The following is a 55,250-nucleotide window of genomic DNA, read 5'->3' as shown; positions in this document are numbered from 1 at the left end:
GAGGCTGACGAAGAGGATCGGCCGTCGGGCGGAGTCCATGGGTTCCCTTTCGGCGGTGGCGGGCGCGTGTCGAGCGCGCCCCCATGCGGGTCGGCGGGCCGTGCTCACCCTTGATCTCACGCCGGTTGTCGGGAAATCCGTAGAGTCCTCCGTCCCCGCGGCCCGTACCGCGGCCTCGGCGGCGCGCACCGCGGGTGCCGTCTCCCCGGCGCCGGCCGGCCCCTGCCCCCGGGTACTCCGGAAATCCTTACGTGCTTTTCGAGAACCTGGAACCAAAGGCGTCCTTCGCTCGTCGCGTGCACTCGGTTCCCGTATTTCCGTAGCGAATTGGGCGCGATGGTTGATCGTTTTTCAATCGGCACGCAGCCGCAGTCCGAGGTCCGCTGATCCGGAATGCGCAACTCCGATATACCGGCAGGTAGTGATTGAATTTGTACGGAGAGTGAAGCGATGCTCCGGGTGTGGCGCAAAGATGTGCCTATTGGCGCGATTTTGGCCGTACGGGACTACCGAAGTCGCAGGCATGCACCCGAACCGTTTTTCGATGGAGCCGCAGGTTTAAGTGCCGCCGTATGGCGGTCGTTGCTCCCCCGGTCGGTGGGTAACTAGCCTTCCCATTCATCCCACCTCCACGTGAAGTTTCATGAAGGGGATCTTCCTTTGCTGAATTCAGTCCCCACGCTCATTGATCCGGCCCGCTCCAAGACGGACGGCGAAGGCGACCCGACGGGCCGGGCCGGCGGCGCGGACGCGCACCAGCAGCCCGACCAGCAAGGCATGTGCGTGGCGGGGCTCGACGCGGCCCTGACCATCCGGCAGGCGAACCAGGAGTTCTTCCGGCAGTTCAACGGCTCGTCGGAGGAGCTGTGCGGCCGCAGCATCCGCGACGTGGTGCACCCGAGCGTCCAGCAGCCGCTGATGCGTCAGTTCTCCCACTTGCTGGAAGGCAAGCACCAGCGCTTCGTCACCCCCGTCATCGCCGTGCGCCCCGGTGAGGAGTCCGCCTTCACCGTTCCCCTCACCGCGATCGCGGTGAGCGGCGGACTTCCCGGCACGAACGCGGTCCTCGTCATGATGCCCACGACCGCGGACGCCGAGGAGCCGCGGGTGGTCACCAAACGCAAGAAAGTCCTCTCCGCGATGGACGCCCGCATCCTCGAGGGCATCGCCGCCGGCATATCCACCATCCCCCTGTCCTCACGCCTCTTCCTGAGCCCGCACGGCGTCGAATACCACGTGACCTGCCTGCTGCGGAAGCTGAAGGTGCGCAACCGCACCGCGCTCGTCTCCCGCGCCTACTCCATGGGCGTGCTCAAGATCGGCACCTGGCCGCCCGAGGTCGTGGACGAATTCGTGAAGTGAACGGGCCGCGAGGGCCGGGGCGCGGGAACCTCCCGCCCTGACAGGCGCGGGGAGTGATGGGTCCCGTCCTGCCGCAGTGCGGAGGCTCGCGGCAGGATGTGGCCCATGACCACCGACTTCCCCGACATCCCCTGCACCCACCACCACGCCCTGGAGTCCCTGGCCCGGCTGAGACCGGGCGACGACCGGCTGCGCGCCGCCTGCCACGACACCGCGGCCCGCCTCTTCGGCCTGTGAACGGCATGACAGCATGCAGCCATGTCCCTCGCACACCCCGGCGGCGATTACGCGATCACCACCCTCTACTCCGTACCCGACGACGCCTGGTACCTGGAACTGGACCTCGTCGCCGAGCACCTGACCCTGGTGACCGCGATCGTCCCCGACGAGGACCCGGCGCGGGAGCCGACGATGTGCTTCGACCGCCATGGGCGGCACCTGCACGTCCCGCACGACGTCATGCGCTGGTTCATGGACCACGTCGACGAGGAGATCCGCACGTCCCGCGCCTGGATGCGGCTGCGGCCCGAGCTCGTCGAGGTCATCCACCGGTTGCGCCAGGAGTACCTGGGCTGCATCGGTGACGACGACTTCCCCCGTGTTCTGGCGGAGGTGCGCGCCGCGGTCCCCGAGGCGGACCTGCCCGCCGTCCTCGAGGCCTCCTTCGGGCGGAGGCCCGACGGCAGCACCCTGCACCACGCAGGGCCGGACGGGGACTGACCCCGCGTCATCGCGTCAGGCGTGGCGGCGCCGCTGAGAGGGATCCCCGCAACGCGCCGCCCGCCGCCGTCAGCGCCCCTTGGGGAAGGCGGCGCGCAGCGCCGAGCCGCGGGTGAGGAAGGCGACGCCGATGACGGGCAGCATGCAGACGACCTGCATCACGGCGTACCACGGCGGGCAGACCCCCGGGATCAGGTCGACGCCGATGATCGCGACCGGCATGATGACGGCGAGACCGCTCAGCCGCTCGAAGGCCCGCCGCGACCCCCGGGCGGCGGAGACCGCCATCCGGTGGATCAGCACGGCGACCACCGGCAGCAGCACGGCCCGGACCCACATGAACGTGTTCACCGCATGACCGGTGCCCGCCACCACGATGACCGCCACGAGGGCGGCCGTGCCGAGCGCACCGTAGACCTTGATGCTGTTCTTCGCCGTGGTGAAGGCGCCCTGAGTGCGGGGGCCGTTGAGGAGTGCCGCATCGGCCGTGGTGTGCGTGCTGGTCTCGTTGGTCTTCATGCCACTGACGCTACGAAGCGCCCGGCCGGCCCGGTACGGGCCTGGGCACACGGGTGGGTGGGGCTGGCCCCACTCCTCGGCTGACCAGGGCGGGAGCGGGCCCCGCACGGTGCACAGTGGAGGCATCGAACGGGAAGCGAAGGAAGACCCATGACATTCATGAGACGACTGGGTACGTGGCCGGAACGCGCCGGCGTGGGGTTCGTACGGGCGTGTGCCGTGGCGGCCGTCAGCCTGCTGCTCCCGGCCGTATGGGCCGCGGCCGTGGCGCTGGGGATCCGGTGGGGGCCGGGAAACCCGTGGTCGTGGACGGCGCCGTTCGTGATCGTGTGCGTGGGCACGCTCGCCCTGCCCCGCCCGGTCTGCCGGACGATCCGCTTCCTCGTCGCGCGGTGGACCGCCACCGTCATCCCCGGCGGGTACCGGCAGGGCGGTCCGGTGACACGGCTGTCCACCGGGTACTGGTGGAACGGCTTCTCCTACGAGCGCAGCCGCCGGGACGCCGTCATGGACCAGAGGATGCGGCTCTGGTGGAGCGACCCCGCCAACTGGCGGGACCTGCGCTTCACGGGGATCGTGCCGTTCACCGCGGGCGTGGTCGCCGCCCTCCCGCCCGCGGGAGTGGCCGCCGCGGTCCTCGGGTCCGTCCGTCCGGAGACCGCCGCGCACCTCGTCGGCGCACTCGGCCTGGTCGTGGCGATCGCCTCCGCCCCGTACGCCTGGCGCCCCGTCGTACCGGTGGCCGTCCGCTTCCTGCGCCCCTCCTCCACGATGGCGCTGGCGGACCGGGTGGACGAACTGACCGCCCAGCGCGCGGACGCGACGGTCGCGCAGGCCGCCGAGATCCGCCGCATCGAACGGGACCTGCACGACGGCGCACAGGCCCGCCTGGTCGCGCTCGGGCTCTCCCTGGCGACCGCCGAGAAACTCATGGAGGCCGACCCCGCCCGGGCCAGGGCACTGATGCGGGACGCGCAGGCCGGCGCCACCGCCTCGCTCGCCGAACTCCGCGAGCTGATCCGGGGCATCAGCCCGCCCGTGCTCAACGAACGAGGACTCGTCGACGCCGTCCGCGCCCTCGCCCTCGACATGCCCCTCGACGTGGCCGTCAGCGCCGCCACCCCGCTGCGCCTGGACCCGCCGATCGAGTCCGCCGTCTACTTCGGCATCGCCGAACTGCTGACCAACGCGGTCAAACACGCCCGGGCGACCCGGGCGTACGTCTCCCTCACACGGGACGAGACCGGCATCGTCGCCGAGGTCGAGGACGACGGCCGGGGCGGCGCCGGCATCCGCACCGGCGGCGGGCTCGCGGGCCTGCACCGCCGCCTCGCGGCCTTCGACGGCACCCTGGAGATCACCAGCCCGCCGGGCGGCCCGACCCGGGCGAGGATGATGGTCCCATGCGAATCGTTGTAGCCGAAGACCTCTACCTCCTGCGCGACGGGATGGTCCGCCTGATCGAGGCGTGCGGGCACGAAGTGGTGGCGACCGCCGCCACCGGACCCGAGACGCTCGACGCCCTGCGGACGTGGCGGCCGGACGTGGCCGTCATCGACGTCCGCATGCCGCCGAACCAGTCGGACGAGGGCCTGCAGGCGGCCCTCGCCGCCCGCCGGGAGGTGCCCGGGCTGCCGGTCCTCATCCTCTCCCAGCACGTGGAGCAGCTGTACGCCCGGGAGCTCCTCGCCGACGGGTCCGGCGGCGTCGGCTACCTCCTCAAGGAGAGCGTGTTCGACGCCGACCAGTTCATCGGCGCCCTGGAGCGCGTCGCGGCCGGCGGGACCGCCATGGACCCGGCCGTCATCGCGAAACTGCTCTCCAGCAGCTCCCCGAGCCGCGGGCTCGGGCAACTCACCGAACGCGAGTACTCCGTGCTGGGCCTCATGGCCGAAGGACTGTCCAACCAGGCCATCGCCCGCCGCCTCTTCCTCAGCGACAGCGCCATCAGCAAGTACACCACCACCATGTTCGGCAAGCTCGGCCTCAGCGATGACGACGACAGCAACCGGCGCGTCCGCGCGGTCCTCACCTACCTGAACAAGACCTGACCCGACCCGATCGGGTGCCCGGCTTGTTCGCCGGGACCGAGCCGGCCTCCGAGGGCGCATCACGCATCGGCGAGCGCCCCTCGCCGCAGCTTTACGGTCACGTCCGCCTTGCGCCTGGGCCCGCTGTCCTCATCGTCCGGGCGCAGACGGATGATGACCCCGCGGTCGAGGAAGGGGCCGGACCCTCGGCGGCGGCGTGGCCGGTGTGGGGAGGAGGAACCGGTCGAGGGGAGCCTTGCCGCTCGCCACGACATCGTCGCCGCGCCCGGCACACGCCCGCCACCATGCAGTCTGTGCGGGACAACCCTCGGCTGCCACTCGGGGCGGGCGTCCGTCAGCAACGGAGTGTCACCCCCGGGCTGCCAGGAGTACCAACGCCCCGCACACCACGGCGTAGGCGGCGAGCCCGCACCATGCCCCGCGGTGGCCCACGCGCTCCGCCCGGGTGGGACTGCCGCCCCGGGAGGTCCAGCTCCAGGCGAGGACCGTACCCGCCACGGCGAGGAGGAGGAACGCGAGTGTGATGACGTGGAGCCGGTCGATGAGGGTCAGCCCGCCGGGGCTGTTGATCACATCGTTGGCCTGCTGCATGTTGAGGACGACGACGAACAGGCCGCCGCCCAGGACGCCGAGCCTGTTGTAGACGCCGTCCAGCCGCGCGGTGGTCTCCAGCTCCTCGCGGTGGGAGGAGATGAGGAACGTGGAGACGGCGATGAGTACGGCGAGGTAGAGCGGGATGGTCAGCTTCCAGAAGACGGTGGGAGCGGAGCGTTCGAGGTCGATCCGGATGCGCACCCGGTCGTAGGTGCTGCCGTTCTTGAGGCTGTGGTCGCCGTACGTGGTGGTGTAGTGCTTGACCGCGCTGACCAGGCGGAAGCCGGTCACGTGCCAGCCCTGGGGACGGATCTCCGGGTTGACCTGCGCGTCGGCGTTGTTCACGGTGAACCGGAAGTGGTTCGTGTCCTGCGGCGCGGTCAGGAGGATCTCGACGTGGTGGCGGTCGAAGGGGAAGTCCCGTACGTCCCACTCCTGCCGGAAGCTGGACTGCACCCGCACCTGGTCCAGTACGTGCCCGTCCTGCTCGATGATGTTCGGCTCGGAGGCGTTCGGGTCGTCGGCGTTGGCGTAGGAGATCTTGGGCAGTGGATCGGCGCTCTTGTCCGGGCAGATGGTCCACAGCCACAACCGTGCGGAGAACCTGCCCTTGGTGGGATCGATGTCGTAGAGGTCGCTGACGTAGGCGCTCAGCTCGCACTTGACGGGGCCCGCCCGGCCGGGCGGAACGGCGGTCGCCGCGGAGGCCGGGCCGGCGGCCAGCAGCCAGAGGGCGCATGCGGTGCCGAGAACGAGGAGGACGGCGGCCGTCACTGGGGATGACCGGGGGAGGGTGTCTGCGTGCCGCGGTTCCGTGGTCATAGGGCCCTTAAGCTTCCCGCCTCCGCACGGGCGGGAACGGTCGTGCGGACGCACGGGCCGCTGCCGGGAACGCGACCCGTGCGCCGCCTTCAGTGGGGAGACGGCACGCCCGGCGTCGCGGGCGCAGTACCATCAGCCCTCTGTAAATGATCACATCAACCGTTCCTGTTCCCGTTCCTGCTCCGGAGCAGGAACGGGAACAGGAGGGCAGAACCGTGTCGGGTGGAAAGACGTCCTGGCTGGCGGCGAGACGCGCGGAGCGGGCCTGGCAGGAAGCCGTCGCCCTGCTCGAGCAGGGGGCCGCCGACCGGGCGGCGGCGCGCTTCGCGGACGCGGTGCGGGACGACCCCACCGCGGCCGACGCCTGGCTCGGCCTGCACGCCACGGGTCAGCGTCAGGACGAGGCCCTGGCCGCCATGGAGCAGCACGCGGCGAAGTTCGGGGCCCTGCGGGCGAAGCACGGCAAAACCCTGCACTCCCAGTTCCGGATCGGCCGGTACGTCAACTTCACCCTGGAGACGAGCCGGGAACTGTGGATGGCCGTCCACAGTGCCCTCCTGGACGCCGGCGCCCTCGGCGAGGCGTGGCAGACGCTGGCCGACGCGGAGCTGGACTGCGACGGGATGCGCTTCCTCGCCACGCGGTACGCCTACCTCTCGGAGGAGTGGAACTGGGTGCTGTCGTCCTCGACCGAAGTCGAGGAACCCCTGCTGATGGCTGAGGCGCAGCTCTACGCCGCGCAGGCGCTCATCGCGCAGAAGGTCTGGCACGAGGCCCTCAACACCCTGGCCTGGCTGTCGGAGAAGGCCGATGTCAACAGCCACTTCGAGGCCGAGGTGGCCTACTGGAGCGGCGTGGCGCACGAGGGTCTGGGAGCCGGGGAGGAGGCCCTCAAGCACTTCCAGTACGCCTACCGGCACAACCCCGCGCTCTACGACGTGGCGGAGCGGGCACAGGCCGTCCGGGCCGGGGCCGGCTCCGCCGCCGTGGCGGCGGAGCAGCGCGCGGACCTGCTCGCCCAGGCGCGGGCCGAGCTCGACGGAATGATCGGCCTGGAGCCGGTCAAGCGCCAGGTCCACACCCTGATCGCCCAGCTGGAGATGGCCGAGCTCCGCGCGGAGCAGGGGATACCCACCCGCACCCGGCCGCAGCACTTCGTCTTCGCCGGCCCGCCCGGCACCGGCAAGACCACGGTGGCCCGCATCGTGGGCAAGGTCTTCGCGGGGCTCGGCCTGCTGGAGCGCGGTCACGTCGTGGAGACGCAGCGCGTCGACCTGGTCGGCGAGCACCTCGGCTCCACCGCGCTGAAGACGTCGGCGGTCATCGACTCCGCCCTGGACGGCGTGCTCTTCATCGACGAGGCGTACGCCCTGGTCAACGACGGCTACAACGGCGGCGACGCGTTCGGCAACGAGGCGCTGCAGGTGCTCCTGAAGCGCGCCGAGGACGACCGCGAGCGCCTGGTCGTGGTCCTGGCCGGCTACCGCCGTGAGATGGAGGGCCTTCTGGCCACCAACCCCGGCCTGGCCTCCCGCTTCACCACGCGCGTCGACTTCCCGTCGTACGCGCCGGAGGAACTGCGTCGGATCGCCGGCGCGCTGCTGGACGACAACGGCGACGTCCTGTCCCCGGCGGGCGCGAGCGCCCTGGAACAGAGCCTCAGCGGTGCGGCGGACAGGATCGACGCCCTCGGCAACGGCCGCTTCATCCGCAACCTGTGCCAGAAGGCCGCCGCCCACCGCGATCTCCGCCTCGCGGCCACGCCCCGCAACGGCGAGCCGTTGACGCGCGAGGACCTCGTCACCCTCCACGCGCCGGACGTCCTCGCGGCCTTCGACGAGCTGATGGAGAGCGCGAAGGCGAGTACGGACGCGGGCGGGCCGTCTGTGGCCGGAAGGTGAGCCGGAGGTTCCCGGAAGCCCGACCGCAGCGCCCGGGCGCTGCGGGCCGGCCGGCAGCGGTGGCGAGACCACTGCGGCCGGCCCCCTCACCTTCCGGGGCTCCGGTCCCGGCGGTCAGCCGGGAATCGCCCCCGCATCGGTGACCTCCGCGTTGCGGTCGCACCACACGAGCGAAGTGCCACCGGAGCGGGCCCGGTTGCCGAAGCGGAGGTACAGGTAGCCGTCGGGCTGGTGGCAGACGGCGTACCCGATGAACGAGCTGCCGTAGCACTTGATCGACGCGCCGTGCCCCTTGGTGCCCCTCTGGTACTGCCACGCGTCGCAGGAGAGGGCGGGTGCGGCGGCGCGTTCGGAGGCGGAAGCGTGTCCGGACGGCGATGCGGAAGCCGGCGCGGCGAGGCTCACCGCGCCCGCGCCCGCAAGGGCGAGGGATGCGCTGACAGCCGCGACACGATAGCGGAATCTCATGTGACCCCCTGTGGACGTTGAAGCCGATCGATGCCGAGGGGCGACGCTACTCACGGAGACGGGCGCCCGGTAGGGCCCGGGCGGAGTTGGCCGGGAACCGGCTCCCGGAGTCCGCCAACGGCGCTGCCGGCGGTGCGACGGGGGTATACGAGCCGTTCGCGTTGCGGAGGAGCATTATCCGCTTCTTGTGGGTAAGCGCTCTCGTGACGTACGGACATGACTCGTGATCTACGGACGTGACTCGTGGCGTACGGGCACGGCAGGTCACGACCCGCGCCCCCAAGAGGAGAGCTACGTGATCGCATTCTCGCGGCCCGCGCTGGGCGACCCCGAACTCCGGGCTGTCGCGGAGGCCTTCGACAGCGGGACCGTCGGCTACGGGCCGCGGTCGCGGGACTTCGAGGGGCGCTTCGCCCGGCACCTCGGCGTCCCACCGGAACACGTCGTCTTCCTCAACTCGGCCACCTCGGGCACGTTCCTCGCGCTCGAACTGCTCGGCCTCGGCGAAGGGGACGAGGTGGTGATCCCGTCCCTGAGCTTCGTGTCCGGCCCCAACGCCACCCGGGCGCGCGGTGCCCGCCCCGTCTTCTGCGAGGTCGACCCGCACTCCCTCAACCCCGCGGTCCGCGATGTCGAGCGAGTGCTCACCCCGCGCACGAAGGCGGTCCTGGTCCTGCACTACGGAGGCTGTCCGGGCGACATCGCCGGCCTGGCGGAGCTGTGCGCGCGGCGGGGCGTCGCCCTGGTCGAGGACGCGGCCTGCTCCGTGGCGTCCGGCGTGCGCGGACGGGCCGCCGGGACCTTCGGCGACATGGGCGTCTGGAGCTTCGACCAGATGAAGATCATGGTGACCGGTGACGGCGGCATGCTCCACGTGCGCGACCCCCGCCTCGCCCTCCGGGCCCGCCGCCTCGCCTACCACGGCCTGGCCCGGCCCGACGACGGCTTCACCCCGCCGCCGTGGCGGTCCTGGGAGTTCGAGCAGCGGGAGATCGGCCGCCGGCTCCTCGGCAACGACCTGACCGCCGCGATCGGCGCCGTGCAACTGCGCCGCCTGCCCGCTCTCGTCGCCCGCAGGGCGGAGCTCGTCCGCCGCTACGACGACGCGCTGGCCGGGGCCGCGGGCATCCGCCGACCGCCCCCGCTCCCCGGCGGGCACGTCTCCTCCCACTACCTGTACTGGGTGCAGGTGGACCGCCGCATCAGGGACGAGGTGGCCCGCCGCCTGCACGCCGCCGGGGTCGAGACGAGCTTCCGCTACGGGCCGCTGCACACGGTCCGGGCGTACGGGCCCGTGCGGTCCTTGCCCGTGTCCGAGCGCGCCGCGGCGGAGACGCTGTGCCTGCCCCTGCACCCCGGGCTCACCGACGACGACGCGCGGACCGTCGCGCACCTGCTGCGGGAGACCGTTCGTGCGCTGCTGCCGCACACGGCGTGACACTCAGAGGATGCCGCACTTGCCCGGCGTCCAGTGCGTCTGCGTCTTGACCGCGTACCGCGGCCAGCCCCGCTCGGTCACGAAGTGGCGCACCACCGCCCGGCAGGTCGCCGCCTCTCCCGCCACGTAGGCGACCCCCCGGCCCCGGGGGCAGCTCCAGCCGGCGGACGGCCGCCACCAGCACCGGTGAGGCGGCCGCCGAGGCGCGCCCGCGGTGCACCCAGCGCAGGGCCGCGCCGTCCGGCGCCGCGAACTCGCCCTCCGGGCCGGTGGTCTCCAGCACCCCGTGGGCCACGGCCGCGGGCGGGAGCGCCTCCAGCATGGTGAGGAGCGGTACCGCCCCCGTCTCCTCGCCGACGAAGACGTGGTGGCGGGCCCGGGGGTCGAGCACGATCCGGTTGCGCGGGACCCCGGTCCGCACGCGCTCGCCGGGTGCCACGGCGCCCGCCCACGCGCAGCCCGGGCCGCCCGGGCGGTGCAGCGCGATCCGCAGGGTGAGCGAGGCGTCGGCCGGCGTGTGCCGCCACACCGAGTACGTCCGCAGCACGGGCCCCTGCGCGCCGCCGGGAACCTCCACGGGGAGGTGGGCGCCCGGCTTGCAGGCGAGCCGGGCGAAGGCGGGGCCGCGCAGCGTGATGTCCGTCATGCCGGGCACGGCGGCCCGGACCGCGGTGACCTTCGCCTCCAGCAGTCGTTCGTCCCGGAACCGCCTGCCGGGATAGCCGTTACGCTCCGCCTGGTGCATCTGCTCCGCCTTCCGCTTCCGGTGTCCCTCCCATTGTGCGGAACGTCAAGTGCCGCTTTCTTTCACCCGGCTGACAGGAGCGGAGGCGCGGGTGACCGGGCCGGGCATCCTGGGCCGTGGTTCCCGTGATCGCTTCCCGCGCGCCCGGGGCGCGCGGACCGGCCGATGGAATGGAGAGGCAGCATGCTCGACAGGCGGACTGTGCTACGGGCCGGAGCGGTGGCGGCGGCCGCCGCGGCCGCCGCCGGGGCGACCGGTGCGGCGGCCGCGGGCCCGGCGGGTCCGGCCGCGCGGCGCGCGGGCGGCGGCGTCGACTGGAGCGAGCTCGAACGCCGGCTGTCGGGCGACCTCGTCCTGCCCGCGGACAGCGGCTACGAACGGGCCAGGAAGCTCTACAGCGGCCAGTTCGACGGGATCCGGCCGCAGGCGGTGGCCTACTGCCGGAGCGAGGAGGACGTCCGGACGACCCTCGCGTTCGCCCAGGACCACGCCCTGCCCCTCGTGCCCCGCAGCGGCGGGCACAGCTTCGGCGGGTACTCCACGGGCGAGGGCATCGTCCTCGACCTCTCGCGGCTCAATGCGGTGGGGCTGACGCCCCGGAACACCGTCGTCATGGGGGCCGGCACCCAGCAGGTGGACGCCCTGACGGCGCTGTCGCCGCGCGGCGTCACCGTGGCGGGCGGCAACTGCCCGGGCGTCTGTCCCGGCGGGTTCGTCCCGGGCGGCGGGCTGGGCTGGCAGACCCGCAAGTACGGCATGGCCTGCGACCGCCTGGTCTCGACCCGGATCGTCCTGGCCGACGGACGGGCCGTCACCGCGTCCGCCGCCGAGCACCCGGACCTGTTCTGGGCGACGCGCGGCGGCGGGGGCGGCAACTTCGGCGTGATCACCAGCCTGGAGCTGCGGCCCACGGACGTGCCCACCCTCGTCAGCTACAACCTCACCTGGCCGTGGGAGGCCGCGCAGCGGGTCGTCGAGGCGTGGCAGCACTGGATCATCGACGGCTCCCGGGACCTGGGCGCCGCCCTGGCCGTGCAGTGGCCGGACGCCGGGACCGGCGCCCCGGTGGTCGTCGTCACCGGAGCCTGGCTCGGCGCGCCGGACGCCCTCGACCCCGTACTGGACTCCCTGGTGGCGTCGGTGGGCCGGGCGCCCGCCACGCGATCGGCCCGGCGGCAGTCCGCGCACGACGCGATGATGGCGCAGTATGGCTGTGCCGAGCTGTCGCCGGAGCAGTGCCACACGGTGGGCTACTCGCCCGAGGCGGCCCTGCCCCGGCAGAACTTCTCCCTCGACCGGAACCGGCTCTTCTCTTCGGCGATCCCGGCGCGGGGCGTCGAGCAGATCCTGGAAGCCTTCGCCGCGAGCCCCCGGGCGGGGCAGTTCCGCTTCCTGAGCTTCTTCGCCCTGGGCGGCGCCGCCAACCGCCCCGACCGCTCCACCACCGCCTACGTGCACCGCGACACCCAGTTCTACCTGGGCTTCTCGCTCGCCCTGAACAAGCCGGACTACAGCCGCGAGGACGAGACCGCCGGCCGGGCCTGGGCCGCGCGCGGGCTGCACGCCCTCGGCCCGTACTCCAACGGCGAGAGCTACCAGAACTTCATCGACCCCGAGCTGGCCGACTGGCGCACGGCCTACTACGCCGAGAACTACGGCCGGCTGACCGCGGTCAAGCGCGCCTACGACCCGCACCGCTTCTTCTCCTTCGCCCAGGCCGTCGGCTGACCGGAGCGCGCCCCCGCAGCCGTGCGCCGCGGACTTCCGTGTGATTGAGTGAAGTCCGGTTCAATGGTGGACAGTTGAGGTGGAGGGGGCGCGCGTGCCGTTACTGCCGGGAGAGAAGGTGGAGCTGATCCGCTGGCCGGCGGAGTCCGACCGCCGGGAGCGCTGCCGTGACCGCGGGCTCATGCGGATCCTGGTGCTGGAAGCGGGCGCGGAGGCGCCCCCGAGCCCGGACCCGCGGGAGGACTGGGTGCGCGCCCCCATCAGCCCCGGGGACCTCCGGGCGCGTGCCGAGGCGCTGCGGATGCGGGCGGCCGAGGAATCCCGGCCCGTGGTCGAGCCCAACGGCGTCCTGTGCTTCCGCCGCCGGTCCGCCCTGCTCTCGCCCACCGGCGCGCATCTGGTGGCCCGGCTGGCGGACTCCTTCACCGAAGTCGTCGCCCGCGACGACCTGCTCGCCCCGCAGCCCGGCCGCCCCCCGCTCAGCCGCAACGCGCTCGACCTGCACATCATGCGCATCCGCCGCCGGCTGTCGGCCCTGGACCTGCGCGTGCGCACCGTCCGTGGCCGCGGCTACGTCCTGGAGGCCGCACACCGGGCGGAGCAGTGAGCCGCCCGCACGTCCCGCACTGCCCTGTACCGTCCGCACCGCCCCGTACGTACGCACCGTCCCGCACCGACCGCGCCGGCGCGCACCCGCGAGCGCCGGCGCACCCATGAGCGAGGAGGGCCGCCGTGCCGCAGCCGCAGCAGAACCCCGCCGGACGCCACAGCCCCGAGAGCCCGGGCAGTCCCGTGAGGTCCGTCAGTTCCGCCGGACCCGTGAGCCGCGTCGACGTGCACCTGGGGGAGCGCTCCTATGCCGTGCACGTCGGGCCCGGGGCGCGGAAGCTCCTGCCGGACGTCGTGGCGGCGCTCGGCGCCCGGCGTGCCGCGGTCGTCACCGCGCGGCCGCCGGAGACGGTGCCCGGCCCCGGCGTGCCGTCGACGGTCGTCCGGGTGCGCGACGGGGAACGCCACAAGACCCTGGCCACCGTGGAGGACCTGTGCCGGCGGTTCACCGCCTTCGGCATCACCCGCCACGACGTGGTCATCTCCTGCGGAGGCGGGACGACCACCGACACGGCAGGGCTTGCGGCCGCGCTCCACCACCGCGGGGTGCCCGTGATCCACCTGCCCACCACGCTCCTGGCCCAGGTCGACGCGAGCGTCGGCGGCAAGACCGCGGTCAACCTGCCCGAGGGCAAGAACCTCGTCGGCGCCTACTGGCAGCCCGCCGCCGTGCTGTGCGACACCACCTACCTGGAGACGCTGCCCCCCGAGGAGTGGACCAACGGCTACGGCGAGATAGCGCGCTGCCACTTCATCGGCGCGGGCGACCTGCGCGGGCTCGCCGTCCACGAGCAGGTCACCGCGAGCCTCCGGCTGAAGGCGTCGATCGTCTCGGCCGACGAACGCGACACCGGCCGCCGGCACGTCCTCAACTACGGCCACACCCTGGGCCACGCCCTGGAGACCGCCACCGGATTCGCCGTCCGCCACGGCATCGGAGTGGCCATCGGCACGGTCTTCGCGGGCCGGCTGGCCCTGGCCCTGGGCCGGATCACAGCCGACCGCGCCGAAGAGCACGCCCGGGTCGTCCGCGACTACGGCCTGCCCGGCGCCCTCCCGGAGGACGCCGACGCGACCCTGCTCACCACCCTGATGCGGCGCGACAAGAAGGCCGCGGGCGACGGCCTGGCCTTCGTCCTCGACGGGCCGAGGGGCGCCGAACTCGTCCCCGGCGTCCCCGAGGACGTGGTCCTGCGCACCCTCGGCGGAATGCCGAGGCAGGGTGTCACGGGCGCCGGGCCACGAGGAGCAGGTAGCCGAACTCCCTGATGCCGACCAGGTCGCCCGGGTCGAACTGGTCCACCATCTCCTCGCCGAACTCCTCCGCGAGCTGCTGCTTCGCCGCGTTGATGCGCTCGGAGAGCAGGACGAACGTCTTCTCCAGCGTCTGGTCGCTGATGTCCAGGAACTCCTCCAGCCACAGCCCGGCCCCGCGCAGCAGCGGCGGGTAGGACTCGGCGGTCACCATCGTCATCATGAAGTCGTGCAGGTAGCGCCGCACGGCGGTCCGCCCGGCGGCGGGGATGGGGGCGCGCTCGAAGAAGTCGGTGAGCACCACCCGGCCGCCCGGCCGCAGCACCCGGCCCACATGTGCGAGCACCTGGGCGCGGTCGGGCATGTGGATGATCGACTCCAGGGCGATGACCGCGTCGAAGCTGCCGTCCTCGAAGGGCAGTTCCATCGCGTCCGCCCGCCGGAACCGCGCCCGGTCGGCGACGCCGGAGGCCTCCGCCAGCGCGTTGGCCCGGGCGATCTGCTCCGCGCTGACGGAGATGCCGGTGACGTCCGCGCCCGTGCGGCGGGCGATGCGCACCCCGGGCGTGCCCACGCCGCAGCCCAGGTCGAGGACGCGCGACCCGGCGCCGATACGCAGCCGGTCGGCCATCATGTCGGTGAGCCGGTCGGTCGCCTCCTCCAGCGACACCCGGCTGTCGGGGGAGTCCCAGTACCCGAAGTGCAGGTTCTCGCCCAGGGAGGCGGAGCCCAGGGCGGTGAACCGGTCGTAGAGCGCGCCCACCTCGGCGGACACGGGGGACGGCATGGGCAGTTCGGACAGGTCGGAGTGCGGCATGGAAAACCCTCTCTGAGAGTCGGACGTGGTGGCAGGCCGGACGTCAGCACAGACGGAGGTCGCGGTACACGGCGTCGGCGATGCGCAGGATGCGCTCGCGGTGCCGTTCGTGCTCCACCTTCCCGTTGAGATGGACGGCCACGGTGAGCCCGGCGTCGGGGTCCGCGAACGCCACCGCGGTCCACAGCCCGTCGTGCCCGTAGGACCGCGGGGAGGTGTGGGTGCCGAAGCTGGTGAACTCCTCGCCCAGGTGGCGGCATTCGAGGCGGAACCCCATGCCCCAGTCGGCGTTCCCGTACCGGTCGCGCAGGCCGGTGCGGTGCCGGGCGGTCAGCGCGGCGACGGCCGGCGGCGACAGGACGCGCCCGCCGGGGGCGTCCCCGCCGCGCAGCAGCATGGTGAGGAAGCGGCCCAGGTCGCTCAGCGGCCCCCGGGTGTTCACGCCGGGGATGCACCGCGTGGTCGCGGCCTCGGTGGACCACCAGTGGGTGGGCTGGGGAGCCGAGCGGGGGTTGCTCACGTGGATCAGCGGCAGCCGGTCCCCGAAGGCCGTGAAGTCCTCCGGCGTCAGGTGCACGCGCGTGCCCGTCATCCCGCACGGCCCGAGGATCTCCTGCTCGACGTACGGGCGGTACTCCCTGCCGTCGACCACGGGAAGGATCCGGGCCAGCACGAACCAGGCCCACCACTGGCTGTAGTTGACGCCCGGGGCGCGCCGGGACGGTGACGGGACCGCGACGCCGAGCGCCCGCTGCAGGCGTTCGCCGTCGGGCCCGGCGACCACGCCGTGCAGCGGGTCGTCGCCGGTCGGCAGCGGGCCCGTGTGCGTCAGCAGGTCCATCGAGGTGATGGACTCCTTGCCCGCCCGGCCGAACGCGGGCAGGTAGTGGGCGACGGGCAGGTACGGGTCGTACGCCCCGGCTTCCCAGAGCCGGCCGAGCGCCACCGACAGCAGGGGCTTGGCGCAGCAGTACCACAGCGGCAGCGAACGGTGGGTCATCGCGACGCCCGGCCGGGCCTCGCCCAGCCCCGCGTCCGCCAGGGTCGCTCCGCCGAGGGAGACGTGCAGCTGTGCCCCCGGCGTCGAGGTGCCCACTTCGCGCTCTATTTCGCGCAGGGTCCCGGGCAGGGACTCCCGGGCGCGCTCGACGGCCTCGGCCGCCCCGGCCCCGGGAGGCTCCGGGGACGGCCGCGGCGGTTGGGACGGGGCCGGCAGACCGGCCGCGGCCCGGAGCGCGGCCACGTGCCCCGACCCGTCCCGCCGCAGCGCCGCGTCGATGAAGAACAGCAGGCTGAAGTTGCCCTCGGCGCGCACGTCGCCGCGCTCGAAGACGCCGGCGCGCTCCTGCGGCGAGCCCAGCAGCAGCGCGCGGGCCGCCGCGTGCGGCAGGGTGATCCGCAGCCCCGGCGGCTCGCCCGCGGCGGTCGTGACGCCGAGGCGCCCGGCGCCCAGGTCCACTTCCACGTCCACCGCCGGCGGTGCCCCGGGCGGTGGATCGGTGACCTCCAGCCGGAGTGCCACGGTGTCGCGCACACCGGCGGGCGGGCGTTCGAGGGAGCGGCCGGCGGCGAGCCAGGCCGTGGACAGGAACGGGCCGGCGGGCTTCGTGCCGGCGGGCTTGGTGTCGGGCACCGGGCTCACTCCTCTGCCCCGCCGGTCCCGGCGCCGGGACCGGCGGTCGCGTCGATGAGGGGGGCGATGCCGGTGAGGAGCCGGTCCAGGCTCGTGGTGTGCGGATAGTCGCGGAACCACAGCACGAACTCCTCCACGCCCGCCGCCAGCAGACCCCGCGCGCGGTCCGTGATCTGATCGGGCGTGCCGTACAGGCTCCGGCGCGCCAGCAGGTCGGGGTGGTGGCTCCAGAACTGCACTTCGTGCGGGGAACACAGCCACCGGTCGCGCTCCAGCACGGAGTCGAAGACCCGGCACTCGGCCGCCCAGGCGTGCCGCACCCCGCCGGGGTCCGCCCCCAGGGCCGTCCTGCGCCTGCCGAACGCTTCGACGGCGGCGGCCACTTGACGCGTCTCGCCCGTCCACTGGACGGCGGAGCACTCCCGTACGGAGGCGTCCGCGGGCAGGCGCGCCCCGGCCCCCTCCTCCCCGGCGTCCAGGCGCAGGACCAGCGGCAGCCGCTCCTGGTGCGGCGCCGGCACGCAGTGCGCCGCCGTCAGCCGCACGTGCTCCCCGGCGAGGGTCACCGGCCCGCCGCTCCACAGCGCGCGCAGCGCCTCGGCCGTCTCACCGACGGCGCGGTGGGCCCGGCCATCGTCGCCGGGGCCGGGCTCGCCGGCGGGCGACTCGTCGGGCGGGGCGATCCCGGTGGAGTGGTGCTCCGGCACGTACGCGGCGGCCGTGAGGCCCAGTGCGAGCCGCCCGCCGCAGATGTGGTCCGCGCTCGCCGCCCGCTTGGCGAGCAGGGCCGCGTTGCGGAAGGGCGCCGCCGGGGAGAGCAGGCCCAGCTCCAGCCCCGGCACCGCGGCCGCCAGCCCGGCCAGCGCCGTCCAGCCCTCCCACACGGGCTCGGGCGCGCGCCGGGGCGTGGTGTCCGTGCGGTCCAGCAGCCACAGCGCGCCCCGGCCGTGCCGCCGTACGGTGCGGGCGGTCTCCAGGAGCAGCCGCCAGCCTTCGGCCCCGCCGGTGCTGGCCAGTTCACCGGCCGCCCCCTGCGGGGCGACGACGCTCCAGCGCGGGGCGGCCGCCGTCATCCGCGGCCCCCGCCGCACACGAGCGCGAGCAGGTGCCACGGCTGGTCGAGCAGGAAGTCCGGGCTCTCCGCGCGCAGCCGTTCCGCCGAGCCCTCGCCCCAGGTGACGCCGGCGGTGGCCGTGCCGGCTGCGCGCCCGCTGCGGATGTCGATGACCGCGTCGCCGACCATGACCGCTCCCTCGGGCGGCGCGTCCAGCCGGTGCAGCGCCTCGTGGACGATGTCCGGGTGCGGCTTGGGCCGGGGCACCTCGTCACTGCCGACGACCTCGTCGAGCAGGGGCAGCAGCCCGGTCCGGTCCAGGACGGCGCGGGCCCGGGAGCCGGACTTGCCGGTGGCGATCGCGGTGCGCACGCCCCGGTCGCGCAGGACGGCCAGCAGTTCCGGTACGTGCGGGTAGACCCTGACCCGGTCCATCAGCTCGTGGCTCGCCCGGACGAACGGCCCCTCCATCTCGCCGGGCAGCCCCATCAGCCGCATGATGTCCGGGAAGTAGCGCCCCTGGTGGGTGACGTACTCCCCGAAGGGCGGTTCGCCCGTGCCCACCACCTCGCGGTAGGCGATCGCGAACGCCTCGCGCATGACGTCGAAGCTGTCGATGAGGACGCCGTCGAGGTCGAAGACCACGGTGGCGAAGCGGCCGGGAGCGGGGGCGGCGGACTGCGGCGGGACGGCCGGGGAGGCCGCGGCGGAGCGGGGCGGGGGAGTCAGGGGCATGGCAGGAGCTCCGTGGGTAGGGACGCCGGGGCCCAGACCCCGGCGTGGCTGACGACTTTCGTGAAGCGGTCCGTGAGCCGGTGGAAGACGGCTCCCGGGGACCCGGCGGGCGGGTGGGCCGCCGCGTCCAGCCCGCCCCAGGCGGCCATGGCCCGCAGCAGTAGCGGATCGGCCGGCACCCACCGGCCGTCCACCAGGAACTCCGCCCAGCAGTGCGGGGTGGAGTACGGCCTGGCCACGAGCAGCCCGAAGGCGAAGCGGACGCCGAGCCCGCGCCGTCCGCCCTCCGCCACCAGCCACGCGGCCGCACCTCCGCAGTCCGCCATGCGCGTGCGCCACATGAACTCCGGGTCCCAGCGGACGGCCTCCGGCAGCAGGAAGAAGCCGACCGGCTCCAGGGCGCGCAGCAGCTCCAGGACGGGCGGCGGGAAGGCCGGCCAGTCCCGGTGCGGCCGTACGGCGAGCCGGGCCAGACGGGCGTCCGCGGGCGGGCCCGCCACCACGCGCCGCCCGCCGGGCAGCAGCACGCCGTACGGGCAGGGGCCGGCGTGGCCGGGCACCGGGCACGACGCCTTCACGTCGACCAGCAGGCGCGGGGAGTCGGGGACCGAGGCCGTGCGCAGGGCTGCCGCCCAGGAGCGGATGGCCCGCCGCTGCACCGAAGCGAGCCCGAGGTGCAGGGCGGTGTTGCCGAGGTCGTAGCCGTCGAAGAGCCGGCCGGGGCCGTGGCCGGCGTGGGGCAGCCCGGCCGCGGTGAGCTCGTCCAGCAGCTCCGGTCCGATGCGGTGCAGGCGGCGCGCGCCCTGTTCGTCCACGGCGAAGCGGCGGTGCTCGTCGGGGACGAGCAGCAGCCGGTCCACGAGGGGGCGCAGCTCCCGCGCCGAGGGCGGCCGGGTCGGCACGTGAACGCTGATCTCCTCATCCTTTCGCCGGAGCGGGGCGCGGCGCGGTCGGCGCGGCCGTGGGTCAGTCGAGGTAGCCGAGGGCCTGCAGGCGGGCGGCCACCTGCTCCTCGTCGCCCGGGGTGTAGGCGGGGCGCGGCGCGTAGGGGGAGTGGTCGCGCAGCGCGGGGATCACCTCGCGGGCGAACAGTTCGAGGGACTCGGCACGGTGCCGCTCCTCCAGCCCCCCGAAGGCGAACTCGCCCAGCACGGTGTTGAAGTGGCCCTCCGCGGCCGCGGCCCGGATCCGCTCGGTCACCGTCCGAGGTGAGCCGACGAAGACCAGGTTGTGGTCGAGGAGGAAGCCGAAGTCGCCCGACCCGGCGAGGATGTCGGGCGTGCTCAGCTTGCTGGCCGGGGCGTGCTGCTCGCCGGAGCGCCGCACGGAGCCGTACTGGAGGGTCTTGGTGAAGGTCTCGGTGATGTGCGCGGCCGCGCGTGCCTCGGCCTCGGCGTCGGTGGGCGCCACGTGGACGAGGGTCCAGTAGCCGATGTCGGGGTCCGTGGCGTGGCCGTGCTCGCGCCACCAGTCGAGGTAGTGGCGGTAGACGAGGCCCATGGAGGCGCGCGGCACGATCATCGTCGAGCCGGTGTGGGCGCCCACCGAGCTGAGGTAGCGCAGGGTGTTGCGGTTGGTGGTGGGCACCCACAGCGGCGGGTGGGGGCGCTGCAGGGCGGGGAAGGAGAGCGTGACGTCCCGCACCCGGTGCACGGGGCCCTCGAAGTCGACGGTGCCGTCGTCGCCGAGCGCGGTGCGCAGCAGCTCGACGGCCTCCCGGGTGAGTTCGTGGCGGCCTGCGAAGTCGGCGCCGAAGGGCAGGAAGGGCTCGGGGCTGACGCCCGAGGCCAGCCCCACCTCCAGCCGGCCGCCCAGGAGGTGGTCGAGGGTCGCGACCTCCTCGACCAGGTGCATCGGGTGGCGCAGCGGCGGGACCCAGCCCATCGGCCCCACGCGGATGCGCTCGGTGTGCAGGGCCGCGCCGGTGCAGAACACCGCCGGTGAGGACATCCAGCTCTCGTGCGGCGTGCAGTGGTGCTCGACGGAGAAGGCGTAGTCGAGGCCGAGCCGGTCGGCGTCGCGGATCTCGCGCCACAGTTCGGCGTAGCGCTGACCGGGAGTGATGCCGGGCCGGCCCCAGACGTGGGTGAAGTAGGCGAACTTCATGAGACCTCCCGCAGGGTCCGGCCGGCGGCCGAGTAGATGTGGTCGATGCAGGACGCGAGGATGGTCACTTCGGCCATCGAGCCCTCGCCCAGGCCGGACGCCGGCCGCCCCCCGCCGGGTCCCCCCAGCCGGCGGGCGAGCTCGTCGACCTGCCGCTCGTACTCGACGCCCACGGGCTCGTCCGGCAGCGCGACGGTCTCCTCGCGGCCCAGGCGCAGGACGGTGAGGGAGGAGCGCGGCAGGCGGTGCGGGCTGAAGCCGAACGTGCCGCGCAGCGTGGCCACGCCCTCGGTGCCCTCCACCGTGATGGTGGTGACGTCCAGGGCCTGGTGGGAGGCCCAGCGGGTCTCCAGGGAGATGCCCACCCCCGTGTCGGTGACCAGGAAGCCGCGGGCGGTGTCCTCGACGGGCTCCACGGGCCGGGCCTCCGGGCCGTCCTGGGGGCGCGGCCGCCAGTCGGCCGTGGCGTCGCCGCGCTCCATCCAGTCGGCCGACATGGTGCCGGCCGCCCGGACCACACGCGGCCAGCCCAGCAGGTGGAGGCCCACGTCCAGCAGGTGCCAGCCCAGGTCGAGCAGGGCCCCGCCGCCGGACAGCCGGCGGTCGACGAACCAGCCGGTGCGCTGCGGGATGCCGGTGGCCCGGATCCAGCTCAGGCCCAGGTTGCGGATGGTGCCCAGGGTGGGCAGGAGCTCCGCCAGCCGGCAGACGTCGGTGCGGTGGCGGGCGGCGCTCCACGAGTACAGCGTCAGGTCGCCGATGCTGCCGCGGGCCAGGTGGTCGAGGGCGAGCGCCTGGGCCTCGAAGAGGGTGCGGAACACCGGCTTCTCGACGAAGACCGGCACGTCGCGCTCGACGAGCGCCTTGGCCACGGGAAGGTGCAGGTGGTTGGGCAGGGCGATGACGGCCGCGTCCACGCTGTCGGGGCTCAGCTCCTCCGGGCGCCGCAGGACGCGGGTGTGCCCGCTGCGGGGCACGGCCGAGCGGGCCGCCGCGGGGTCGTCGTCCACGACGACGTCGACCCGGAACGCCGGGTGCGCCTCCAGCAGGGGCAGCCACACCTGCCGCGCGACCCAGCCCGCGCCCACCACCGCCAGCCGGAGGGGTTCGCGGTCCGCGGGCCGCGCGGATCCTTTGCCGGGTGCCTTCTCGGTGAAAGTCATCAGAAACGCGCACCGCCGTCGACGACGAGGGTGGTGCCGTTGACGTACGAGGCCGAGGGCGACAGCAGGAACGACACGGCCGCCGCGACCTCCTCGGGCTCGCCGAGCCGGCCGGCCCCGATGAACTTGAGCACCAGGTCGCGCTCCGCCTCGGAGAAGTCCATCACCTCGGCCCGGATCGCCCCGGGCGCCACGACGTTGACGGTGATGCCGTGGCCGCCGACCTCGCCCGCCACGGACGCCGCCCACGGCTGGAGGGCGCCCTTGGTCGCGGCGTAGGCGCCGTGGCCCGGCAGCCCGCTCGTGCCGGCTCTGGAGCCGAAGAGCACGATCCGCCCGTAGCGGGCGCGCATCATCGGCTTCAGGCACGCCTTGGCGAGGTTGACCGCACCGGCCAGGTTCAGCTGCAGCAGCCGCTGCAGGCTCCGGTCGTCGGTGGCCAGGGCGAGCCGGCGGGTGCGCAGGCCCGCGGCCGCCACGCAGCCGTCCACCCGGCCGAAGCGCTCCACGGCGGCGGCCACCAGGGCGTCGGCGCCCTCGGGCCGGCTCAGGTCCGCCGCGACGGGCACGAGCGTGCCGCCCTGGCCCTCGGCCTGCTCCTGCAGTTTGCGCGCGGCCTCGGCACCGGTGTGGTAGCCGGCGACGACAGCGGCCCCGAGCGCGGACAGCTCCAGCGCGCAGGCGCCGCCGATCTGCCCCGACGCGCCCGAGACCACGACCACGCGGCCGCTCAGTCCGAGCCGCTCCACGGCCCGTTCGGTGACGCTGCCCATCAGCTGGCCTCCTCGGCGATGATCAGATGACACAGGGACTCCTCCAGCGGCAGGTGCCTGCTGACGCGGGCCCCTTCCCGGGACAGGCCGGCGATCAGGTCGCCGGCCGTGGGCCACGCGGTGCCGCCGTGCGTGAGCCAGTCCAGGGCCAGTTCGCTGCCCGCGCCGGACGGGGGCAGGAAGACGTCGTCGACCAGCAGCCGGCCGCCGCGGCGCAGACTGCCCAGCAGCGTGGCGAGTTCGCCGCCCGGACCGGGGCCGTGCACGGCGTTGGCGACGACGCAGAGGTCGGCCGCGCCCCGGGGCGGTTCGGGGCCGGTGGTCACCCTGCCCTCCGCGACGGCCGCGGCGACGGCGGGCGCGGGCGGCCCGGAGAGCCGGCCGACGGTGAGCAGGTGGCCGCGGGCCGTGGGATCGGCGGCCAGCAGCCGCTCCAGGTAGCGGCCCGGCCCGGCCGTTACCTCGACCATCCGCGCCCCCGCCTCCGGCTTCAGCAGCCGCAGGCCCAGCGCGGCCCGGGCCCGCGCGCCCGGCCCGTTCATGGCGCCCTGGTAGACGGTGACGAGCCCGTCCGGTCCGGTGGGCCCGGTCTCCTCGAAGGGCCGCCGGGCCTGCCCGGTCCGGGCGACGGCGGCGATCTCCTCGCGGGTGACGGGGCCGCGCGAGAGGTACTCCTCCAGCCGGACGAACGCGGCCAGTTCGGTTGCCCGCACGCGCGGCTCCCTCTCCCCGGCCGCTCCGGTGGTCAGCACTCCCAGCCCGGCGGCCGCCTGGAGCACCCATTCCAGTGCGTCGGCGTCGCACCCCAGCTCCCGGGCCAGGCCGGCCGCTTCGGCGCCCTCGGCCAGCCGGTCCAGCGCGCCCAGGCCGTGCAGCGCGAAGAGGACCTCGGAGGTCTTGTAGGCGCGCGCGGCCTCCGCCGCCCGCGGGGTGAGCCGGTAGCGGGGGGCGGCCCGGACCTTGCCCGCGGCGCTGGTGGGCAGGGCCGTACGGATCAGGAACTCGTCGGGGACCTTGTGCGCGGCCAGTTCGCGGCGGGCGTGCTCGCGCAGCGCCTCCGGCCCGAGCCCCGGCCGCTCGGCCGACACCTCCGCGACGATGCCGTCCTCGCCCGGGTGGCGTCCTCGCCGTGCGGTGACCCGCACTTCGCGCACGTCCGGATGCCCCCGCAGCACCTCCTCGATCTCCAGGGGGGACACCCAGCGGCCGCCCCGGCGGATCGCCCGGTCCTTCCGGCCGATGACGCGCAGGCCGTCCGGCACGGTCACGGCCAGGTCACCCATGGCGTGCCAGGTGCCGTCCACGCGGACGTGCAGCAGCCCGGGGGTGCCGCCGGGGACCGTCTCGCCGTCCTCGCCGGCCAGCCGGTACGCGATCCCGGGCAGGGGAGCGCCGACGCAGAAGGGCTCGATACGGGCCCGCCCGGCGAACACCGCGCCCGTTTCGGTGGAGCCGTAGTTCCGGGCGAGCGGGGTGCCGAACGCCTCCTCGAAGGCGCGGTCCAGCGGTTCGTCCACCGGGCCGGCGCCCACCATGGCCAGCCGCAGGGCGGGGGCGGCGGCCGGGCGCGGGGCGTCGTGGTCCGGCCGCGCCGTACGGGAGCCGCCCGCGCGCAGCCGCCGGGTCGCGAGCATGCGGGCGATGCTGGGCACCAGCGCCACCACCGTGGCCCCGCCGGCCAGTTCCGCCGCGATCCGGCCCAGGGCCGCCGGCGGGACGGGCCGCAGCGAGGCGCCGGTCAGCAGCCCTCCGAAGAGCCAGCCCAGCGCGTAGGCGTGGGAGAGGGGGACTGGCAGCAGCAGGGTGTCCTGGCCGGTGAGCCCCACGCCGTCGCGGTAGCGGCGGCCCTCCGCGAGGAGGCTCGCCTCGTCACGTACGACGATCCTGCTCGCGCCGGTCGAGCCCGAGGTGGGCAGGAGGACGGCGGGGCCGGGACCGCCGGGTTCCCCGGCCGGGCCGGACAGCACCGGGGGCAGGTCGCCGTCGCCGTCCGGGACGGTCAGCGACCTGCCCCCGCCGGCCGCGCGCAGCAGTCGCCGGGCCTCGGCCCCGGGCGTGCCCGCTTCCAGGAGCAGCGGCCTGGCCCCGGCGGCCAGCAGGGACAGGAAGGCCACCACCCACGCGGGGCCGTTCCCGGCGCACAGGGCCACCGCCTCGCCTTCGGCGGTCCCGGCCCCGATCTCGTCCGCGGCCTTGCGCACCCGGTCGAGCAGCGTGCCCGCGTCCGTGCCCGGCAGCACGATCCGCCCCGGCGGCAGCGCGCGCACCGCGTCCAGGAGGGTGCCCGCCTCGCCCTCTCCCATGTCACTTCCCCCCGGTGCGGAGGTAGTCGGCCTTGGCGTCGGCGATCATCCGGCGGATGCGGGGCGGGGAGTAGGTGGGCGCGGCGCACAGCTCGTCGAGGGTGATCTCGTCCTCGAAGTACATCGAGAGCGTGTCCCAGGGGGTGAAGCAGCCGTGGCAGGCCGTGAGCCGCGGGCGGGGGGCGAGCAGGGCCCGGTAGAGGCCGCTGGTGCCCGCCTTCTCCAGCGTCTCCTCCCAGCTCTCCTCCAGGGCGTTGCCCATGTCGGAGAACCAGATGTTGGGGCAGGGGGTGACGACCCCGTCGCTGAAGGTGGAGACGACGAGCCGCGGCAGGTGGCAGCGGAAGGTGCGGCGTCCCTCGCGGTAGAAGCTCAGCAGCCGGTCGAAGTAGGGGCGCGGCGGGAGCACGGAGGCGAACTCGTCGTAGCGGTCGGCCAGTTCCCGCACGAGGCCGTGCTGCTCGGGGCGCACCGCGAACCTCCCCGCGTCGGGGCCGCGCACGGGGAAGGGGAAGTACACCGGGGGCCGGGAGAAGCCCGTCAGCCACTCGGCGAACGCGCAGACCTCGGTGACGCTGCGGTCGTTGAGCACCGAGTAGATCTCCACGGGCAGCCCCGACTCCAGGATGCGGGAGATGGCGGCCACGACCTTGCGGTGCAGGCTCTCGGTGGGCACCCGGTGGCTGTTGCCGTGGTGGAGGTGGCTGTCCAGGGAGACCTGCAGGACGACGTTGCCCCAGGAGCGGAAGCGGTCCAGGTGCTCCTGCCGCACCAGCACGCCGTTGGTCTGGATCACCAGCACCTCGTGTTTGTGCGCCTCCTGCTCCAGGAAGTCCATGATGCCCCGGACCAGGAAGATCTCGCCGCCCGTGACCTTGAGCAGCGGCAGCCCGAAGTGGCCCCGCAGCCGGTCGGCGACGGCGTCCAGGCGCTGCCCCAGCGCGCTGCCGGGCTCGTAGCTGTCACGCCGCGGCGGTTCGAAGATCAGCTGGAGGGAGTGGCCCTCCTTGAGGTTGCTCTGTCCGGTGAGGCAGTACGTGCAACTGAGGTTGCAGGAGTCCTCGTTGACGACGAGGTCGTTGCCGATCAGCGGCAGCCGCTGCCCGGATCCGGCAGCCGCCGACGAAGGAGTACGCGGGGACATGAGTGCCCTTTCTCGGTCATGGGGGCTACGCGCGGCGTGGGTCACGGCCTCCCTCCGCCGTCCGGGCGGGCGGCCCGCCGGCCGCGGGCAGCCAGTGGCGGTCGGCGAGCCGGCAACCGTCGGCATCACCGCCGTCGCCGTGCCCGCGGGCCCGGTCGAGCAGCGCCTCGCGCAGTGCGGGGACCGACCCGAAGTGGGCCCGTGCCTGGCTGGCGTAGCGGCCCGCGGCCGACAGCCAGCGCTCCACCGCCCCGGCCGGCAGCGGCTCGGTGCGCGGCCGCAGGCCCGCGTGGTCGCGCCCGCGCAGCCGGTAGGGGAAGTCCTCGTACCAGACGGTGCGCCCCGGTGCCAAGGCCTCCACCGCGCTGCGGACCAGCCGGTGGTCGACGTGCCCGCCCGCCGCCAGGGGCGCGTGCACCGTCACCGGCCCGGCGCACAGCGGGTCCAGCGCGGCGCGGATCTCCTCCGGCAGCCGCGCGTCGGCGGGGTGCCGGGGGCCGAGGAGCCGCCGCGGGGCGGAATAGAGGAACCCGCCCGCTCCGGTGCGCAGCGCGGCGTCCGCGAAGCCCAGCGGCACGAGGACGGCGCCCAGTTCGGCGCAGGCGGCCGCGTCCTCCGCCCGCCGCACCCGGGGGTCGGCGGCCTCCCGCCAGGTGCCGCGCGCTTCGGCCGGCCCGGTGCCAGGGCCCGCGAAGACCGTGACGACGGTCGTCCGGCGGCCCTCGGCGGCCCAGCGCGCCAGGCGGCCGCCCACGGACCAGACGGCGTCGTCCGCGTGCGGGGCGAGTACCACGTGACCGCCGGGCGCGGGGTGCGTTCCGGCCGTCATCGCGCCCCGCCCCGTGCCGGCGCGTCCGCCGCGGCGGCGACGGCGCGGACGTACTCCCCGGGCGTGCCGCCGGGCCCGAGCAGCGCCTCCAGGGCGTGCACCGAGGCGTGCGGGTGGAGGGCCCGGAAGCGGGTCAGGTTGCGGTGGTGCTGCTCCCAGCGCCCGGGCCGGGCATGGCTGAGGTGCACGCCCAGGGCGTCCGCGGCCAGGGTCCTGCGGACGCCCGCCGCGTGCAGGCGGAAGCCGAACTCCAGGTCCTCGCAGCCCCAGGTGTGCCCGAAGCCCTCGTCGAACCCGCCCGCCCGCCGCCAGCGGTCGCGGTCGACGGCGGTGTTGGCGCCGACGAAGCCGAGCCAGGGCGCGACGTCCGGCAGGGCGCCGCCCGCCATGGCCTCGACCGTCCGCTCCAGTGCGTTGGCGACGAGCCGCCGGTGCGCGGCGGGCCCTGCCTGTGCCTGTGCCTGTGCGGGCGCGGTCGCCGGGCCGAGGGCGGCCCGGGCCCGCCGGACGTCCTCGGGGTTCCCGCCCTCCACGCTCCTCAACAGTCGTGCAGCAGTGGGAAGTTCGCGTGTGCGCCCGTGGGTGAAGGCGTCCGGGTCCGCCGCCTCGGCGTGGGCCGTGAGGAAGTCCGGCCCCACCAGCACGTCGTCGTCCAGGAACACCAGGCGGGCCCCGCGGGCCGCGGCCGCCCCGGCGTTGCGGGCCGCGGCCCGCCCCCGCAGCGGCCCTGGAAGCAGCCGTACCGGCAGCTCGCGGGCCAGTTCCCCGGCCACGGCGGCAGGGGTGACGGTCCCTTCGCCCCCCGGCCCCGGATCGTTGCTCGCCGGCCCCGGACCGCCGCCCGCCGGTCCCGGATTGTCGTCGACCACGAGCACCTCGAAGGGCGGCGTCCCCGGGCCCTGTCCGGCCAGGCAGGAGAGCGTCGCGCGCAGGCGCGCCGCCGGCCCGCGGCTGGGCACGACGACGCTCAGCCGGGGAGCCGTTGCGCCACTGGGCACCGGCATCGCGTCAGAGCGCGCGGACGAGGCCCGCGAAGACCTCGGCCAGCCGGTCCAGCACCGGCACGTCGGCGAGCAGCACCCGGTGGTGCAGCCACACGCAGTCGCCGCCGACCTCCTCCGCCACGGGACAGTGCGCGGCCAGCTCCTCGGCGTCGCCCGGGACCGGCCCGTGCCGAAAGCCCTCGGTGCGGTAGACCGGCGGGAAGCCGACGAAGGCGGGAACGCCCCGCTCGACCAGCCCGTCCACCAGCGCGAGGCGTCGCCGCGCGGTGATGCCGGGCAGCCGCACCATGGCCATGTAGTGCGCGTGCAGGGTGCCGCGCTCGTCCCGGCCCTGGGGCACCACCCCGTCGATCGCCGCGAGCGCCTCGCGCAGGTGCGCCCAGCGCTGCTCACGAACCTCCAACTGTCCGTCCAAGCGGCCGAGTTGGGCACGCAGGACGCTTGCGGAGAACTCGTTCATGCGGTAGTTCGAGCCCTGGGTCAGGTGCGCGTAGAGCCGGTCGCCGGGCGGGCGGCCGCAGCAGTGCCGGAGGTAGGCCTGCCGGTGGGACTCCTCGTCGGGCAGCAGCAGGGCCCCGCCCTCACCCGCGGTCATCAGCTTGCCGTTCTGGAAGCTGAAGGCGGCGATGCTGCCGAGCTCGCCGACCCGCCTGCCCTGCCACCGTGCGCCGTGGGCGTGCGCGGCGTCCTGCAGGAGGGGCACCCCGGTGTCCACGGACAGCTTCTCCAGCGCGTCCATGTCCGCGAACTGGCCCGCCATGTGCACCGGCATGATCGCCTTGGTCCGGGGCGTGACGAGCGCCGCCGCCGACTCGGGGTCCAGGCAGTACGTGTCGGGACGCACGTCGGCGGGCACCGGTACGGCCCCGATGCGCTGCACCGCGAGGGAGGAGGAGATGAAGGTGAACGCGGGCACGACGACCTCGTCGCCGGGCCCGACGCCCATCACCTCCAGGGCGAGTTCCAGCGCGTGCGTGCCGTTCGTCGTCGCCAGCGCGTACGGCGCTCCGTGATGGGCGGCGAATTCCCGCTCGAAGTTCTCGACCTCCGATCCTCCGTTGCGCCACCAGCCTTCCTGTGCGAGCGCCCGCAGAAGGCCGGTGCGCTCCTCCTCGCCGTGCTGCGGCCAGGAGGGAAAGAGCAGTTCTTCACCGGAGTCCGGCATGATGAGCAGCCTTTCGGTCTCGCGCTGGTGGTGGGTCGACTTCAGGCACCGTTCGACGGGAGGCGGAAAGCGGTCCGGGGCCGCAGGAGCGGCCGTGCGCCGTATCTCGCGGCCGGGAAACAGCCGGGAACAGCCGGGAATAGGGGCCGGCCGAAGGGTCCGATGGGCGGCCGGGCAGGGGACATGCGATCCGGCCCCCGGTCGTGGGCCGGATCACATGCCCGTACATGAGCGTCCATCGGGGTAGTTGCCGGAGTCAACACCCCGGAGCACAACTCGCGTACGAGCCACAGGATTTCGCCGCACCCGCCGTGACCTGCGAACCCGGCACCGCACAGGCGGCCCGGGTGTGGTCGGAGGGGGGCCTACCGGTCCGCACGGACGGTTTTCCCGCCGGTGAAGTGGCGCAAATCGGGTGCCTGGAGCCGGCGGCGGGGCAGGCGTATGGTGGGGCGGGTTCCGTCCGGATACGTGCCGTGTGAAATCTGCCGCTGTCCCGCCGAATCCGTACCGCCCCGAGGGGAGAGCCCTCCCGAGAGGAGAGTCCTCCGGGAGAGACCGCTCCCCGCGCCTGCCGTCCGCACCGTGGACGCTCTGCTCAGGGGCTGTTAATGTCCTCGGGCCATCGACGACCGGACGATTTCGCCTGCGGTCATGATGCGTTCCAGAGCTGGAGGCAATTTCGTGCCACCTTCTCCTCCTTCTCCTCCTCCTTGTCCCCGCGCCCTCGTCATCGGCATCGACGGAGGCACGTTCGACGTCATCGACCCCCTCGTCGCGCAGGGCCTCCTTCCCCACATCGGCAAGCTGCTCGGCCAGAGCGCCCGGGCCGTCACCGACTGCACCTGGCCGGCTCACACGGCGCCCGGCTGGAGCACGTTCGTCAGCGCCAGCCGGCCCGGGGGCCACGGCATCTTCCAGTTCCACGACACCCAGGACCCCGGCTACGGCGCCCGCGTCACCCGCTCCGCGGACCTGGGCCGCACCAGCGCGTGGGACTGGCTCGCCGCGCAGGGCCGCACCCTCGGCCTCGTCAACATCCCCATGTCCCATCCGCCGGCCGAGCTGCCGGGCTATCAGGTGACCTGGCCCCTGGAGCGCACGCTGCGGCACTGCAGGCCGCCCTCCCTGCTGCGCGAACTCGCCGCGGCCAAGGCCCACTTCCAGTCCGACCTCGCGACCATGTTCCGCGGCGACCTGGCCTATCTGGAGGAGGCGGAGCGCAACGTCGAGGCGCGCGTCCGCTCGGTGCGGCACCTGATGACCACCCGGCCCACCGACGTGGTGATGGTGGTCCTCACCGAGGCGGACCGGGTCGGCCACCACTACTGGCACTTCGGCGAACCGGACCACCCCGGCCACCGGCCGGCCCCGGAGGGCAGCGGCTGGGACGCCGCCGTCCCCCGCATCTACCAGGCCATGGACCGGGCCGTGGGGGAGCTCCTGGAACTCGTCGACGAGGACACCAGCGTCGTGCTCGTCTCCGACCACGGCCTGGGCACCGGGCACCACGCGCTCGCGCTGCACACGCTCCTGGAAGAGGCCGGGCTGCTGGCCACCGCCCCCGGGGAGCAGCCCGAGGACGGGGCCGCGAGCTGGTTCGCCGGCGCGGGGCGCCACGTGGACTTCCGGCGCACCCGCGTCTACATGCCCGTCCCCGGCAGCTACGGCCTCAACGTCAACGTACGGGGACGCCAGCTGCGCGGCTGCGTCGCACCCCGCGAACGCGAGCGGGTCATGCAGGAGACCGCCGGGCTGCTGGCGGGGCTCACCGGGCCGGACGGGCGCCGGGTGTTCCGGGCCGTCGTCCCCCGGGAGGAGGCCTACCCCGGCCCGCACTGCGGGCGCGCGCCCGACCTGCTCCTGCTGCCGGACGACGAGAGCGTGCTGCCCGTCTGCGACGTGGGCGGCGAGGTGTGGCGGCCCAGTCCCCAGACGGGACTGCACCGCCACCGCGGCATGTGGGCGCACCGCTCCCCCCGCGTCCGCCCCGGCCGCCTGCCCGGGGCCGTCGCGCTGACGGACACCATGCCCACCCTGCTGGCCGACCTCGGGGCTTCCTGGCCGCCGGACGTGCACGGCGCTCCCGTCCACGAAGCCCTCGCAGGCAGCGTGAACGTCCCGCCGCCCGACCCCCGCCTCGCGACGGTCCGCGCGGCCGCCGGACCCGCCGGCACGGCCGCCGCGGAGAGCCCCGCCGGCACCGAGGACGCGTACACGAGCGAGCGGCTGCGCGAAATGGGCTACCTCTGACCGCCCCCGGCCCGCGGCCGACGTCCGGGCCTCCTGGCACCCAGCCGCTCCCACGGAGCTGAGGAGAAAGGTTTCCGCGCATGGAGAAGACGGAGAACACGGGAAAGACCGTCACGGACGAGATCAAGGACCGCCTCCGCAAGGTGCTCGTCGACTCCCTGGAGCTCCCCATGGAGCCCTCCGACGTCCCCGACCAGGGGCTCGTGGACAAGCTGGGACTCGACTCGATCAACACCATCGAGTTCCTCATCTGGGTCGAGAGCGAGTTCGGCATCGAGATCGCCGACGAAGACCTGTCGATCAAGCTCATCGACAGCCTCGACCTCCTGGCCGGCTACGTCCGCGAGCGCATGGCGTGAGCCCGGCAGCCGAACGCGCCCTGGTCATCGGGCTCGACGGCATGCCCCGGTCCCTGCTGACCCGGCTCGCCGCCGACGGCACCATGCCCCGCGTCGCCGGGCTGCTCGCCGAGGGCCACTGCGCCGAACTCCTCGCCCCCGTACCCGAGATCAGCTCCACCTCCTGGGCCACCTTCCTCACCGGGACCAACCCCGGCCGGCACGGCATCTACGGCTTCACCGACCTCACGCCCGGCGGCGGCTGCGGCATCCGCTTCCCCGGCCTGCCGGACCTGCGGGAACCCCCGCTGTGGGAGCTCGCCGCCCGGTCCGGACGGCGCACCCTGTGCCTGAACGTCCCCGGCACCTACCCCGCCCCGGACACCGGCGGCGCGGTCGTCTCCGGCTTCGTCGCCCCCGACCTCGAACGCGCCGTCAGCCCGCCCCGGCTGCTGCCCCTGCTGCGCGGCCTGGGCTACGAACTCGACGTCGAGGTCGGGGACGTCGCCGCCGACCCCGCCGCCTTCCTGGACCGGGCCGAGCGCGCCCTGCGCGCCCGCACCCGCGCCATGGACCACCTCCTGCGCCACGAACCGTGGGACCTGGCGGTCACCGTGCTCACCGAGACCGACCGCGTCTACCACTTCCTGTGGCGCGCGGTCACCGACCCCGGCCACCCCCTGCACGAGCGGCTCCGCGCCTTCCACCGCCTCGTCGACGACAGCGTCGCCGCGCTCGTCGCGGCCCTCCCCGCCGGCACCGAGCTCTTCCTGATGAGCGACCACGGCTTCGGCCCCGCCGCACACCAGGTCTACCTCAACGCCTGGCTCAGGGAGTCCGGCTGGCTCGCCCCGCTCGACGCCTGCCCCCGCCCGGAGGCGCTCGACGCGCGCAGCACCGCCTTCGCCCTCGACCCCGCCCGCATCTACCTCAACCGCAAGAGCCGCTTCCCCGGCGGCGCCCTCACCGACGCCGACGCCGACGACGCGGCCGCCGAGATCGCCCGGGAACTGACCGCACTGCGCTGCGACGGCACCCGCATCGGCCCCGACGCCGACGGGCCGCCGCTGCTGCGCTCCCTCCACCGCGCGGCCGACGTCTACCACGGCCCGCTCCTGGACCACGCCCCCGACCTCGTGGCCGTGCCCGCGCCCGGCATCCAGCTGCGCGGCGGCTGGGGTGGCACCGCCACCGTGCGCACCGACGTCCTCAGCGGCACCCACACCCGCCACGACGCGGTCCTCTACCGGCGCGGCGCCGCCCCGCCGGACCCCCGGCGGCCCACCGCGCCGTACGACATGACGGACGTGGCCCCCACCGTCCTCGCGTCGATCGGCATCCGCCCGGACGGCCTCGACGGCACGCCCGTGCTCGGCACGGCGGACCCGCCGCCCGGCGGCCCACCGGCCCCCCTCGACACCAGGGAGCAGTGATGAAGCAGGATCTCGGTCTGGTACCTTCGGCGCCCAAACCGGGAACGCTCGACCTGACGCTCGACCCGCGCATCACGGACCCCGCGTCCTTCCGGGTCAGCTTCCTCATCCTCCTCGACGGCGACCTCGTGATGTCGCCCGAGCACCTGGGCGTGGCCTACATGACCAGCGTGCTGCGTCACACGGGCTTCACCGCCGAGATCCGGGAGGTGGAGCACGGCGACGACGAGGCCGCCGCCGCGGTGGAAGCGCTCAAGGAGTTCCGCCCCGACCTCGTCTGCTTCACCCTGATGAGCCTCAACCTGGGCAGCTGCCTGACGCTGTGCCGGCTGCTGCGGGAGGAGCTCCCCGGCACGGTGATCGCCTGCGGCGGCCCCGCCGGCACCTTCGCCGGCCTGGACGTGCTGCGCAACAACCCCTGGGCCGACGTCGTCGCCGTCGGCGAGGGCGAACCCACCGTCCTCGACCTCGTCCAGCGGCTGTACCTCAAGGAGCCGCTCTCCTCGGTGCGCGGCATCTGCTACCGCGACGCCGACGGCACACCGCGCCAGAATCCCGCCCGGCCGCTCATCCACAACCTCGAGGACCTGCCCTTTCCGGCCCGGGACCAGCTCAGCCAGCACGGCAACAAACTGGAGTACGTCCGGGTGAGCACCAGCCGGGGCTGCGTCGCCAACTGCGCCTTCTGCTCCGCGCCGCACCTGAAGAACCGGGTGCAGGCCGGCAAGGCCTGGCGCGGCCGCGGCCCGGAGCAGATCGTGGAGGAGGTCGCCGGGATCGTCGAGCGCCACCAGTTCCGCACCTTCGACTTCGTGGACTCCACCTTCGAGGACCCCGACGGCGGCCGCGTCGGCAAGAAGCGGGTGACGGCCATCGCGAGCGGCATCCTCGACCGCGGCCTGGACATCTACTACAACGTCTGCATGCGCGCCGAGAACTGGCGCGACACCCCCGAGGACCACGCCGTGCTCGACCTGCTGGTCGCCTCGGGCCTGGAGAAGGTCAACGTCGGCATCGAAGCCGGCACCGCCGAGGAACTCCGGCTGTGGGAGAAGCGCGCCACGGTCGAGGACAACGTCACCATCATCAGGATGCTGCGGGAGCACGGCGTCTACCTCGCCATGGGCTTCATCCCCTTCCACCCGTACGCCACCGTGGAGACCCTCGTCGCCAACGCCGCCTTCCTGCGCGACAACTCCGGACACAACCTGCGGCGGATGACCGAGCGCCTGGAGATCTACCCCGGCACCGCCATTGTGCGCCGCATGGAGGGCGACGGCCTCCTCGACGAGAGCTACCTCGACCGGCTCGACCCCTACGGCTACGACTTCAAGGACCCCCGGGTCGGCCGGCTGGCCAAGCACTTCGCCCGGCTGTACAACAACGACGACTACCACCACCACGGCGTCATCACCGAGCAGTCCTCCGTGTTCGGCTTCGAGACCTACAACGTCGTGCTGCAGACCTTCATCTCGCGCCTGCACCGCAGGTTCGGCGCGCTGCCCGGCGTCGACGACGTGATGGAGGGCTTCAAGGCCCGCGTGCACGAGGTCCGCCAGGAGATGGGCCGGTACAACTACGGCTTCTTCATGGCCAACCTCGAAGCCGTCATGAACGACACCCTCGACCCCGCCGAGCAGGCCCGGCAGGTGGTCGACGTCGAGGAGTACTTCCACGACCGGATGCAGCTGCTGCGCGACGAACAGCTGCGCGTGGGCAAGGCGCTCACCCGGCTCGGCGCCCGCGTGACCGAGGTCAGCTCCACGATCCCCAAGGAACGCCCCGGCGGACTGCCGCGCCAGTACACCGGGGAGGGCAGCGGGGCCACGTGGTGAGACCGGGGGAGGCCACGGCGGAGCCCGCACCGGCCCGGGTGGCCGTCTGCAGCCTCAGCAGCAGGGAACTCGTCGAGCCGCTGGCCCGCCTGCCCGGCGTGGCCCTCGCGGGCACCCTGATGACCGCCAACCTGGGCATCGAGGAGATCGTCCGGACGCTTGCGCGCGAGCGCACCGTCCGCGGGCTGCTGGTCTGCGGCCGCGACTCGCCCCGCTTCCTGGCCGGGCAGAGCCTCGTCGCCCTCTTCCGCCGGGGCCTGCCGCCCGGGAGCGGCCGCATCCCCGGCGCCGCCGGCCACCTGCCCGTCCTGCGGTCGGTGACGTGGCGGGAGGTCGAGGAGGTGCGCGCCCGCGTGGAGCTCGTGGACCTGCGCGGCGAGCGCGACCCGGCGGTCCTGCGCACCGCCGTCGCGGCGCTGGTCTCCGCCCTGCGCGACGCCCCGGCCTGCGGACCGCCCCCCGGTGACGGTGCGGCGCCGCACGGACTCCAGGGCCCCGCCTTCGGGCTCCTGCACCCGGTGGGACGGCGCAAGCCCCTCGGCACGGGCATCGACGGCTTCGTCGTGATCACCGTGGACCGGGCCGACGGGCTCATACGACTGCGCCACTACGACTCCGACGTGACGCCCCGGCACGAGATGCGGGGCACCCGCGGCGAGACCATGCTGCTCGGGCTCCTGGAGGCCGGCGTGATCGAGGACCCCGCCCACGCCGGGTACCTGGGCGGCGAACTGGCCAAGGCCGAGACGGCGTTGCGGCTCGGCCTGCACTACGAACAGGACCTGCCGCTGCGCCCGCCGGGACGGCCACCGCGCCGCGGCCGGCGGCGCACGACCGGGAAGGAGCGGACGACCGTGACCGACGTGCCCGCGCTGGAGGAGTTCCTGACCCTGGTGGCCCGCACGCTGGGGGCCCGGGACACCGCGCTGGATCCCCACAAGCCCCTGGGCGAACAGCTGGCGGTGGACTCCGTACGGGTCATCGAGCTCACCGTCGTGCTGGAGGAAGAGCTCGGGGCGGAGCTCCCCGACGACGCCGACGTGGCCCGCGCCACCCCCGCGGACCTGTACAAGGCACTGGCGGGCTGAGCGGAAACGCGGAGGAGGAGCATGGACAGGGTGTTGTTGCTCAACGGACCCAACCTGGGCACGCTGGGCACGCGGCAGCCGGAGATCTACGGGACGCGGACCCTGGCCCAGGTCGAGGCCGAGGTCGCGGAGGAGGTCCGCGGCCGCGGCTGGAGCCTGGTCGCCGAGCAGCGCAACGGCGAGGGAGAGCTCGTCGACCTCCTGGAGCGGCACCGGGACGTGGTGGGGGCGATCGTCAACCCGGGCGCCCTGATGATCGCGGGCTGGTCGCTGCGTGACGCGCTGGCGGACTTCGGGCCGCCGTGGCTGGAGGTCCACCTGAGCAACGTGTGGGGCCGCGAGGCCTTCCGGCACGTCTCGGTGACCGCGCCGCTGTCCTCCGGCGTCGTGATGGGCATGGGGGCACTGGGCTACCGGATGGCGGCCCGGGCCCTGACGCTCATGGTCCCGGAAGGCTGACGGCCCGCCGTGCCGGACCGGGCCGCGTCAGGCCGGCCACACCTGCAGCTCCTCCTTGATGAGCCGTGCGCTGCCCGCGTCGCACGCCGCGGGCAGCGGGCAGTCGGACGGCAGGAACCGTACGGTGAAGGGCCCGCCGGTGAGGCCGCGCCACCGGTGGGCCGCGGTCCGGGGCGCGTGGGCGGCCCTGGGGACCAGCACCGTCACCGGGCAGGACAGCCGCCCGGCGGCGGCCGTCGCGCAGTCCTCCTCCGGCTCCCGGTCGCCGGTCCACAGCAGCACGTGGGAGGGCGGCGGATCCGCGCGCAGGGCGTCGGCCAGCACGGCGCCCACCCGGTCACCGGTGGTGAACAGGGCCCGGGGCAGGTCGCCGCCGGGCGGGCCCGCGAGGCCCTCCGGCCCCTGGCCCACCGTCACTTCGGGCGCCAGCGACCGGCGCCAGCTGTCCGCGCCGTCCGTGCCTCCTCCGGCGGCCCGGCCGGCCACGACGACCAGCCGGGCCACCGGCGCCATGAGCGTTCCCGGCATGAATCCCTCCCCTTCCGTGCGCGGTTACGGCAGGCCGTCGGTCATCCCGAGCGAGAAGTAGTTCTCGTAGCCCAGCAGGCGGCGCAGCCCGGGCCGGGCACGGGCGGCGACCTCCTCCTTCAGGCCGGTGAAGAAGTTCTGCTGCTGCCGGACGTAGCCGCGGCAGTAGTAGTTGAGGATGCCGTGGCGCGGCCGTGCGGTGGTGTTGGCGCCCGTCTGGTGCCACAGCCGGCCGTCGAAGACCATCACGCTGCCGGCCGGCGCGCACGCCGGGACGGTCCCGGTGTTGCCCTCGCCCCGCTCGTAGTCCGGCTGCCGCCCCAGCAGGTGGGAGCCCGGCACCAGGCGGGTCGCGCCGTTCTCCGCGGTGAAGTCGTCCAGCATCCACATGCTGTTGGCCACCAGGGCGTACGGCGGCCAGGGCGGGCGGGCGAAGGTCTGGTCGGCGTGCAGGTGCATCGGGGCCCCGCCGGGCCCGGCGATGTTGGCATGGGTGCTGGAGAGCAGGAAACCGGTCCCCAGCAGCTCCTCCATCAAGCGCATGACGGTGGGGTCCTGGACGTTCTCCTCGAATTCCTCGCCCTTGTTGAGCAGGCTGAAGACGCGCTGGTTGCCGCCGTCGTAGAGAAAGGCGGAACCGTCTTCCCGTTCCCGCTCGGCGACATCCAGCAGACGGTCTCTGAGTCTTTCGAAGGCGCCCGGCGAAATCGGGCACTCCAGCAGGCAGTAACCGTGATCGGCGAGGTCTCGTGCGGCTGTTTCGACGTCATTCGTCAGAGTCGCGCGCATATGGCGAGGCTAGCAGCCGCCATTACCTCGGAACAACAGCACAACGGAACAACAGCGCGGTAATTCCCGCGACATGATTCCCGTACACGCCGGAAGGGCGGTTCCCACGATGACGTACGCACCCACGCGACCGGACGGGCGCGTCAGGATCGGGGTCTGGCTGACCCCCCAGCACACCTCCGTGCGCGAACTGCGCGCCGCCTGGCGCGCGGCCGACTCCCTGGGCGTGGACTCGCTGTGGCTGTGGGACCACTTCTTCCCCCTCACCGGCGACCCCGACGGCAGCCACTACGAGGCGTGGACCCTGCTGGCCGCCCTGGCCGCCGACACCCGCGCCGCCCGGGTGGGCACCCTCGTCACCAACTACGCCTACCGCAACCCCGACCTGCTCGCCGACATGGCCCGCACCGTCGACCACCTCAGCGACGGCCGCCTGATCCTGGGCATGGGCGCGGGCTGGTTCGAACGCGACCTGAAGGAGTACGGATACCCCGTGCCCGGAGCGGGAGAGCGCGTCGCCGGGCTCGTCGAGGCGGTGGCCCGGATCGACCGCAGGCTCGCCCGCCTCAACCCCGGCCCGGTGGGCTCACTGCCCCTGCTGATCGGCGGCGACGGCCGCAGGCGCCTGCTGCGCTTCGCCGCCGAACGCGCCACCGTCTGGAACACCATGGCCTGGCGCTTCGCCGAGGGCAACCGCGTGCTCGACCAGTGGTGCGCCGAGGTGGGCCGCGACCCGGCGGCGATCGAACGCAGCGCCTTCGTCACCCGCGACCAGACCGACGACGAGCTGCACCGGCTGGTGGCCGCGGGCGCCCGCCACCTGATCCTCCAGGTCGGGCACCCCTTCCGGCTGGACGGCGTGGAGCGGGCCCTGCGCTTCGCCCGCGGGGAACGGGCCACGGACCCGAGCTAGGGGAGCAGGACGTCCGCCAGCCGGTCCACCTGCGACAGCGCGGCCGCGGTGGGGTGCAGGACCACCTCGTCCACCCCACCGCCGGCCAGCTCCCCGACGGCCTCGCGGATCCGCTCCGGCGTGCGGGGCGTCTTCGCCACGAACTCCTCGGCCTCCGCGCCGAGCACGGAGAAGTAGTCCCGCACGAACGCCGCCGACTCCCGCTCCACGTCCTCGCCCAGCGCGAAGCGCGCCAGCGCCACGATGCGCGGCGCGCCCGGGCGCCCGCCCTCGGTCCAGGCGCGGCGCACCCGTGCGGCGAACGGCAGGACCGTCTCCGGCTCCAGGCCCGGCGCCGTCCAGCCGTCGCCCCAGCGCACCACGCGGCGCACGGCCGCGCCGCTCAGCCCGGCCACCAGCACCGGCACCCCCGCTCCCTCCCGGGCCTCCGCGCCCCGCCCGAGCAGCTCCAGCTGCTCCTCGAAGGCCGCGCGCCGTCCCGCGAAGGGGCGCCCCGCGGCCTCGAAGTCGTCCTCCCGCACGCCCGGCCCCATCCCCAGGACGAGCCGCCCGCCGGACAGCGACGCCAGCGACGCCACCGACCTGGTCAGCACCGGCGCCGTGCGCAGCGGGCCGATCAGGACGTTGGTCAGCAGCCCGATCCGGGAGGTCACCGCGGCCGCGGCGGCCAGCGTGAGCAGCGGGTCGTGGCCCGGGTACACCAGCCGTTCCGTGACGGCCAGCGAGGCGAATCCGCGGTCCTCGGCCCTTTGTGCCCATTCCGTCAAAAGGCGTCCGTCCGCGCCCGGCACGGTATTCGGCAGTGCAATGCTGATCCTCATCTTCCCTTGCCCCCTGTCGTGTTTCTCCGGCGGCGCGTATGTTTTTGGCGGTGCTCATGTTTTCTCCGCGCACGGTCGCGCGCTGTGCACAGTGAGAGGAATCCGCGATGCCCGCTGCCCGCAAAGTGGCCGTGATAGGCCTCGACTCCGCGACTCCGCAGTACATGTTCGACCGGTTCGCCGACGACATGCCGGTGTTCACCGCACTGCGCCGCAATTCCCTGTGGGGGCCGATGCGCAGTGTCGATCCGCCCATCACCATGCCCGCGTGGTCCTGCATGATGTCGGGCCGCACGCCCGGCGAACTCGGCGTCTACGGATTCCGGGACCGTGCCGCCCACGACTACGGCCCGCTGAAGTTCGCCACCTCCCACAGCATCCGGGCCCCGCGGATCTGGGACGAGATGACGGAGGCCGGGCGCCCCAGCGTCGTCCTCGGTGTCCCCGGCACCTACCCGCCCGCCCCCATCCGGGGAGCGATGGTCTCCTGCTTCCTGGCCCCCAGCACCCGGGCGCAGTACACCTCGCCGCCCGGCCTCGCCGGCGAACTGCACAAGCTCACCGGCGGCTACGCCCTGGACGTCGAGGACTTCCGTTCCCCCGAGCTCGGCCGCGTCTCGCAGCAGATCTTCGACATGAGCGAGCAGCGTTTCGAGGTCGCCCGCCACCTCGCGACCACCCAGGAGTGGGACTTCCTCTCCTTCGTGGACATGGGACCCGACCGCCTGCACCACGGCTTCTGGAAGTACTGCGACCCCGGCCACCCCCGGCACGAACCCGGCAACCCCCACGCCGGCCTCTTCCGCGCCTACTACCGCGCCCTCGACCGGCACCTCGGCCGGTTCCTGGAGTGCCTGCCCGAGGACACCGCCGTGCTGGTCGTCTCCGACCACGGGGCACAGCCCATGGTGGGCGGCTTCTTCATCAACGAGTGGCTGCGCAAGGAGGGCCTCCTCGTCCTGGCCGAGGACGTCACCGGCCCCACACCCGTCAGCGCGGCCCGGATCGACTGGAAGCGCACCACGGCCTGGGCCGAGGGCGGCTACTACGGGCGGATCTTCCTCAACGTCGAGGGCAGGGAGCCGCACGGCACGATCCCCGCCGCGGAGTACGAGAACACCCGCGACCTCGTCGCCGCGGCGCTGGAGGCCGTGCCGGACGACCAAGGGCAGCCGATGGGCACCCGCGCCCTGCGCCCCGGCGAGCTGTACCCGGAGGTCAACGGCATCGCCCCGGACCTCCTGGTCTACGTCGGGAACCTGCGCTGGCGGGCCCTGGCCACCCTCGGCATGGGCAAGGGCCTCTACACGACGGAGAACGACACCGGGCCGGACCACGCCAACCACGGCGACACCGGCATCTTCGCCCTCAGCGCCCCCGGCGTCGCCCCCGGCCAGGCCGTCGGCCTCTCGCTCTACGACGTGGCACCGACCCTGCGGTCCCTCCTCGGCCTCCCGCAGCGCGGCCCCCGACGGTCCGTCGCCTGACCTCATCCGCCCAGCAGCGCGTAGGGAGTGGACGGCCCCGCCGGCCGTCCCTCCCCCCTCTCGCGGCCTCCGTGCACGGTGTGCCGCCGCCGGTAGGAGTCCAGTTCGTTCGTCAGCCGGTCCCAGACGGCGGAGGAGCTCCCCGCCCGGCCCGGCCGCTCCAGGTCGACCAGGCGGTAGTCGTTGACCCACACCCGGTCCGCGCGCAGCCGCTCGGCGACGGCGCGCGCCCGCGCCGGGTCGGCGGACCACACACCGGCGCTGAGCCGGTAGCGCGTGCCGTTGGCGATGCGCACCGCCTCGTCGTCGTCGGCGGCACGCAGGACGGACAGCACGGGGCCGAAGATCTCCTCCTGCGCGACGGCGTCCCGCTCGCCCACCGAGGTCAGCACCGTGGGCCTGAAGTACGCGGCGGCATCGAGTCCTTCGGCCAGCTCGCCCGCGGCCGGGGAACCACCGCCGCACGCCAGCAGCGCCCCCTGCGACAGGCCCAGCTCGGTGAAGCGCCGGGCCGTGCGCGCCTGGCTGCGCGACACCAGAGGACCGAGGTCGGTGGCCTCGTCCAGCGGATCGCCCAGCCGCAGCCGCCCCACCCGCTCGACCAGCAGCCGCACGAACTCGTCGTGGACGGCGGCGTGCACCACGGCCCGGGTGCCCGCCATGCACACCTGCCCGTTGTGCAGGAACGCCCCCCAGGCCACACCCCTCACGGCCTGTTCGAGATCGGCGTCCGCCAGCACGAGGTTGGGCGACTTGCCGCCCAGGTCCAGGCGGGTGCTCGTGCCCGCCGACGCCGCCCCCTGCCGTACGGCGTCCCCCGTCTCGTCGGACCCGGTGAACGCCACGAGGTCGACCCCCGGGGCACGCACCAGGCTCTCACCGGTCACCGCACCCGGCCCCGTCACCACGTTGACCACACCCGGCGGCAGCCCGCACTCGTGCAGCAGCCGCACCAGGCGCAGCACGGACAGCGAGGCGAACGAAGCCGGCTTGATCACACACGTGTTGCCCGCGGCGACGGCGGGCGCGATCCGCCAGGCGGCCAGCAGCAGCGGCAGGTTCCAGGGCACGATCGCGGCGACGACCCCGGCCGGCCGCCACAGCACGTACGCGCCGCCGTCCCCGGGCTCCCGCTCGGGCACGTGCTCCGCCCACCAGGCGCTCCACTCGAACGCCGCCGCCGCGCCGGGCACGTCCGCCCCCCGCGCCTTGCGCAGCGTCGAGCCGTTGTCACGCACCTCCAGGTGCGCGAACTCCGCCGCCTCGCCGGCCAGCCGCTCCGCCGCCGCGCGCAGCAGGCGGGCCCGCTCCCGCGCCGGCATCCGGGGCCAGGGGCCCTCGTCGAAGGCCGTCCGGGCGGCCGCCACCGCCCGGCGCACGTCCTCGGGGCCGCCGCTCGGCACGTCGGCCAGATGACGCCGCGTCGCCGGCTCGAAGGTGCGCAGGACGGCACCGTCGTGGGCCGGCACGGCCAGGCCGCCGATGTACATGGGGAACTGCTCGGCCACGCTCTCCATGGGCCTCACCGTCTCCTTGTGTCGTCCGTGAGGTGCGCCCCGCCGGAACGCGCGGGCGGCGGCCGCGCAGGAGCACGAGGCCCCGGGGCGGCCGCCGCACGCCGGCTACGCGGGCAGCGGCGGGATGTTGGGGTTGAACCGGAAGACGTTGCCGGGGTCGTGCAGCGCCTTGAGCCCCTGCAGCCGGGCGTAGTTCTCCGGCGTGAAGGCGCCGCGGGCGACCTCCACCGAGGTGTTGTGGCCCGCGAGGAAGTTCAGGCACACCCCGGGCGTCGTCCAGGGCCGCAGGGCGTCCACGAAGCCCTGCTGCGCCCGGTCGACGGACTCGATCGTCTCCGGCTCGATCAGCGAGGCGATGTAGGCGTTGAAGACCGCGTCCGGGAAGTGGCCCACCGCGCTGGGGACCTGCGGGGGCCGGGACAGCGCGCCGCCCAGGTGGCGCAGCTCCACCCCGTGGACCGCGTTCGTCCCGGGACCGGCGAGGCTCAGGATCAGGTCGGCGGCCTTCTCGTCGAGCTGCCGGAGCATGAAGGTCTTGCTGTAGCTCGCCACCGGCGACGGCGGGTCGTTGTGGATCTCCCCGGCGCGCGTGTACGGCAGCGAGGCCACCGTGTCCATGACGACCGTGCCGGCCGCCCGGAGCTCGGCGAAGTGGCGCTCGGCCTCCTCGGGCTCCCCGAGCCAGGCCAGCCGGATGTGGGTGACGAACCGGCCGCGCAGCGGCCCCGGCAGCCCGTCGGCGTCGGGGTACTCGGCGAGGAACACCGAGGACGCCATCTCCTCCGGCATCCGGGGCGCCCACGCGAGCCAGGTCTTGAGCGCCGCCGGGGTCGACTCGGCGTCGAAGAACAGCCCGCCCCCGTACACCCGGCTCACGGGGAACAGCCGCACCTCCAGGGAGGTGACGATGCCGAGGTTGCCCTTGCTGCCGCGGACGCCCCAGAACAGGTCGGGGTGCTGCTCGGGGGTGACCTCCAGTAGCCGGCCGTCGGCGGTGACGAGGTCGAAGGAGGTGATGTGGTCGGTCGCGAAGCCGTACTTGCGCGAGAGCAGCCCGAGCCCCCCGCCGAGGGAGTACGAGACCGCTCCGACGAACGGCGCCGAGCCGTTGAGCGGCGCCAGCCCGTGCACGGCCGCTTCGTGGATCACCTGCTCCCAGCGCACGCCCGCCTCGATGCGCGCCGTGCGGGCCTGCGGGTCCACCCGTACACCGGTCATGCGGCGGGTGCCGATGAACACGTCGGTGGCGGGCCGGGAGATCCCGTGGCCGGTCGCCTGGACCGCCACCCCGAGGCCGCGCTCCGCGGCGAAGCGCACGGCCGCGATGACGTCGGCCGCGCCCGTGGCGCCGACGATCAGCGCCGGGCGGTGCGCGACGGACAGCTCGAAGCCGGCGAGCTCCTCGTCGAAGCCCTCCTCCCCGGGCAGCAGGACGGGACCGGCGACGTGAGCTCTGAGCTCCTCGGCGTCCGGTGCGCCGAGCGGGACGGGCACGCCCGGTGACTGGTGGCTTGCTGAATTCACCGATGAACCTTTCTGGATGGAGCGGGACGAGCGTCCGCGCCGGGCGGGCCGCAGGCCGCGGGCCCGACCGGCGCGGGTGTTCGGGTCGGGCCGGTCAGTGCCGCGGTCCGAGGACCACCGGCAGCGACCGGACGGCGAGGGGCAGCAGTTCGCTGCTGTGCTCGATCTCCTCGGGCGGCACGGCCGGCGCGATGCCGGGGAACGCCGCGAGCAGCCGCGCGACGCCCACGGTCAGCTCGGCCACGGCGAGGTCGGCGGCCGGGCAGGCGTGCCGGCCGGCGCCGAAGACGATGGCGCGGTCGGCGATCCGGGAGATGTCGAGGACGTCGGGCTCGGGGAAGGCCTCCGGGTCGCGCGAGGCGGCCGCCACCAGCGGCAGCACCGCCTCCCCGGCGGTGATGCGGCTGCCGGAGAGCATCACGTCCTCGGTGGCGACGCGCAGCAGCCCGTCGTGGGTGGAGGGGTAGAAGCGCAGCAGTTCCCACACGGCCACCGGGACGAGGGCCGGGTCGCCGGCCAGCCGGGCGGCGAGGCCGGGGGAGGAGAGCACGCCGAAGAGGTGGCGGGCCAGGAGGTCCCGGATGGTGACGAAACCGGAGATGATCAGGCCGTGGAGGAGCAGCCTGCGGTCCTCGTCGGTCAGGCCCGCGGCGGCGTCCTGCGGGCCCGCGCCCAGGAGCGCGTGGGCGACGCTGTCGCCGGGCGCGGCCCGGCAGGCGGCGAGCAGGTCGCCCAGGGCCTTCCCGAGCCGGTCCCGGGCGGCCGCCAGGTCCTCCTCGGCGGCTCCCCGGGGCAGCAGCAGGAGCTCCACGTCGGAGGTGACGGCCCGCCAGCGGTCGCCGGGCAGGCCGAGCAGCTCGCAGGTGACGCGGCCGGCGAAGGGCGCGGTGTACGCCGTGACCAGGTCCACGACGGCGGTCCCGGCGGGCAGCCCGCCGAGGACGTCCCCGGCGATCTCCTCGATGCGCGGCACGAAGCGTGCGGCCCGCTGAGCGCCGAACGCGGCGGCCACCGGTCCCCGCAGCCGGGCGTGGTCCGGCGGGTCGAGGTCGACGATGCCGGACCCCTGCGAGCGGCCGAACCCCCGCCCGGGCAGCAGGGCCGCCCGGTGCCGGCTGAAGCGGTCGTCGGCCAGCACGGTCCGGACGTCCTCGTGGCGCAAGGCCAGGCGGATCCGTGCCCCGTCGGCGAGCCGGACCTCGGGCAGGGGGTCCTCGGCCAGGAGCCGTCCGAACGCGGGCGGGACCGTGCCCAGGGGGCCGGGCGGGAAGGGGAAGAGGGGAATGCGCGGGGTCATGCGGCCCGGCCCCCGTCGCCCCGCGCACCGGTTGCGTCCGGGCCCGGCCAGGAGAAGTCCCTTGCCAGGACGAGGTTGTCCAGCTGGTGCTCCACGACGATGTTGCCGCAGCCGTAGTCGTCGGCGATCAGCTCCACGTCCTCGGCGGAGACCAGGTGGGCCGGGTCGGACAGCAGGGCGGCGATGCCCCGGGCCGGGGCGAGGACCTCCAGGGCGAAGCCGCGGGCCACGTGCTGGCGGTGGGTGTGGGCGGCGGCGATGAGGAAGGTGTCGTCGGTGTCGCAGATCAGGTGCCACAGGGCACGGGCCTGCAGGAAGCGGCGGGGGCGGTCGGTGAAGCGGCGGGAGGACACCAGGGCGGGCCCCTCCGCGCCGCGGCTCGTGCCGAGGGCGACCAGCCCGCGGTCGAGGTAGGGGACCTGCTCGGTGCGGTAGCTCATGAAGGGGGCCGGGTCGAAGGGCTGGGTGTCCTCCAGGCCGGCCCACGCGCGGACCCGGTGCGCCACCTCGTACCCGAGGTGCCAGGGGTTGTCGAGGCGGCCCGGGGCGAAGAACCGGGCGCTCACGTCGGCGCAGGCCTCCCGCAGCTCCGCCAGGGCCCGGGTCGGCGCGGCGCCGTCGGGGGCCGTGCCCATCAGCGTGCGGGCCCGCGCCACCCACTGCAGCTGGTCGGCGATCCGCTCCGGCCGCACGCCGTTGAAGAAGTCGCCGGCCAGCGGCTCCGGCAGCTGCTCGGCGGCCTTGACGATGTCGGCCTCGTACGGTTCGGCCTCGCTGTAGGGGTCGAGGCCCAGGCGCGCGGCGATGCGGCAGAAGGCGGCCTCCTCCTCACCGGTGGAGCGGACCGCTGCCCATTCCTCCTGCAGCGGGGTGTCCGTGATCCCCTGCCCGGCCAGGCGGTCCGTGACGGCGTCCACGAACGCGGCCAGGGTGGCGGTGAACGCGGCGCTCTCCACGCAGCTGTTGCCGCGGCTCGCGAAGTGGTCGCCCGGTCGGACGTCGGGCCCCATGTCGGGCATCCACACGATCCGGGTCTCCCGGCCCTCGGGCACGAAGAGCATGTCCGGCCAGCGGAAGCCGTCGCAGGCCGCGCGTAAGACGTGGCGGCGCGAGCGGACCCACCACGCGCCGCGGTCGTCGCCGACGCCGTACTTGTAGGCGAAGCGGAGCTGGGATATCTGGGTGCCCGGGCGCGCGTCGGCCACGAGCGACCACCAGTTGAAGGCGATCCATTCGGCCATGGGGTAGAGGGAGACGGTGACGTGCTCGCGGTACGTCCCGGTGCCGGGCTCGCGGACCAGGGTGACGGTCTCGGCGCCCACCGCGATGCGCAGGTCGGCCCGGGTCGCCTGCAGCTCGTCCCGGCCGCCGGCGGGGGCCTCGCGCCAATTCCACTGCAATTGGAACTCAGGAAGCATGGTCCGCCAGCCCTTCCGGCCATTCACTCGGGTGGAGTTCGTATCCGGTGTATTCGCCGGGGCGCCGGCCGGTCAGCCGGAATTCCACGACGGTGTCGCCGGACCGGTGCCAGACATAGCGCGGGAAGCCGCCCTGCCACGGGCCGCCGAGGCGTCCGGTGAGAATGCCGGAACGGAGCGTGCCCAGCGGGGCGGAGGCCAGGGAACCGGGCAGGACCGGCAGTCCCGCCGGGCCCGGGCCGAAATCCCGGGGCGCGAATGCGGCCCCTGCGGAGAGTTCTTCGCGGGTGACACGTGCGGGGAGCGGGGACAGGGCGCGGCGCGGTTCCCGCCGCCGCCCGGGCGCTCGTAGGACCATGGTGCCCACCTTCCGGAGAACGGGGGATGTTCCGGAGAACGGAGGTTGCGTGGAACGCGATGGCGGCGGAGCCCGGGCGCGTCGCCGGAACCGGGCTCCGCGAGAGGGCTACCGGGGCAGCGGGGCGAAGAGGTCGATCACGGTGCCGTCGGGGTCCTTGACGATGGCATAGCGCTGGCCCCACACGGCGTCCCACGGCTTGAGGTGGCCCTCGTAGCCGGCGTCGACGAGCTCGGCGTACTTGGCGTCCACCGCCGCGGTGTCGGGGAACTCGAAGGCGATGGCGACGCGGTGGCCGCCGCTCGGGGCCTCCCACTGCGGGTCGTACGAACGGATCGTGGCCGCCGTGTCCCAGGCGAGCCGGACGCCGCCGTCGAGCACCACCTCGACGTGCGGCGCGGCGTCGGCCTCGGCGGGAATCTCCACGCCCAGCAGGCGGTAGAACTCCAGCGACCGGGCCATGTCCTCGACGACCACCGCGAAGAGGGAAATCCTTGCTGACATGCGTTTCCTTTCCTGCACTTTCTTGCACTTTAAAATGGGTCTCCGGGGGGCGGCCGTCTTCCGTCCGGGCCGGCCGGGCCGCGAAGTCCGAATGTGCTGGACCCGTGCAGGCTAGTGACCCATCGGCGGACTTGGCCAATCGCCGTATCGCTTCCGCGTGTCAACACTGCGTATTGAGGGGCGATTTCAGGACAGCGGAACGCCGTCCCAATCCGACGGCACGTCACGCCCGAGCAGTTCGCACACGGTTGCGGGTATGTCGACGGGGGCCGCGACGCGGGAACGCAGGGCGCCGCCGGAGAAGCCCGGGCCCAGCGCCGCCCAGTAGGAGTCGCGGCGGTGCCAGCCGCTCTGCCAGTCGCGGTGCACGTGGGACGCCCACGCGGGGTCCCCCAGGGGGAGGTAGCGCCAGTCCGCCGGTTCCAGGACGAGGTCCGGGGCCAGGTGGACGGCCTCGCCCGCGTAGACCTCCTCCCGCCGGTGCACGGCCGCCAGGAACGGCCTGCCCGTACGGGGGTTGAGCCGCTCCAGCAGCGCCGCCGCGACCTCGGAGCGCACCGCCTCGTAGTCCCGCTCGGCGACCGTGCCGTGCTTGTACCGCCCGCGCAGGTTGACGTTCACCCCGTGCGTGCCCTGCACCGCCTCGAAGGCCCGGCTGCGCGCCCACTCGGCCCGGCCGTCCGCGGCGTGGGAGAGGAACCCGCAGGACTCCAGTTCGGCGTTGACGGAGTGGTAGTTGCGCAGCGGGCCGAAACCGATCTCCGAGAAGGCCAGCACGGTCGTGCCGTCGTCCGCCCGCTCCAGGACGTCCTGGATGACGCGGTCGCAGGTGCGGTAGGCGGCGAGGACGGCGCTCGACTCCTCGTGCTCCGGCCCCCGTTCCAGCTCCTGCCAGTAGATGTGCGACGTCCGGTCGATGGAGGTGAGGTTGACGAGCACGACGTCGTGGTCCTCCAGCAGCGCGAGCGCCGCGCGCCCGCGCTGGACGTCCGCCTCCAGCAGGGAGGGCAGCAGCTCGTCACGGTCCTGGCCGGTCCAGAACACCGAGACGTCGTGGACCGGCCGGACGCCCTTCGCCGCCAGGGTGCGCTGCAGGCTCCGCGGGTGGCAGGCGTGGAGGGTGGCGTACATCGGATAGGTGATCAGCGAGCCGTCGAACGGCTCGGGCGGATGGGTGCCGAACACGCCGATCGAGGCGAACTTGGTGCCGGCGAACACCTCCTGCTGCCACAGCACCGGGAACCGGCGGTCCTTCGAGGTCAGGACCTGCGGGGCGTACTCGGGATCGTGGCAGGTCCAGTACGAGTAGAAGCCGTGCCGCCCGGCCCGCCGCCCGGTCAGGACGCTCAGCAGGCCCGGCGGCTCGTACGGGGTGCCCTCCGCGCGCAGCGGCCCGTGGACACCCTGCGCGCGCAGCCGGGCGAAGCCGGGCAGCAGACCCTTCGCGCACCACCGTTCGAGCAGCTCGGGCGCGGCTCCCTCGGTGATGATGACGACGACACGCTGGCGAAACGTCACGTACGACTCCCTCGGTCTGCTGGGCAGTTGGCATACCGGTCATCGGAGAACGTGGGGGAGCGAGCGGCGGAGGGGAGGGGCGGGGGGACGAGGGATCAGGCCGCGCGCAGCAGGCGCAGGCGATCGCGGGCCGCCTTCGGCAGACCCGACACCACACGGTCGTATGAGTGTTCCACCATCTCCCGCACCTCCTCCACGGGAACGGTCCCGTTCAGGACAACCGTGTTCCAGTGGCGCTTGTTGACGTGATAGCCGGGCTCCACGGCCGCGTACTGCTCCCGCAGGTGCAGGGCCAGATCCGGCTCGCACTTCAGCGTGACCTGGGCAGGCCGCTCCCCGGACGGGTCCTGGAGGATCGCGAACACCTTGCCCTCCACCTTGAACACCGTGGCCCCGGGGCCGAACGCCTCGTCGTCGAAGGCCTCCGGCAGCTCCAGCGCGAAGTCCGACAGTTCCTGCGGGGTCATGGGCGGTCCTTCTTCCGGTGGCGGGCGGCTGTTCCGCCCGCACGGGGCGGGTGGGGTGTCCTGCCAGCGTAGGGCCGGGCGTGGCCCGTGATGCGCCCGGGCACGGCCGCTGATCCACGATGGCCGAAACCCGGCGGGGGGTTCCGGCCCGTAGCGGACCACCGGCGGAGGCATTCTTGACGCGCCGCCGCGGGCATTGCGAGAGTTTCACCCGTCCCGCACTCCTGTCCGGGGCCTGTTCGTCCTCCCGGTGCTGCCCGGTCGCAGCCCCGGTGTCCGCGCGCCCGAAGCGCGTCACTCCCTCACCCGAGCGGGCCGCGCCCGGCCCCGGCCGCCCCGTCGCCGGCCACCCGGTGCCCCGGGAACCCGCTGGTCACCCGTGCCCCCGGTACGGCGGGCCCCCACGGCCGCCCGGCCCCCGTTCGCCGCCCCGGCCCCGCCGGGACCACCGCCGCCTGCCCGAACGCCCTGTGGAGGAACCCCCGTATGACTGCGGAGCGGACGCACGACGACCAGGCCCGCGCCACCGCCGAGGAGACCGTCAACGACATCCTGCAAGGGGCCTGGAAGGCCCGCGCCATCCACGTCGCCGTCGAGCTCGGCCTGCCCGGGCTCCTCCAGGACGGCCCCCGCACCGCCGCCGACCTGGCCGCCGCGGCCGGCGCGCACGAGCCCACGCTGCGCAGACTGCTGCGCCTGCTCGCGGCCTCGGGCATCTTCGAGGACCTCGGGCACGACGACCTGTACGGGCACAACGCCCTCTCCGAGGTGCTGCTGCCCGACCCCACCAGCCCCGTGGCCACCGACGCCCGCTTCCAGGCCGCCCCCTGGCACTGGCGGGCCTGGGAACGGCTCGCCCACAGCGTCCGCACCGGCGAAGCCTCCTTCGACGTCGCCAACGGCGTCTCGTTCTGGCAGCTCACCCAGCAGGACCCGCAGGCCCGGGAGCTGTTCAACCACGCCATGGGATCGGTGTCCCTCGCCGAGAGCCACCAGGTCGCCGGGGCCTACGACTTCTCCGGCGCGGGCACCGTCGTCGACATCGGCGGCGGCCGCGGCAGCCTCATGGCCGCCATCCTCGACAGCGCCCCCGCCGCCCGCGGCGTCCTCCTCGAACGCCCCGCGGTCGCCGGCGAGGCCCGCGCCCTGCTGGAGAGCCGGGGCCTCGGCGAGCGCTGCGAGGTCCTCCCCGGCGACTTCTTCGAGACCATCCCCGCAGGCGCCGACGTCTACCTCATCAAGCACGTCCTGCACGACTGGGACGACGAGGACGTCCTGCGCATCCTGCGCCGGATCGCCGTGGCCATGGCGCCCGCGTCCCGGCTCCTCGTGATCGACAATCTGATCGACGAACGGCCCGCGGCCTCGACCCTCTTCGTCGACCTGCTCCTCCTCGTCCTCGTGGGCGGGGCCGAGCGCTCGGAGAGCGAGTTCGCCACGCTCCTGGAGAAGGCCGGCCTGACCGTGGAGCGCTCGCTGCCCTGCGGCTCCGGCCCGCTGCGCATCGTGGAGATCCGCCGCGCCTGACCCGCACGGCGCGCCCGCCCGCATCCGGCCACGGCCGTTCATCCGGGCCACGCAGTTCATCCGGCCACGGCAGTTAAGGAGTATCGACACTATGACGGTGCTGGGTCTGGGGGGCTCCGGACACGACTGGTCCTCCTGCGCCTCCGACGGCCGGGAACTGGTCGCGGTCGACGAGGAGCGCCTGGTCGGCAGCAAGTACGGGCTCGGCGCGGACCTCCTGGCGGGCCTCAGCCGCCGCGCCTGTCTCGACGCCCTGGCCACCACGGCCGGGGACGTGGACCACGTGGTCTGCTGCGAGCTCGTGCCCCGCCCCTTCTACCACTCGTTCCGCAAGCGCGTGACCGTCGTCAACCACCATCTCGCCCACGCCTACAGCGCGTTCGGCGCCTCCGGCATGACCCGGGCCGCCGTGCTCGTCTGCGACAACTCCGGCAGCCTGGTCACCGGCCGGAAGGACGGGCCGGGCCCGCGCGAGGCGGAGACGATCAGCGGCTTCACCGCCGACGAGTCCGGGATCCGCCTCGTGACCCGGGTCAGCGGGGCCCACCTCGTCGACGCGGCGTCCGAGAGCGCCTACTACCAGCCGGGGGAGACCGACAACTCCCTGGGCCACTTCTACCGCGCCGCCAGCCTGGCCCTGGGCCTGTCCTACACGGGACCGAAGACCCGCTACCCCGTCAGCGAGGACGGCAAGACGATGGGCCTCGCCCCCTACGGCGACGACCGCTTCACCGACCAGGTCGCCGAGCTCGTCACCCTGCTGCCCGGCGGCGGCGTGAGCATCTCCGCGAGCAAGGTCAACCACGTCTTCGAACGCCTCGTGGCATCAGGGGACTTCGAGGACCGCGCCGCACTCGCCCACGCCGCCCAGGAAGTCCTGGAACGTGCCCTCGTGCACTGCGCGAACGACCTTCACCGCCGCACCGGCCTGACGGACCTGTGCATCGCCGGCGGCGTCGGCCTCAACAGCGTGGCCAACGGCCGCGTCCTGCGCGAGACCCCCTTCGAACGCGTCTTCGTCGTACCGGCCGCCGGGGACAACGGCATCAGCCTGGGCTGCGCCTACTACGGCCTCCACCAGCTGGAGGGCAGGCCCCTGACCGGCCTCCCGGCGCTCCGGACGGCCTACCTCGGGCCCGCCTACCCCACCGCCAGGGCCGACGCCGCCCTCGCCGCCTCGGGCTTCACCGTGGAGACCCCCGACGACCTGCCCGGCCGGGTGGCCGCCCTGCTCGCCGAAGGAAAGATCATCGGCTGGTTCGACGGCCGCTCCGAGTTCGGCCCCCGGGCCCTGGGACACCGCAGCATCCTCGCCGCCCCCTACCCCGCCTCGGTCCGCGACCACCTCAACGACCACGTCAAACACCGCGAGTGGTTCCGCCCCTACGCCCCCGTCGTCCGCCAGGAGCGCGCCGGGGACTACTTCGACCTCGACCAGCCCTCGCCCTTCATGCTGATCGTCGCCCGCGTCACCCGGCCGGAGGCCGTACCGGCCGCGGCGCACGTCGACGGCACCGCCCGGCTGCAGACCCTCGACGCCGGGCAGAACCCGAAGGTGCACGCCCTGCTCGGCCGGTTCGAAGAGCTCACCGGCTGCGGCGTGCTGCTCAACACCTCCTTCAACGTCGCCGGCCGTCCCATCGTCGAGACCCCCGAGGACGCCGTCGAGGCCTTCGCGAGCATGCGACTCGACCACCTGGTGGTCGGCGACCGGCTGGCGACCAAGGCCTGAAGGCCCCGCGACGGACCACCTGAAGGACCACCTGAGAGATCCGATGGACCTGAAGGACCGTACCCAGGCAGGCAGGGAGGAGACCCCGACGGTGGACGTCCCGGTGCTCGTCGTCGGAGGAGGGCCGGCGGGCCTGGCGACCGCCCTCTTCCTCGCCCGCCACGGCGTGCGCTGCCTGCTCGTCGAGCGGCACACGACCACCTCCGCGGTGCCGCGCGCCACCCACGTCAGCCGGCGCTCCATGGAGCTCTTCCGCGAAGCCGGCCTGGAGGAGGAGATCCGACGGGCCGGCTTCGAAGTGGTCCGCGAGGACGACCCCCGGGCCCGGGACCGGCCCGGCAGCTTCATGCCCCGCGTCGTCCTCGGCGCCACCTCGCTCGCCGGCCTGCACCACGCCGAGGTGCTGGAGACCGGCGAGGAGGAACTGGCCGTCCCCGGCCCCTGCGCCCCCTTCTGGTGCGGCCAGGACCGCATGGAACCCCTGCTCGCCGAGGCCGCCGCCCGCAACGGCGCCGACGTACGCTTCGGGCACGAGCTCACCGGCCTGCGCACCGGCCCCGACGGCGCCCGCGCCCGGATCCGCGCCGCCGCCACGGGGCACACCTACACCGTCGACGCCCGGTACGTCGTCGCCGCCGACGGCGCCCACGGACGCATCGCCGAACGCGTCGGCATCACCCGCGAGGGACACGGCACGCTCGCCCACCGCGTGAGCGTGCTCTTCCGCGCCGCCCCCGGCGCGTGGGACCGGACCCGCAGGTTCTTCATGTGCATGATCCGCAACCCGGGGTTCGACGGCGCGGTGATGGAACTCAACACCCCCGGCCACTGGTGCGCCGCGGTGGACCACGACCCGGCGCTCGCCGAGCCGGACGGCACCTACACGGAACGGACCTGCCGCGCCCTGGTCCTGGCCGCGATCGGTGACGAACAGGCCGACGCGGAGATACATATCGTCTTCCACTGGAGGGCCCGGCACCGCATCGCGGCACGCTACAGCAGCGGACCGGTCTTCCTCGTCGGCGACGCGGCACACCTGCACCCCCCGTCGGGCGGCTACGGATCCAACGTCGGCTTCCAGGACGCCCACAACCTGGCCTGGAAACTCGCCGCGGTCACCGGCTCCTGGGCCGGACCCGGACTCCTCGCCACCTACGACCAGGAACGCCGGCCCGTGGGAAGCGCCACGGCACAGCAGTCCATGCTCCTCGACGGCGTACCCACGCAGGACTTGGGCGGCGCGGTCCTCTGCGACCCCCGGACCCTGATCATGGGATACCGCTACCGCTCCACGGCCGTCCTCGGCGCCCCGCCCGGTCCGGCGTTTCCCGAGGTCTTCGCCCTGACGGCGGATCCCGGCACCCGGCTGCCCCACCTGTGGCTGCGCACCGCCGCGGGCACCGAGGTCTCCACACTTGACCTCTGCCACGGCCGCCTCACCCTCCTCTCGGCCCACCCCGCCTGGGCGCGGGCGGCCGACCGGCTCGCCGACGCGACCGGGCTCCCCGTACGCGGCCTGCACGTGGCCGCCGGCGGAGGCGACCTCCACGACCCCTCCGCAACCTTCGCCACGGTCTGCGGGACCGGGCCCGGGGGAGCCGTACTCGTACGGCCGGACGGCATGGTGGCCTGGCGCACGACGGACGAGGACCCGCCCGGCCCCGAACGGGCCCACGCACTCCTCGCCTCCGTCGTGGGACGCGTCCTGTGCCGGCCGGTGCCGGACCGGGCACACATCGCTTACACCACGACTCGGCGAACCGGGAGCGACGGATGACCACCTCTCATTCCTTCTCCTCTCCTTCCTTCCACCCCTTCTGCACGTGCTGGCCGGGGGCCACCGTGTGGCTGACGGGTCTGCCGAGCGCGGGCAAGACGACCATCGCCCGGGCGCTGGCCGCGCGGCTGCGCGGCGACGGCCGCCGGGTGGAGGTGCTCGACGGCGACGAGAACCGCGCGGTCCTCACCGCGGACCTGGGCTTCTCGCGCGAGGACCGGTACACCAACGTCCAGCGTGTCGGCCTGCTCGCCGAGGTGCTGGCCCGCAACGGCATCGTCGCCCTGGTACCGGTCATCGCCCCCTATGCAGACAGCAGGGAAGCCGTGCGCAAACGCCACGAAAGCTCTGGCACCGCATACCTGGAGGTGCACGTCGCCACTCCGCTGGAGGTGTGCGCGGCCCGCGACGTGAAGGGCCTGTACGCGAAGCAGGCCGCGGGCGAGCTGTCCGGGCTGACGGGCGTGGACGATCCGTACGAGGCGCCGGCCGACCCGGACCTGCGGATCGCCGCACACGAACAGGGCGTCGAGGAGTCGGCGCGCGCTGTGCTCCGGCTCCTGCAGGCCGAGGAGCTCGCATGAGCGGAAGCGCTCCCGGCGTTCCGTATGCGTTGTCGCATCTGGATGTGCTGGAGTCGGAGGCGGTGCACGTCTTCAGGGAGGTGGCGGGGGAGTTCGAGCGGCCGGTGCTGTTGTTCTCCGGCGGCAAGGACTCCATCGTCATGCTG

The 55,250-nt window shown here is 74.0% G+C and carries 51 protein-coding genes and 2 pseudogenes (1 of these 53 running past the window's edge); 23 read left to right on the top strand and 30 right to left on the bottom strand.

Going from position 1 to position 55,250, the window contains the following annotated elements:
• On the bottom strand, positions 1-39 hold the 5' portion of the coding sequence (locus tag ACOTKD_RS11875) for a glycosyltransferase (RefSeq protein ID WP_424888860.1). It extends 1,338 nt beyond the left edge of the window; 39 of the gene's 1,377 nt are visible here — the first part of the coding sequence; it begins with the start codon at positions 37-39; the stop codon falls past the left edge of the window.
• Between the two features lie 621 nt (positions 40-660).
• On the opposite strand from ACOTKD_RS11875, the gene ACOTKD_RS11870 reads away from it, so the two are divergent.
• The 3 genes from ACOTKD_RS11870 (at position 661) to ACOTKD_RS11860 (ending at position 2,082) form a co-directional block, all read left to right on the top strand.
• Positions 661-1,362: a LuxR C-terminal-related transcriptional regulator gene (locus ACOTKD_RS11870; protein ID WP_424888859.1), complete on the top strand. Its 702-nt coding sequence runs from the start codon at positions 661-663 to the stop codon at positions 1,360-1,362.
• A 105-nt stretch (positions 1,363-1,467) separates the two neighbouring features.
• Positions 1,468-1,599 carry a hypothetical protein gene (locus ACOTKD_RS11865; RefSeq protein ID WP_424888858.1) on the top strand — a complete coding sequence of 44 codons (132 nt, stop codon included), beginning with the start codon at positions 1,468-1,470 and terminating at the stop codon, positions 1,597-1,599.
• A gap of 21 nt (positions 1,600-1,620) precedes the next feature.
• Positions 1,621-2,082 (top strand): hypothetical protein, encoded by a 462-nt coding sequence (locus ACOTKD_RS11860; protein ID WP_424888857.1) that lies wholly within the window; start codon positions 1,621-1,623, stop codon positions 2,080-2,082.
• 69 nt (positions 2,083-2,151) lie between these two features.
• Here the strand turns inward: ACOTKD_RS11860 and ACOTKD_RS11855 are convergent, their stop codons facing one another.
• Positions 2,152-2,601, bottom strand: coding sequence for a hypothetical protein (locus ACOTKD_RS11855; RefSeq protein ID WP_424888856.1), 450 nt, complete (start codon positions 2,599-2,601; stop codon positions 2,152-2,154).
• A gap of 159 nt (positions 2,602-2,760) precedes the next feature.
• On the opposite strand from ACOTKD_RS11855, the gene ACOTKD_RS11850 reads away from it, so the two are divergent.
• Positions 2,761-4,020: a sensor histidine kinase gene (locus tag ACOTKD_RS11850; RefSeq protein ID WP_424888855.1), complete on the top strand. Its 1,260-nt coding sequence runs from the start codon at positions 2,761-2,763 to the stop codon at positions 4,018-4,020.
• Complete coding sequence (locus ACOTKD_RS11845; protein WP_424888854.1) at positions 4,005-4,652, top strand: response regulator transcription factor; 648 nt, start codon at positions 4,005-4,007, stop codon at positions 4,650-4,652. Before ACOTKD_RS11850 ends, ACOTKD_RS11845 begins: the two co-directional genes overlap by 16 nt.
• A gap of 348 nt (positions 4,653-5,000) precedes the next feature.
• On the opposite strand, the gene ACOTKD_RS11840 is transcribed toward ACOTKD_RS11845, so the two are convergent.
• Positions 5,001-6,020: a hypothetical protein gene (locus tag ACOTKD_RS11840; protein ID WP_424888853.1), complete on the bottom strand. Its 1,020-nt coding sequence runs from the start codon at positions 6,018-6,020 to the stop codon at positions 5,001-5,003.
• Positions 6,021-6,283: 263 nt separating this feature from the next.
• Between ACOTKD_RS11840 and ACOTKD_RS11835 the strand changes: the two genes are divergently transcribed.
• Positions 6,284-7,969: an AAA family ATPase gene (locus ACOTKD_RS11835; protein ID WP_424888852.1), complete on the top strand. Its 1,686-nt coding sequence runs from the start codon at positions 6,284-6,286 to the stop codon at positions 7,967-7,969.
• Positions 7,970-8,083: 114 nt separating this feature from the next.
• On the opposite strand, the gene ACOTKD_RS11830 is transcribed toward ACOTKD_RS11835, so the two are convergent.
• Positions 8,084-8,437: a hypothetical protein gene (locus ACOTKD_RS11830; protein WP_424888851.1), complete on the bottom strand. Its 354-nt coding sequence runs from the start codon at positions 8,435-8,437 to the stop codon at positions 8,084-8,086.
• A gap of 295 nt (positions 8,438-8,732) precedes the next feature.
• Between ACOTKD_RS11830 and ACOTKD_RS11825 the strand changes: the two genes are divergently transcribed.
• Positions 8,733-9,875, top strand: a complete 1,143-nt coding sequence (locus ACOTKD_RS11825) for a DegT/DnrJ/EryC1/StrS family aminotransferase (RefSeq protein ID WP_424888850.1) — start codon at positions 8,733-8,735, stop codon at positions 9,873-9,875.
• Positions 9,876-9,878: 3 nt separating this feature from the next.
• Here ACOTKD_RS11825 and ACOTKD_RS11820 read toward each other — a convergent pair whose 3' ends face one another.
• Both ACOTKD_RS11820 and ACOTKD_RS11815 read right to left on the bottom strand, forming a co-directional pair.
• Positions 9,879-10,001: a hypothetical protein gene (locus ACOTKD_RS11820; RefSeq protein ID WP_424889116.1), complete on the bottom strand. Its 123-nt coding sequence runs from the start codon at positions 9,999-10,001 to the stop codon at positions 9,879-9,881.
• Between the two features lie 46 nt (positions 10,002-10,047).
• Positions 10,048-10,521 (bottom strand): annotated as a pseudogene (locus tag ACOTKD_RS11815) (siderophore-interacting protein); the annotation flags it as partial.
• Between the two features lie 282 nt (positions 10,522-10,803).
• Here ACOTKD_RS11815 and ACOTKD_RS11810 point away from each other — a divergent pair.
• The 3 genes from ACOTKD_RS11810 (at position 10,804) to ACOTKD_RS11800 (ending at position 14,226) form a co-directional block, all read left to right on the top strand.
• Positions 10,804-12,348, top strand: a complete 1,545-nt coding sequence (locus tag ACOTKD_RS11810) for an FAD-binding oxidoreductase (protein ID WP_424888849.1) — start codon at positions 10,804-10,806, stop codon at positions 12,346-12,348.
• Positions 12,349-12,442: 94 nt separating this feature from the next.
• Entirely contained in the window at positions 12,443-12,955 is a 513-nt protein-coding gene (locus ACOTKD_RS11805) for a winged helix-turn-helix domain-containing protein (RefSeq protein WP_424888848.1), read from the top strand.
• Positions 12,956-13,167: 212 nt separating this feature from the next.
• Positions 13,168-14,226 carry a 3-dehydroquinate synthase family protein gene (locus ACOTKD_RS11800; protein ID WP_424888847.1) on the top strand — a complete coding sequence of 353 codons (1,059 nt, stop codon included), beginning with the start codon at positions 13,168-13,170 and terminating at the stop codon, positions 14,224-14,226.
• Here ACOTKD_RS11800 and ACOTKD_RS11795 read toward each other — a convergent pair.
• From ACOTKD_RS11795 to ACOTKD_RS11735, 13 genes are all read right to left on the bottom strand, one after another.
• Positions 14,183-15,028 carry a methyltransferase domain-containing protein gene (locus tag ACOTKD_RS11795; protein ID WP_424888846.1) on the bottom strand — a complete coding sequence of 282 codons (846 nt, stop codon included), beginning with the start codon at positions 15,026-15,028 and terminating at the stop codon, positions 14,183-14,185. The genes ACOTKD_RS11800 and ACOTKD_RS11795 overlap by 44 nt on opposite strands.
• A gap of 43 nt (positions 15,029-15,071) precedes the next feature.
• Positions 15,072-16,661, bottom strand: coding sequence for a serine hydrolase domain-containing protein (locus tag ACOTKD_RS11790; protein WP_424888845.1), 1,590 nt, complete (start codon positions 16,659-16,661; stop codon positions 15,072-15,074).
• Between the two features lie 5 nt (positions 16,662-16,666).
• Complete coding sequence (locus ACOTKD_RS11785; RefSeq protein ID WP_424888844.1) at positions 16,667-17,734, bottom strand: LLM class flavin-dependent oxidoreductase; 1,068 nt, start codon at positions 17,732-17,734, stop codon at positions 16,667-16,669.
• Entirely contained in the window at positions 17,731-18,450 is a 720-nt protein-coding gene (locus ACOTKD_RS11780) for an HAD-IA family hydrolase (protein WP_424888843.1), read from the bottom strand. Before ACOTKD_RS11780 ends, ACOTKD_RS11785 begins: the two co-directional genes overlap by 4 nt.
• A complete protein-coding gene (locus ACOTKD_RS11775) occupies positions 18,441-19,352 on the bottom strand; it encodes a transglutaminase domain-containing protein (RefSeq protein ID WP_424888842.1) in 912 nt (303 codons plus the stop codon). Before ACOTKD_RS11775 ends, ACOTKD_RS11780 begins: the two co-directional genes overlap by 10 nt.
• 64 nt (positions 19,353-19,416) lie before the next feature.
• A complete protein-coding gene (locus ACOTKD_RS11770) occupies positions 19,417-20,556 on the bottom strand; it encodes an LLM class flavin-dependent oxidoreductase (protein ID WP_424888841.1) in 1,140 nt (379 codons plus the stop codon).
• Positions 20,553-21,719 (bottom strand): Gfo/Idh/MocA family protein, encoded by a 1,167-nt coding sequence (locus ACOTKD_RS11765; protein WP_424888840.1) that lies wholly within the window; start codon positions 21,717-21,719, stop codon positions 20,553-20,555. Before ACOTKD_RS11765 ends, ACOTKD_RS11770 begins: the two co-directional genes overlap by 4 nt.
• Positions 21,719-22,492 carry an SDR family oxidoreductase gene (locus ACOTKD_RS11760; RefSeq protein ID WP_424888839.1) on the bottom strand — a complete coding sequence of 258 codons (774 nt, stop codon included), beginning with the start codon at positions 22,490-22,492 and terminating at the stop codon, positions 21,719-21,721. Before ACOTKD_RS11760 ends, ACOTKD_RS11765 begins: the two co-directional genes overlap by 1 nt.
• A complete protein-coding gene (locus ACOTKD_RS11755; protein WP_424888838.1) occupies positions 22,492-24,795 on the bottom strand; it encodes a class I adenylate-forming enzyme family protein in 2,304 nt (767 codons plus the stop codon). The genes ACOTKD_RS11760 and ACOTKD_RS11755 overlap by 1 nt, the downstream gene beginning before the upstream one ends.
• Before the next feature lies 1 nt (position 24,796).
• Complete coding sequence (locus tag ACOTKD_RS11750; protein ID WP_424888837.1) at positions 24,797-25,939, bottom strand: radical SAM protein; 1,143 nt, start codon at positions 25,937-25,939, stop codon at positions 24,797-24,799.
• Between the two features lie 25 nt (positions 25,940-25,964).
• Positions 25,965-26,768, bottom strand: coding sequence for a PIG-L deacetylase family protein (locus ACOTKD_RS11745; protein ID WP_424888836.1), 804 nt, complete (start codon positions 26,766-26,768; stop codon positions 25,965-25,967).
• Complete coding sequence (locus tag ACOTKD_RS11740) at positions 26,765-27,772, bottom strand: glycosyltransferase family 2 protein (RefSeq protein ID WP_424888835.1); 1,008 nt, start codon at positions 27,770-27,772, stop codon at positions 26,765-26,767. Before ACOTKD_RS11740 ends, ACOTKD_RS11745 begins: the two co-directional genes overlap by 4 nt.
• Positions 27,773-27,776: 4 nt before the next feature.
• Positions 27,777-28,937: a DegT/DnrJ/EryC1/StrS family aminotransferase gene (locus ACOTKD_RS11735; RefSeq protein WP_424888834.1), complete on the bottom strand. Its 1,161-nt coding sequence runs from the start codon at positions 28,935-28,937 to the stop codon at positions 27,777-27,779.
• Positions 28,938-29,621: 684 nt separating this feature from the next.
• On the opposite strand from ACOTKD_RS11735, the gene ACOTKD_RS11730 reads away from it, so the two are divergent.
• The 6 genes from ACOTKD_RS11730 (at position 29,622) to ACOTKD_RS11705 (ending at position 36,343) form a co-directional block, all read left to right on the top strand.
• Positions 29,622-31,190, top strand: a complete 1,569-nt coding sequence (locus tag ACOTKD_RS11730; protein ID WP_424888833.1) for an alkaline phosphatase family protein — start codon at positions 29,622-29,624, stop codon at positions 31,188-31,190.
• Between the two features lie 80 nt (positions 31,191-31,270).
• On the top strand, positions 31,271-31,549 hold the full coding sequence (locus ACOTKD_RS11725) for an acyl carrier protein (protein ID WP_424888832.1): 279 nt from the start codon (positions 31,271-31,273) through the stop codon (positions 31,547-31,549).
• Positions 31,546-32,961 (top strand): alkaline phosphatase family protein, encoded by a 1,416-nt coding sequence (locus ACOTKD_RS11720; protein ID WP_424888831.1) that lies wholly within the window; start codon positions 31,546-31,548, stop codon positions 32,959-32,961. Before ACOTKD_RS11725 ends, ACOTKD_RS11720 begins: the two co-directional genes overlap by 4 nt.
• Positions 32,961-34,796, top strand: coding sequence for a cobalamin-dependent protein (locus tag ACOTKD_RS11715; protein ID WP_424888830.1), 1,836 nt, complete (start codon positions 32,961-32,963; stop codon positions 34,794-34,796). Before ACOTKD_RS11720 ends, ACOTKD_RS11715 begins: the two co-directional genes overlap by 1 nt.
• Positions 34,790-35,884 (top strand): DUF4346 domain-containing protein, encoded by a 1,095-nt coding sequence (locus ACOTKD_RS11710; RefSeq protein ID WP_424888829.1) that lies wholly within the window; start codon positions 34,790-34,792, stop codon positions 35,882-35,884. The genes ACOTKD_RS11715 and ACOTKD_RS11710 overlap by 7 nt, the downstream gene beginning before the upstream one ends.
• 21 nt (positions 35,885-35,905) lie before the next feature.
• Positions 35,906-36,343 (top strand): type II 3-dehydroquinate dehydratase, encoded by a 438-nt coding sequence (locus ACOTKD_RS11705; protein WP_424888828.1) that lies wholly within the window; start codon positions 35,906-35,908, stop codon positions 36,341-36,343.
• Between the two features lie 27 nt (positions 36,344-36,370).
• On the opposite strand, the gene ACOTKD_RS11700 is transcribed toward ACOTKD_RS11705, so the two are convergent.
• Complete coding sequence (locus tag ACOTKD_RS11700; RefSeq protein ID WP_424888827.1) at positions 36,371-36,871, bottom strand: hypothetical protein; 501 nt, start codon at positions 36,869-36,871, stop codon at positions 36,371-36,373.
• A gap of 24 nt (positions 36,872-36,895) precedes the next feature.
• Positions 36,896-37,660 carry a phytanoyl-CoA dioxygenase family protein gene (locus ACOTKD_RS11695; protein ID WP_424888826.1) on the bottom strand — a complete coding sequence of 255 codons (765 nt, stop codon included), beginning with the start codon at positions 37,658-37,660 and terminating at the stop codon, positions 36,896-36,898.
• Positions 37,661-37,769: 109 nt separating this feature from the next.
• Here ACOTKD_RS11695 and ACOTKD_RS11690 point away from each other — a divergent pair, with 109 nt between their 5' ends.
• Positions 37,770-38,573, top strand: coding sequence for an LLM class F420-dependent oxidoreductase (locus ACOTKD_RS11690; protein WP_424888825.1), 804 nt, complete (start codon positions 37,770-37,772; stop codon positions 38,571-38,573).
• On the opposite strand, the gene ACOTKD_RS11685 is transcribed toward ACOTKD_RS11690, so the two are convergent.
• Complete coding sequence (locus tag ACOTKD_RS11685) at positions 38,570-39,394, bottom strand: LLM class flavin-dependent oxidoreductase (RefSeq protein ID WP_424888824.1); 825 nt, start codon at positions 39,392-39,394, stop codon at positions 38,570-38,572. The two genes, ACOTKD_RS11690 and ACOTKD_RS11685, sit on opposite strands and share 4 nt — an antisense overlap.
• Positions 39,395-39,501: 107 nt before the next feature.
• On the opposite strand from ACOTKD_RS11685, the gene ACOTKD_RS11680 reads away from it, so the two are divergent.
• Positions 39,502-40,881, top strand: a complete 1,380-nt coding sequence (locus ACOTKD_RS11680) for an alkaline phosphatase family protein (RefSeq protein ID WP_424888823.1) — start codon at positions 39,502-39,504, stop codon at positions 40,879-40,881.
• A 2-nt stretch (positions 40,882-40,883) separates the two neighbouring features.
• Here ACOTKD_RS11680 and ACOTKD_RS11675 read toward each other — a convergent pair whose 3' ends face one another.
• The 8 genes from ACOTKD_RS11675 to ACOTKD_RS11640 form a co-directional block, all read right to left on the bottom strand.
• On the bottom strand, positions 40,884-42,398 hold the full coding sequence (locus ACOTKD_RS11675; RefSeq protein ID WP_424888822.1) for an aldehyde dehydrogenase family protein: 1,515 nt from the start codon (positions 42,396-42,398) through the stop codon (positions 40,884-40,886).
• Positions 42,399-42,503: 105 nt separating this feature from the next.
• Positions 42,504-43,922, bottom strand: coding sequence for an FAD-binding oxidoreductase (locus tag ACOTKD_RS11670; protein ID WP_424888821.1), 1,419 nt, complete (start codon positions 43,920-43,922; stop codon positions 42,504-42,506).
• Positions 43,923-44,016: 94 nt separating this feature from the next.
• On the bottom strand, positions 44,017-45,219 hold the full coding sequence (locus ACOTKD_RS11665) for a cytochrome P450 (RefSeq protein ID WP_424888820.1): 1,203 nt from the start codon (positions 45,217-45,219) through the stop codon (positions 44,017-44,019).
• Positions 45,216-46,637 (bottom strand): hypothetical protein, encoded by a 1,422-nt coding sequence (locus tag ACOTKD_RS11660; protein ID WP_424888819.1) that lies wholly within the window; start codon positions 46,635-46,637, stop codon positions 45,216-45,218. The genes ACOTKD_RS11665 and ACOTKD_RS11660 overlap by 4 nt, the downstream gene beginning before the upstream one ends.
• On the bottom strand, positions 46,627-46,995 hold the full coding sequence (locus ACOTKD_RS11655; RefSeq protein ID WP_424888818.1) for a hypothetical protein: 369 nt from the start codon (positions 46,993-46,995) through the stop codon (positions 46,627-46,629). The genes ACOTKD_RS11660 and ACOTKD_RS11655 overlap by 11 nt, the downstream gene beginning before the upstream one ends.
• A gap of 108 nt (positions 46,996-47,103) precedes the next feature.
• Positions 47,104-47,499, bottom strand: coding sequence for a VOC family protein (locus ACOTKD_RS11650; RefSeq protein WP_424888817.1), 396 nt, complete (start codon positions 47,497-47,499; stop codon positions 47,104-47,106).
• A gap of 186 nt (positions 47,500-47,685) precedes the next feature.
• Positions 47,686-49,017, bottom strand: a complete 1,332-nt coding sequence (locus tag ACOTKD_RS11645; RefSeq protein ID WP_424888816.1) for an alkaline phosphatase family protein — start codon at positions 49,015-49,017, stop codon at positions 47,686-47,688.
• 95 nt (positions 49,018-49,112) lie between these two features.
• A complete protein-coding gene (locus ACOTKD_RS11640) occupies positions 49,113-49,484 on the bottom strand; it encodes an MmcQ/YjbR family DNA-binding protein (RefSeq protein WP_030369185.1) in 372 nt (123 codons plus the stop codon).
• A 486-nt stretch (positions 49,485-49,970) separates the two neighbouring features.
• Between ACOTKD_RS11640 and ACOTKD_RS11635 the strand changes: the two genes are divergently transcribed.
• The 5 genes and pseudogenes from ACOTKD_RS11635 to ACOTKD_RS11615 all read left to right on the top strand — a co-directional run.
• On the top strand, positions 49,971-51,011 hold the full coding sequence (locus tag ACOTKD_RS11635; RefSeq protein ID WP_424888815.1) for a methyltransferase: 1,041 nt from the start codon (positions 49,971-49,973) through the stop codon (positions 51,009-51,011).
• A gap of 91 nt (positions 51,012-51,102) precedes the next feature.
• The gene (locus ACOTKD_RS11630) at positions 51,103-52,743 is read left to right on the top strand and encodes a carbamoyltransferase family protein (RefSeq protein ID WP_424888814.1); all 1,641 of its coding nucleotides are present in this window, start codon (positions 51,103-51,105) and stop codon (positions 52,741-52,743) included.
• A gap of 43 nt (positions 52,744-52,786) precedes the next feature.
• Positions 52,787-54,520 carry an FAD-dependent oxidoreductase gene (locus ACOTKD_RS11625; RefSeq protein ID WP_424888813.1) on the top strand — a complete coding sequence of 578 codons (1,734 nt, stop codon included), beginning with the start codon at positions 52,787-52,789 and terminating at the stop codon, positions 54,518-54,520.
• Complete coding sequence (gene cysC / locus ACOTKD_RS11620) at positions 54,517-55,104, top strand: adenylyl-sulfate kinase (protein ID WP_424888812.1); 588 nt, start codon at positions 54,517-54,519, stop codon at positions 55,102-55,104. The genes ACOTKD_RS11625 and cysC overlap by 4 nt, the downstream gene beginning before the upstream one ends.
• A pseudogene (locus ACOTKD_RS11615) lies at positions 55,101-55,250 on the top strand (sulfate adenylyltransferase subunit CysD); the annotation flags it as partial. The gene cysC and the pseudogene ACOTKD_RS11615, both read left to right, overlap by 4 nt.

It is taken from the genome of Streptomyces sp. XH2 (genome assembly GCF_049725035.1).
GTDB classification, from domain to species: Bacteria; Actinomycetota; Actinomycetes; order Streptomycetales; family Streptomycetaceae; genus Streptomyces; species Streptomyces roseoverticillatus.
Note: the sequence above shows the minus strand (reverse complement) of the source record. Positions and strands in the feature narration are given on the sequence as shown.

What these genes read in the sequence shown, in the direction of transcription:
- ACOTKD_RS11770 (WP_424888841.1), bottom strand. Translation starts at nt 20,556, where the DNA reads ATGAAGTTCGCCTACTTCACCCACGTCTGGGGCCGGCCCGGCATCACT.
- ACOTKD_RS11850 (WP_424888855.1), top strand. Translation starts at nt 2,761, where the DNA reads ATGAGACGACTGGGTACGTGGCCGGAACGCGCCGGCGTGGGGTTCGTA.
- ACOTKD_RS11785 (WP_424888844.1), bottom strand. Translation starts at nt 17,734, where the DNA reads ATGACGGCGGCCGCCCCGCGCTGGAGCGTCGTCGCCCCGCAGGGGGCG.
- ACOTKD_RS11860 (WP_424888857.1), top strand. Translation starts at nt 1,621, where the DNA reads ATGTCCCTCGCACACCCCGGCGGCGATTACGCGATCACCACCCTCTAC.
- ACOTKD_RS11630 (WP_424888814.1), top strand. Translation starts at nt 51,103, where the DNA reads ATGACGGTGCTGGGTCTGGGGGGCTCCGGACACGACTGGTCCTCCTGC.
- ACOTKD_RS11735 (WP_424888834.1), bottom strand. Translation starts at nt 28,937, where the DNA reads ATGCCGGACTCCGGTGAAGAACTGCTCTTTCCCTCCTGGCCGCAGCAC.
- ACOTKD_RS11810 (WP_424888849.1), top strand. Translation starts at nt 10,804, where the DNA reads ATGCTCGACAGGCGGACTGTGCTACGGGCCGGAGCGGTGGCGGCGGCC.
- ACOTKD_RS11750 (WP_424888837.1), bottom strand. Translation starts at nt 25,939, where the DNA reads ATGTCCCCGCGTACTCCTTCGTCGGCGGCTGCCGGATCCGGGCAGCGG.
- ACOTKD_RS11780 (WP_424888843.1), bottom strand. Translation starts at nt 18,450, where the DNA reads ATGCCCCTGACTCCCCCGCCCCGCTCCGCCGCGGCCTCCCCGGCCGTC.
- ACOTKD_RS11715 (WP_424888830.1), top strand. Translation starts at nt 32,961, where the DNA reads ATGAAGCAGGATCTCGGTCTGGTACCTTCGGCGCCCAAACCGGGAACG.
- ACOTKD_RS11665 (WP_424888820.1), bottom strand. Translation starts at nt 45,219, where the DNA reads ATGACCCCGCGCATTCCCCTCTTCCCCTTCCCGCCCGGCCCCCTGGGC.
- ACOTKD_RS11695 (WP_424888826.1), bottom strand. Translation starts at nt 37,660, where the DNA reads ATGCGCGCGACTCTGACGAATGACGTCGAAACAGCCGCACGAGACCTC.
- ACOTKD_RS11640 (WP_030369185.1), bottom strand. Translation starts at nt 49,484, where the DNA reads ATGACCCCGCAGGAACTGTCGGACTTCGCGCTGGAGCTGCCGGAGGCC.
- ACOTKD_RS11675 (WP_424888822.1), bottom strand. Translation starts at nt 42,398, where the DNA reads ATGGAGAGCGTGGCCGAGCAGTTCCCCATGTACATCGGCGGCCTGGCC.
- ACOTKD_RS11765 (WP_424888840.1), bottom strand. Translation starts at nt 21,719, where the DNA reads ATGACTTTCACCGAGAAGGCACCCGGCAAAGGATCCGCGCGGCCCGCG.
- ACOTKD_RS11830 (WP_424888851.1), bottom strand. Translation starts at nt 8,437, where the DNA reads ATGAGATTCCGCTATCGTGTCGCGGCTGTCAGCGCATCCCTCGCCCTT.
- ACOTKD_RS11690 (WP_424888825.1), top strand. Translation starts at nt 37,770, where the DNA reads ATGACGTACGCACCCACGCGACCGGACGGGCGCGTCAGGATCGGGGTC.
- ACOTKD_RS11685 (WP_424888824.1), bottom strand. Translation starts at nt 39,394, where the DNA reads ATGAGGATCAGCATTGCACTGCCGAATACCGTGCCGGGCGCGGACGGA.
- ACOTKD_RS11745 (WP_424888836.1), bottom strand. Translation starts at nt 26,768, where the DNA reads ATGACGGCCGGAACGCACCCCGCGCCCGGCGGTCACGTGGTACTCGCC.
- ACOTKD_RS11660 (WP_424888819.1), bottom strand. Translation starts at nt 46,637, where the DNA reads ATGCTTCCTGAGTTCCAATTGCAGTGGAATTGGCGCGAGGCCCCCGCC.
- ACOTKD_RS11760 (WP_424888839.1), bottom strand. Translation starts at nt 22,492, where the DNA reads ATGGGCAGCGTCACCGAACGGGCCGTGGAGCGGCTCGGACTGAGCGGC.
- ACOTKD_RS11795 (WP_424888846.1), bottom strand. Translation starts at nt 15,028, where the DNA reads ATGCCGCACTCCGACCTGTCCGAACTGCCCATGCCGTCCCCCGTGTCC.
- ACOTKD_RS11755 (WP_424888838.1), bottom strand. Translation starts at nt 24,795, where the DNA reads ATGGGAGAGGGCGAGGCGGGCACCCTCCTGGACGCGGTGCGCGCGCTG.
- ACOTKD_RS11655 (WP_424888818.1), bottom strand. Translation starts at nt 46,995, where the DNA reads ATGGTCCTACGAGCGCCCGGGCGGCGGCGGGAACCGCGCCGCGCCCTG.
- ACOTKD_RS11865 (WP_424888858.1), top strand. Translation starts at nt 1,468, where the DNA reads ATGACCACCGACTTCCCCGACATCCCCTGCACCCACCACCACGCCCTG.
- cysC (WP_424888812.1), top strand. Translation starts at nt 54,517, where the DNA reads ATGACCACCTCTCATTCCTTCTCCTCTCCTTCCTTCCACCCCTTCTGC.
- ACOTKD_RS11625 (WP_424888813.1), top strand. Translation starts at nt 52,787, where the DNA reads ATGGACCTGAAGGACCGTACCCAGGCAGGCAGGGAGGAGACCCCGACG.
- ACOTKD_RS11680 (WP_424888823.1), top strand. Translation starts at nt 39,502, where the DNA reads ATGCCCGCTGCCCGCAAAGTGGCCGTGATAGGCCTCGACTCCGCGACT.
- ACOTKD_RS11705 (WP_424888828.1), top strand. Translation starts at nt 35,906, where the DNA reads ATGGACAGGGTGTTGTTGCTCAACGGACCCAACCTGGGCACGCTGGGC.
- ACOTKD_RS11740 (WP_424888835.1), bottom strand. Translation starts at nt 27,772, where the DNA reads ATGCCGGTGCCCAGTGGCGCAACGGCTCCCCGGCTGAGCGTCGTCGTG.
- ACOTKD_RS11635 (WP_424888815.1), top strand. Translation starts at nt 49,971, where the DNA reads ATGACTGCGGAGCGGACGCACGACGACCAGGCCCGCGCCACCGCCGAG.
- ACOTKD_RS11650 (WP_424888817.1), bottom strand. Translation starts at nt 47,499, where the DNA reads ATGTCAGCAAGGATTTCCCTCTTCGCGGTGGTCGTCGAGGACATGGCC.
- ACOTKD_RS11845 (WP_424888854.1), top strand. Translation starts at nt 4,005, where the DNA reads ATGCGAATCGTTGTAGCCGAAGACCTCTACCTCCTGCGCGACGGGATG.
- ACOTKD_RS11855 (WP_424888856.1), bottom strand. Translation starts at nt 2,601, where the DNA reads ATGAAGACCAACGAGACCAGCACGCACACCACGGCCGATGCGGCACTC.
- ACOTKD_RS11725 (WP_424888832.1), top strand. Translation starts at nt 31,271, where the DNA reads ATGGAGAAGACGGAGAACACGGGAAAGACCGTCACGGACGAGATCAAG.
- ACOTKD_RS11700 (WP_424888827.1), bottom strand. Translation starts at nt 36,871, where the DNA reads ATGCCGGGAACGCTCATGGCGCCGGTGGCCCGGCTGGTCGTCGTGGCC.